Source organism: Mesorhizobium sp. B3-1-8 (assembly GCF_006439495.1).
Classification (GTDB): Bacteria; Pseudomonadota; Alphaproteobacteria; order Rhizobiales; family Rhizobiaceae; genus Mesorhizobium.
The window spans coordinates 1-55692 of sequence record NZ_VFTK01000008.1; the positions used below are offsets into that span (position 1 = coordinate 1).

Sequence of the window (55692 nt, forward strand, 5' to 3'; positions counted from 1 at the left end):
GCCGGTCCTCCGGCGGACAAGAAAACTGTCACCCATGCAATCGGTCCATTCTGTTACCTATCTATCCGGTTCGGACACCGGGCATTTCTCCCCGTATAATGACGGGGAAAAAGACGCTGTCGCCGACGCCCGCTCACGCCTTCCCAGGCACGGCCCTGATCACCGTGCCCCACGGGTCTTCTCGGCTCGTCTCTTCCTTCACATTGTCCGAACGCATCTCGACCCAGGCGAGGCCCGAGCGGGAGGGGTCGCGGCGGCCGGCGCCGGCGCTCTGCCAGGCATTGGCGCCGATATGATGGTGGTAATGGCCGGACGACAGGAACACCGCCTGGCCGCCATATTTGGCGACGGTGTCGAAGCCGAACTGGTCATGCCACCAGGCCTCCGCATCTTCCGGCCGGCCGACGCGCAGATGCACATGGCCGACAATGGTGTTTTCGGGCGCGCCTTGCCAGCCCGCATCGCCCGCCGGCACGCTGCCCACCACCGCCGGCAGGTTCAGCCGCTCGGTCGCCATGGCGATCTTGTCGCCATTCCACTTCCAGTCTTGCGGGCGGCGGTCCGCATAGATCTCGATGCCGTTGCCCTCCGGGTCGGTCAGGTAAAGCGCCTCGCTGACCAGATGGTCGGACGCGCCCTCGATACCGATGCGGTTGGCGGCGGCGTGGCTGATCCAGCGGCCAAGATCGGCGCGCGATGGCAAAAGGAAAGCAGTGTGGAAGAGCCCGGCGCTGCGCGGATCGTCGGGCTTGGCCGAAGAATCCCGCTCCAGCACCAGCAATGGCCGGTTGGCCGCGCCGAGCGTGATCGCGCCGTCGGCGCGGCTCAGTTCCTGCAGGCCGACGACCGCGCGATAATAGGCAGCAAGGCTCTCGGCGTCCCGCGCCTTCAGCCCGACACGCGAAACGCTGACCGGGGTGGTCGCGGCAAAAGGCAGTTCGCTCATCAAACTCTCCGTTCGGGCGTCGCCTCTTCCCGAAATGGGATTTGCAGGCCGCCACCTCTTCTTCCCCTCCAAATCGTCGATTGCGGTCGTTCACACAAGAGAGCAAGAGTCGAACAAGTTGTTCATAATTGTGATCACGCCGATATCGGCGACAGGGTTGCAGCCGAGAAGACCGCTCGCTACATCGGCGCCATGAAAGTCAAAGACGCAGATATTCTGATCGTGCCGGGCTACACCAATTCCGGTCCCGAGCATTGGCAGACCCGCTGGCAGTCGAAACTGTCGACGGCGCGCCGTGTCGAGCAGGCGGAATGGACCAAGCCCGTGCGCGAGGACTGGACGGCGAGCGTAGCGAACGCCGTCAACGAGGCCGAGCGGCCGGTGGTACTCGTTGCGCACTCGCTTGGCGTCGCGGCCGCGGTGCAGGCCATCCCGCAATTCAAGAAGCCGGTCGCGGGCGCCTTCTTCGTCGCGCCGCCGGATGTCTCCAATCCGGAAATCAGGCCGAAACATCTGATGACCTTTGGCCCTTATTCGCGCGATCCGCTGCCCTTTCCGTCCATCGTGATCGCCAGCCGCAACGATCCGTTCTGCGCTTTCGAGGTCGCCGAGGACATTGCCGACGCCTGGGGATCGCTCTTCATCGACGCCGGTGAGGCCGGCCATCTCAACCACGACGCGGGCTTCGGCCCCTGGCCCGAGGGTTCGATGACATTCGCCAAGTTTCTGACGGAACTGAAAGAACCCTGATCGGCGTCTAGGAGCCGATCGAATCCCGCATGCTCTTCAGCAGCGTCTTCGCGCCGAGTGAAATCAGCGTGTGGTCCGAGCCCATGGCGAGCAGCCGGAAGCCCATCGAAACGACGCGCCCGGCGATCGCCGGTTCGATGACATAGATCGCGGCATGCTTGCCGGCCTTGCGTGTCCGCTCGGCGATCGACGCGACCGTCTCCATCATGCTTTCCAGCGTCGAACTGACGGTGGCGCCGTTCGACCAGGCGATCGAGAAATCCGACGGGCCGACGAAGATGCCGTCGATGCCGGGCGTATCCAGAATACCGTCCAGCGCCTCGAGTGCCGCCCGCGTTTCGACCATCGCGAAAGCCATGGTGCGCTGGTTCGTATCGCGCAGCCATTCGGCATGGTCGCCCTTGCCGTGGCGCGGGAAGGCATAGGTCGGCCCCCAGGAACGCTCGCCCAGCGGCGGGTATTTCATCGCGGCGGCGAACTGCCTTGCATCGGCCACGGAGTTCACCATCGGCGCGATCACCGCCTCGGCCCCGAAATCGAGCGCGCGGCTCGCCATGTCGAAGCGCCCGACCGGAATGCGCACCAGCGCCGGCTTGTTGGCGGCCAGCACCGGCACCAGGCCGCGCAGCACGCTGTCCTCATGATGGCCGCCATGCTGCATGTCGAGGGTGACCGCATCGAAACCCTGCTTGGCGATGATCTCGACCGTCAGCGCATCCGGCACGCCCGACCATGCGGTGAAGAGCGTTTCGTCGGCGGCCAGGCGGGACTTGAGCGACATCGGAACTTTCCTTGTTAACAATCCGCAGTTTCGGCTGGAAACGACGCTAAGGCAAAGAAAAACCGCCCGGTTTGGCCGGGCGGTCGATTGGTCCAGTCAGAGCAAATTCCAGGAAAAGTGTGTAACGGTTTTCCGTCCGGAATTGCGTAAAAACAAAGAGATAGGGCATGATGGCGAAAGGCGTGAAGCGGTTTTCCGGCGACATCATGCCCACATAGCCTCAGCTGTTCTTGATCTGCTCGATCGCCTGCGCCATCAGCTCGTCCATGGTGCGGCGGATCTGGTGGTCGGACTGAGCGACGCCGGCGGCATCGAAATCCTTGCGGATCTTGCGGAAGACATCATGGTCGCCCGCTTCCTCGATATCGGAGACCACCACTTCCTTGGCATAGGCTTCGGCATCGGCGCCGGATTTGCCGAGTTTCTCGGCGGCCCACAGCCCAAGCGCCTTGTTGCGGCGCGCCGCTGCCTTGAAGCGAAGCTCCTCGTCGAAGGCGAATTTGCGCTCAAAACCCTCTTCGCGGTCTTTCATGCTGCTCATAACGTCCCTCCGATCAATCCGATTCGCTTGGCGGTGAATATGTGTGGTGGGCAAGCACAAACCAAAAGGCCGCGGGCCGGTCAATACGCTTCGTCGCATGCTGCGCTGCGGCATTTCGGTTCCGAAAGCGGTTGATTCGCGGGATTTGCCGATTGAGCAAACAAGACGATTGCGATAACACCGGCATTGAACGCCGCCTTCGCCATACTAACTTAGGCAAACGGACAGGAACTGGTCACTTGCCGCCTGCCCGCAGATCCAGAGAAAAAATCAGATGAAAAATCGCCGCCGCATCTACGAAGGCAAGGCCAAGATCCTCTATGAGGGACCTGAGCCGGGGACGCTGATCCAGTTTTTCAAGGACGATGCCACCGCCTTCAACAAGAAGAAGCATGAGGTGGTCGATGGCAAGGGCGTGCTCAACAACCGCATTTCCGAGCACATCTTCAACCACTTGAACCGGATGGGCATCCCGACCCATTTCATCCGCCGGCTCAACATGCGCGAGCAGCTGATCAAGGAAGTCGAGATCATTCCGCTCGAGGTCGTGGTGCGCAATGTCGCCGCCGGCTCGCTGTCCAAGCGCCTCGGCATCGAGGAAGGCACGGTGCTGCCGCGCTCGATCATCGAATTCTACTACAAGGCCGACGCGCTCGACGACCCGATGGTGTCGGAAGAGCACATCACCGCCTTCGGCTGGGCAAGCCCGCAGGAAATCGACGACATCATGGCCTTGGCCATCCGCGTCAACGACTTTCTCTCCGGCCTGTTCCTCGGCGTCGGCATCCAGCTCGTCGACTTCAAGATCGAATGCGGCCGCCTATTCGAGGGCGACATGATGCGCATCGTCGTCGCCGACGAGATCTCGCCGGATTCCTGCCGGCTGTGGGACGTCGCCACACAGGACAAGCTCGACAAGGACCGTTTCCGCCGCGACATGGGCGGCCTGGTCGAAGCCTATCAGGAAGTTGCCCGCCGTCTCGGCATCATCAACGAGAACGAGCCGCCGCGCCCGACGGGTCCCGTGCTCGTTGCTTCCTCCGAGGCGCCCAAGGGCCTGAAGCACTAAGTACTGACGGGCCTGCCAGACAATGGCAGGCCTTTTTTTGCCAAACGACGATCTGCCCAGGAGCATTGATGAAAGCCCGTATCACCGTGACCCTCAAGAACGGCGTCCTCGACCCGCAGGGCAAGGCGATCGAGCACGCGCTCTCCGGGCTGGGCTTCGACGGCGTCGGCCAGGTGCGCCAGGGCAAGGTGTTCGACATCGAGCTGACCGGAGCCGACAAAGCCAAGGCCGAAGCCGACCTCAAGGCCATGTGCGACAAGCTTCTGGCGAACACGGTGATCGAGAACTACGCGGTGGAGATTGCCTGACAATGAAATCAGCCGTCGTCCTCCTGCCTGGCCTCAACCGCGACCGCGACATGATCGCGGCGCTGACCAAGATTTCCGGCCAGGCGCCGGCGACCGTCTGGCAGACCGACACGGAAATCCCCGATGTCGATCTGATCGCCATCCCCGGCGGCTTCTCCTTCGGTGACTATCTGCGCTGCGGCGCGATCGCGGCGCGCATGCCGGTGATGCGTGCGGTCGCCGAAAAGGCCGCCAAGGGCGTGACCGTCGTCGGTGTCTGCAACGGCTTCCAGATCCTGGTCGAGGCGGGATTGCTGCCCGGAGCGCTGATGCGCAATGCGTCGCTGAAATTCGTCTGCCGGCAGGTGAAGCTCCAGATTGCCAACGCCAACACGATGTTCACGCGCGGCTACCGGCCCGGACAGGTGATCCGCTCGCCGGTCGCGCACCATGACGGCAACTACTTCGCCGATCCCGAGACGCTGGCCCGTCTCGAAGGCGAAGGCCAGGTGGTGTTCCGCTATACGGACGGCACCAATCCCAATGGCTCGATCAACGACATCGCCGGCATCGTCAACGACAACGGCAACGTGCTGGGGCTGATGCCGCATCCGGAGAACCTGATCGAGGCGGCGCACGGCGGCAATGACGGACGGGCGCTGTTCGAGAGCGCGCTCGGCATCGCGGCTTGATCCTTTAACATCCTATCGGAACGCGGGGGGGCGGACTGACCATGAGACTGACGATTGCTCGCCTTGCTCTCCTGGCCACCGCCGGGCTCGCCTTGGCTTCCTGCCAATCCAGCCCCAAGACAACGCCGGTTCCCTCAGGCAAGAGCGCCTCTCTGCTTGCCATGGAGCAGGTCGCGATCGCCGCGCACAAATGCTGGATCGCCAGCAAGGATCCGGCCTTCAAGGCCTACCAGATGGCCAACGAGCTCAATTCCTACAGCGGCACGCCGCGCTTCCTGCTGGTGCCCGCCAAGCACTATGGCGGCAAGCCGCTGCTGGTCGTGCAGGCGCAGGGCAATTCCAGCCGCGTCGACGCCTTTGGCCCGCTGATGAATGAGCCGCTCGGCGCGCGCATCGGTGCCGACATCGCCCGCTGGCAGGCGGGCAATCCGTCCTGCGCGGCTGCCGCCTGAGCTTGCCATGGGCCGGTTCCTGCAGATCGCGGGGCTGGTTGTCGGGCTGATTGCGCTTGTCCTGCAATTCGCCATCACCATGCCGGCATCCGTGACCGCAGGCCGTGGCTTGCTCGGCTCGATCGTCTTCTATTTCAGCTTCTTCACCATCCTGACCAACATCGCGGCGGTGATGGTGCACGCTTCGCTGCTGTCACCCGCCGGCTATGCCTGGTTCCCGGCCTTTGCCGGGCAGCGGATGCGGGCCGGCGTGGCGGTGGCCATAACTCTGGTTTTCATCGTCTACGCCACGGTTCTGGCGAGGCTCTGGCAGCCGCAGGGTTTGTTCCTGCTCTGCGACGTCCTTTTGCACTATGTGACGCCGGTGATGTTCGTGCTGTGGTGGCTGGTGGCGGGCGCCGATGGCAGGCGGCAGTGGAGCGACATCGCCTGGTGGATGATCTACCCGGTCGCCTATCTCGCCTACGCGCTGATACGCGCGCCCTTCGCCGGCGAAATACCTTACCCGTTCCTCGACGTCGCCAAGAACGGCGCGGCCAGCGTCGCGGTTTCAGCGCTGGCCGTCACCGCCCTTTTCGTCGGGCTGAGCGTGCTTGCCGTGCTTGTCGATCACGGCATCGGCCGGTTGCGGGGAAAGCCCGCAGCCCGGGTTCAATCGAGCCGCCGCTAGATCGCTACTCCCAGAACGCCCGGATGCCTTCGCGATGGGCGTCGCAGCGCGAGACGCCGATATCCTTGAGCTGCTCGTCCGTCATCTCCATGAGCGCGAGGCGGCCGCGCCTGCGCTCCAGCATGCGGTCGATCTGCCTTACGATGGAACGGAGCACAACCGCCATTCGGCCGACGAAGCCACGATGGGCCAAGGGATCGACCTGCGCGCCAGAAGCCGGGCGAGCATAGCGAATTGTCTCGATTGTATCCATTGTCATTCTGCCTTGTTCCGATTGTACCTTCCCAATCGCGAGATCGATATGAATTGACTCATCGCGCGGTGCAATATAGAAAATTGTCACCATGACAAATTGGCTCCCTGACCTCTCCTCTGGCTCCGGTCCGCTGTATCAGCGTCTTGCTGACAGCATTGAGTCAGATATCGACAAGGGCGTTATCGACGCCGGTGCAAAACTGCCGCCGCAACGCGACCTCGCCTATGACATCGGCACGACCGTCGGCACCATCGGCAGAGCCTATCAGTTGCTGCGCGAGCGGGGCCTTGTGAGCGGCGAGGTCGGCCGCGGCACCTATGTGCTAGGCCAGCGCGCCGCAGACCCGAAGCCGGATTTGGAACCTGCCATCCAGGGCACGCGCCCCATCGATGCGCCAAGCGGCAAGCTGCGCTTCGACAGCACCGCCGCGCCCGATGTCGGCCAGGGTGCGGTGATTGCCGACATGCTGGCGCGCACGGCGCAGGAACACCCGCACGATATTTCGAGCTATACGCGGGATTTTCCCGAACGCTGGTATGAGGCGGGCAGCCGCTGGCTGGCGCGCAATGCCTTCCGCCCCTCGCCCGATTCGATCGTGCCGACGCTGGGCACCCACGCCGCGGTCATGGCGGCGATCGCGGCGCTGACCATGCCCGGCGACTATGTCGTCTTCGAGCACCTCACCTATTCGCAGATCGCGCGCAGCGCGGGGCTGATCGGGCGCCGCATCGCGCTGGTTCTGACCGACGACAACGGTATCGACCCGGATGATTTCGAGCGCGTTTGCGCGCAGAAACATCCAAAGCTGATGTTCCTGATGCCGACCGCGAAGAACCCGACGCTGGTGACCCTGTCGGCGGAGCGGCGGCAGGCGATCGCGAAGATTGCGCGCGAGTACAATGTCGCGCTGATCGAGGACGATCTTTACGGCGAGATCACCGACGACCCGACGCCGCTGCTGGCCGAATACGCGCCGGAGCGCACCATCGTCGCCGGCGGCTTGTCCAAATCCGTCGCCGCAGGCGTGCGCGGCGGCTGGCTTTCCTGCCCGCCGGCCTATCGCCACCGCATCCGCGTCGCCCACAAGATGATGACCGGCGGCCTGCCTTTCCTGCTGGCCGAGGTCGGCGCAAGGCTGGTGACGTCGGGCCAGGCGGGCGAGATCCGCAAGCGCGGCATCGCCGAAATCCAGGCGCGCCTCGCCATCGTGCGCGACGTGCTGGCGGGGTTCGACATTAAGGCAATGGACAACGTGCCCTTCGTCTGGCTGACCTTACCGGACCCGTGGCTGTCCGGCACCTTCAAGAACGCCTGCCTGGCGCAAGGCGTGCTCATCGACGACGAGGACGAGTTCAAGGCCGGCCGCTCCGAGCAGGTCTTTCACGGCGTGCGCTTCGGCGTGTCGCAGCCCCGGCAAGGCAAGGATGTCGCCGGCGGCGTCGCCGTCATCCGCCGCCTGCTCGACGAAGGCCGCGCCGGCTACGACAGTTTTTCCTGATCAAGCTGGCGAGCTCTAGGCCCTGACCTCCGCCGGCAGGGGCAGTTTTCCGGCTTTTTTCGTCATCCGATGGGGTGTATCGCGCGAAAGCTTGCGATAAGAGGAGACTCAAGGAAACTCCCCTCTTCCACGGACAAAAATCGCCGCTCATGACCATTTCCAATTCCGTGCCGATCACTCCCGAGCTCGTCGCCGCGCATGGGCTGAAGCCGGACGAATACCAGCGCATTCTCGATCTGGTCGGCCGCGAGCCAAGCTTCACCGAGCTCGGCATCTTCTCGGCGATGTGGAACGAGCACTGCTCCTACAAGTCCTCCAAGAAATGGCTGCGCACGCTGCCGACCAGCGGCCCGCGGGTCATCCAGGGTCCGGGCGAGAATGCCGGCGTGGTCGACATCGGCGACGGCGACTGCGTGGTCTTCAAGATGGAGAGCCACAACCACCCGTCCTACATCGAGCCCTATCAGGGCGCCGCGACCGGAGTCGGCGGCATATTGCGCGACGTCTTCACCATGGGCGCCAGGCCGGTGGCGGCCATGAACGCGCTGCGCTTCGGCGCGCCGGATCACCCCAAGACCCGGCATCTCGTTGCCGGCGTGGTTTCGGGCGTCGGCGGCTACGGCAATTCCTTCGGCGTGCCGACCGTCGGCGGCGAGGTCAATTTCGATGCCCGCTACAACGGCAACATCCTGGTCAACGCCTTCGCGGCGGGCCTCGCCAAGACCAACGCCATCTTCCTGTCGCAGGCCAAGGGCGTCGGCCTCCCGGTCGTCTATCTCGGCGCCAAGACCGGGCGCGATGGCGTCGGCGGCGCCACCATGGCCTCGGCCGAATTCGACGACAAGATCGAGGAGAAGCGTCCGACCGTGCAGGTCGGCGATCCCTTCACCGAAAAATGCCTGCTGGAAGCCTGCCTCGAGCTGATGGCGTCGGGCGCCGTCATCGCCATTCAGGACATGGGCGCGGCCGGCCTCACCTGCTCGGCCGTCGAGATGGGCGCCAAGGGCGACCTCGGCATCGAGCTCGACCTCGACAAGGTGCCGGTGCGCGAGGAGCGCATGAGCGCCTATGAGATGATGCTGTCGGAAAGCCAGGAGCGCATGCTGATGGTGCTGCGCCCGGAAAAGGAAGAAGAAGCCGAGGCCATCTTCCGCAAATGGGGCCTCGACTTCGCCATTGTCGGCAAGACCACCGACGATTTGCGTTTCCGCGTCATCCATCAGGGCGACGAGGTCGCCAACCTGCCGATCAAGGAGTTGGGCGACCAGGCGCCGGAATATGACCGCCCCTGGGTCGAGCCGAAGAAGCCGGCGCCGCTCGCCGCGAACGATGCGCCGAAGGCCGATGTCGCCGACGCGCTGCTGAAAATGCTGGGCGGGCCGGATCTCTCTTCGCGCCGCTGGGTGTGGGAGCAGTACGACACGCTGATCCAGGGCAATTCGCTGCAGCTTCCGGGCGGCGATGCCGGCGTCGTGCGCGTCGAGGGTCATCCGACCAAGGCGCTGGCCTTCTCCTCAGACGTCACGCCGCGCTACTGCGAGGCCGACCCGTACGAAGGCGGCAAGCAGGCCGTGGCCGAATGCTGGCGCAATCTGACCGCCACCGGCGCCCTGCCGCTTGCGGCCACCGACAACCTCAATTTCGGCAATCCGGAGCGGCCCGAGATCATGGGCCAGTTCGTCGGCGCGGTTAAGGGCATCGGCGACGCCTGCCGCGCTCTCGGCTTCCCGATCGTCTCCGGCAATGTCTCGCTCTACAACGAAACCAATGGCCGCGGCATCCTGCCGACACCGACCATCGGCGGCGTCGGGCTGATTGCCGACTGGTCGAAGATGGCGCGTATGGGTTTTGCCGCCGAAGGCCAGATGATCGTGCTGGTCGGCGCGCCCGCCACCTGGGGCAGCCATCTCGGCCAGTCCGTCTATATGCGTGACATCCACGGTCGAGGCGACGGCCCGCCGCCGCCGGTCGACCTCGATCATGAGAAGCGGGTTGGCGACCATGTGCGCGCGCTGATCGCGTCCGGCATCGTGACCTCGGCGCACGACGTCTCCGACGGCGGCCTGGCGATAGCGCTCGCCGAAATGGCGATGGCCTCCGGCATCGGCGCCACCATTCCGGGGCTTACCGGCACCGATCCCATCCCGGTCTGGTTCGGCGAGGACCAGGGGCGCTACCTGCTGACGTTGTCGATCGACCCGCAAAGCGGCGAATGGGACAGGATCCGCGAGGAGCAGGGCATGCTCGGCATCTTCGCGCCCTGGATCGGCACCACCGGCGGACGTGAATTGAAGCTCGGCGAGGCTCGGCCGATCCCCATCAGCGAGCTGACCGCCGCCCATGAGGGCTGGTTCCCGCGCTTCATGGATCAGGCCAGTTGACCGGGCTAGAAGCAATCCTTTTTTATGCGACATGATTTAACCGCCAGGGCGCTGATTGCAGTCGTCTTCTGGCCGTCCCTGTTCTTCTTCTGGTTTCTCGGGCCGTTCGTCCTCTTCCTGTTGTCGACGACCTCGAGCGAGGTCTGCCCGCGGCTGGAAACCCGCGCCGAGTTCCTTGCCGCGGCCAACGGCACGCTGCCGATGCTGGTATTGCAGACCCTGATCTACGCCGTTCCAGTCGTCTGCCTGGTGCTCTGGAACAGGCTTTCTCCGGAGCCGGCGCGGGCAAGGCACGTCGCGACCTGCATCAAGCTCTTCGCCGTCGCCGCGTTGATCGGGGCCATTTGGGACTATGGCTCGTCCTTGACCTGCGACGGCTATGGTCAGCCCTTCTTTTCAACCGCATGGCGGATTACGAGCTATCTTCCGATCGTCAGCCTGTTGATCAACCTCCCGCTCTACGTGCTGGTCTTCAGCCTCGGCCGCGCCTATTCGACGCGCGATGACATCACCGAAGACGGCGTGGTTCATTCGAGCCAGGATAACCCATAGGGCCTCATCACCCGACGGAACGGCTTCAATCCGGGCTGGAAAGGCTTTAGGCTCACCCCGAGTCACATACACAGCCTGCCCGCTTGAAACAGGATTTTGCCATGGCAATGGATGCTCACGACATCGAAAAATTGATCAAGGAAGGCATTCCGGACGCCAAGGTGACGATCCGCGACCTGGCCGGCGACGGCGATCATTACGCGGCCGAGGTCGTGGCCGAGAGCTTCCGGGGCAAAAGCCGTGTGCAGCAGCATCAGATGGTCTACAACGCGCTGAAGGGCAATATGGGCGGCCTGCTGCACGCGCTGGCTCTGCAGACCAGCATTCCCGACTGAGCGCCGGCGCCGCTCAGGCTTAGCCCAAAATCGCGTTATCCCTTGCGCCATTGGGCCGGCGTCGCGGCTAACGTCTTGTTTCAGCCAACCTATGGGTTTATTTGAAGGACATGTTTCGAGCCTGACTCCCACAGGCGTGAAAGGACCGTCCATGACCGGCATCAACGACTACATCGACAATGAAGTGAAGAGCAACGACGTCGTGCTCTTCATGAAGGGCACGCCCGGCTTCCCGCAATGCGGCTTCTCCGGCCAGGTGGTGCAGATCCTCGATTACATCGGGGCCGACTACAAAGGCGTCAACGTGCTCGACTCGGCCGAATTGCGCCAGGGCATCAAGGATTATTCCAACTGGCCGACCATCCCGCAGCTCTATGTGAAGGGCGAATTCGTCGGCGGTTGCGACATCGTGCGCGAAATGTTCCAGGCCGGCGAGTTGCAGGACTTCCTGGTCGAAAAGGGCGTCAGCGTCAAAGGCGCCGCCTGATTCAATTTTGCTCGCCGGCGCGGAGGCTAACCCTCCGGCCGGCAAGCATCGCTCGGGGCCGCCCCCACCTCGGCAACATAACCCCCGGGTCTCGGGGATGAGACGAACCAGCGCGCCGGCCAGCCGGCGCCTGTTCGTTTGAAAGATCGGAATTTGCCGTGGACAAGCAGGTAGAAGCGTCGCAACGGGCAAGCAGCTTGCCCATTCCGCGCTGGGAATTCATCGCGCTCTGCGCCGCGCTCATGGCGCTCAACTCCTTGGCCATCGACATCATGTTGCCGGCGCTGCAGCAGATCGGCGCCTCGCTCGGCGTCGAGAGCGAGAACCACCGCCAATATGTCATCACCGCCTATATGCTCGGCTTCGGCGGCGGGCAGCTTTTGTTCGGGCCTATTTCGGATCGCTTCGGGCGCCGGGCGCCACTGGTCCTTGGCCTGGTCGTCTATGTCGTGGCTGCGGCCGCCGCCGCCATAGCTCCCAGTTTCACCCTGTTGCTGACCTGGCGTCTCATACAGGGCATCGGCGCGGCCGCGACCCGCGTCATCGCCGTCTCGATCGTGCGCGACACGTTCGAAGGCCGGCGCATGGCCGAGGTGATGTCGCTGATCTTCATGGTGTTCATGGCCATCCCGGTCATCGCGCCCGGCATCGGCCAGTTCGTCATGCTGTTCGCCAGTTGGCACTGGATTTTCGTGACCATGGCAATCGGCGCGTTGATCGTTTCGACCTGGGCTCTGCTGCGCCTGCCGGAGACCCTGCATCCGGAATATCGCCGGCCGCTGACGGTAAGCTCCGTCGTCAGCGGCTTCCGCATCGTGCTCACCAACCGGCTCACGCTTTGCTACGCTTTCGCCAGCACGTTCATTTTCGCCGCCATGTTCGGCTTCATCAGTTCGGCGCAGCAGATCTACATCGACATCTTTCATGTCGGCGAATTGTTCCCGCTGATCTTTGCCGGCGTCGCCGGCGTGCTTGCCTTCTCCAACTATCTCAATTCGCGGTTGGTCGGACAGATTGGCATGCGCCGCCTGTCGCAAGGCGCGCTGCTCATCTTCCTGTGCATCAGCCTTGCCTGGCTGGTGGTCTCGCTGGAGATACAGATGCCGCTCTGGCTCTTCGTCACCTTTTTTGCCGGGGCGATGCTGCCATTCGGCGGACTGGGCGCGAATTTCAACGCTTTGGCCATGGAGCCGCTCGGCGAGCTCGCCGGCACGGCGGCATCCATCCTGGGCTTCATGCAGACCTTCCTCGGTGCCCTCATCGGCGCGGCGATCGGCCAGGCCTATAACGGCACGGTCACGCCTCTGGCCGCCGGCTTCTGCAGCGTCTCGGTCGCGGCTTTGCTGATGATCCTGATCGCCGAGCGAGGCAGGATGTTTCAGCCCCACAATCCCCCTGTTTCGGGGCACGTCACCGATCTGCACTAATGCATGTCGCGCAAAAGTTTCAGCGGTTTTGCGATAACGACATGCATGAAAACAAAGGTTTTAAAGCGCGTCGCCTGAATCCGCTTCAGCGCGACGCGCTTTAATTGCTATCCGGCCGGCAGATTGCCGGCCGAGCGCAGGATTACCCCTACTCGGCCCAGAGTTCGCGGCGCAACTCGTCCCAGCTTTGCTTGTCCGGCGCCACCAGCAGGCCGCCGTCGACATGCGACGGCAGATAGGCGCTGCCGTCGACGCGCGCGACATGGCCGCCGGCTTCCTGATGGATCAGCGCGCCGGCGAGATGATCCCAGGGCATCAGCTTGTTGTAGAGCACGAAATGGGCGTGACCGCTGGCAAGCAGCCGATATTCATGCGCCGCGCAGCGATAGGCGAATTGCGACAGCGTCTTGGTCTGGTTGCGGGCAAGCCGCGAGCGTTCAGGCTCTTCGAGAAACTGCCAGGAAACGGCGCCCGTCATCTGCGACATGGGCACCGGTGCCGCGACGCGGACCTTCTCCAGCGCGCCATGCGCGTGGCGGATATGGCTGCCCGCGCCCTTGGCGCCGATCAGCCAGTCCTTGCCGACCGGATCGTGGATGATGCCGGCGACAGTCTCGCCGTTGACGACGACGCCGGCCATGACGCCGAACAGCGGCACGCCGGAAGCGAAGTTGAAGGTGCCGTCGACCGGATCGATGACGAAGGCCAGCGCGGCATCGCCAAGGCCAGACAGCAGCGCCGGGTTGTCGGAGCAGGCCTCTTCACCGACCACCATGGCCTGGGGATAGCGTTCGAGCAGCCGGGCGGTGATCAGCCTCTCGGCGTTGACGTCCGCCTCGGTCACGAGGTCGGCGGCGGACGTCTTCTGGCGCACGTCGCCCTCGCCCAGCCGACGGAAGCGCGGCATGATTTCAGTCCTGGCGGCGTCGGCAAGAAGCTCGGCCAGCCAGTCGATCGAACGGTCGTCAAATTTCATCGGAAATGTCTCGTCCTGGATTCGCATCGAGCCCCGCGAAGTCGAATAGCTTCCTGTCCAGGAGATGCGAGAGCCTTACATTGGTCATGGCGCGGATCATCGTGTCCTTGCGGCCCGGCATGCGCTTCTCGATGTCGTCGAGCATCGCCTTCATGGCGTTGCGCTGCAGCCCTTCCTGGCTGCCGCAGAGGTCGCACGGAATGATCGGGAATTTCATCGCGTTGGCGAATTTCTCGAGGTCGGCCTCAGCACTATAGGCGAGCGGCCGCAGCACCAAGACGTCACCTTCGTCATTGAGGAGCTTGGGCGGCATGGCGGCGAGACGCCCGCCATGGAACAGGTTCATGAAGAAGGTCTCGAGAATGTCCTCGCGGTGGTGGCCAAGCACCAGCGCCGAGCATCCCTCCTCGCGCGCGATGCGGTAGAGATGGCCGCGCCGCAGCCGCGAGCAGAGCGAGCAATAGGTGCTGCCTTCCGGCAGCTTGTCGGTCACCACCGAATAGGTGTCCTGGTATTCGATGCGGTGCGCGATGCCGTTGGCGTTGAGATAATCGGGCAGGATGTGCTTCGGGAAATTCGGCTGGCCCTGGTCGAGATTGCAGGCGAGCAGTTCGACCGGCAGCAGGCCGCGCCATTTGAGATCGAGCAGCAGCGCGAGCAGGCCATAGGAATCCTTGCCGCCGGAGAGCGCCACCAACCAGCGCTCGCCGGGTTTCACCATGGCGAAATCCTCGATCGCCTGGCGCGTCAGCCTCAACAGCCGCTTGCGCAGCTTGTTGAATTCCACCGAGGACGGCACGTCGGCAAACAGCGGATGGAAGCCGCCGTCGGTCTCGTCGCCGATCGGCTCGAGCGTTTTGACATCTGGCAGCATATTCATGGCGCCGGCCCTGCGTTCTGTTGGCGCCCGGCTTAGCGGACATAGCGGACAAAGAAAAGGCCGCCTCGAGAGGCGGCCTTGGATGCTGCGGCTGATTGATGTCGATCAGCGCGAGTAGAATTCGACGACCAGGTTCGGTTCCATCTGCACGGCGAACGGAACGTCCGACAGGCCGGGAACGCGAGCAAAGGTCGCGGTCATCTTGTTGTGGTCGGCTTCGATGTAGTCCGGCACGTCGCGCTCGGCGAGACCAACCGATTCCAGCACGATCACGAGCTGCTTCGACTTCTCGCGCACCTCGATGACGTCGCCCGGCTTGCAGCGATACGAACCGATGTTGGTGCGCTTGCCGTTGACGTTGACATGGCCGTGGTTGACGAACTGACGGGCGGCGAAAATGGTCGGCACGAACTTGGCGCGGTAGACGACCGCGTCGAGACGCGACTCGAGCAGGCCGATCAGGTTCTCGGAGGTGTCGCCCTTGCGGCGGTTGGCCTCTTCATAGACCTTGCGGAACTGCTTTTCCGAAACGTCGCCATAGTGACCCTTCAGCTTCTGCTTGGCGCGCAGCTGCAGTCCGAAGTCGGAAAGCTTGCCCTTGCGGCGCTGGCCGTGCTGGCCGGGGCCGTATTCACGCTTGTTGACCGGGGACTTCGGGCGGCCCCAGATGTTTTCGCCGAGACGGCGGTCGATCTTGTATTTCGCGGATTCGCGCTTGCTCATCGCATTCCCTTTCAAAACAATATACCCGGAACCCCATGGCTCCGGGCGAAGGAAACGCGCCCTCCTCTGGCCTCCGTTTTCGAGACCTGACAGGGTTTTCCACGCAAAGCGACGGAAAACCCACGGGACACGTCAAAAGAAACCACCGGGCGTCGCCACCCGGTGTTGGTGGGGCTGTTAAACACAGATTTAACCGCTGTCAAGCTTACGGCTGGCCGCGTGGGTCGCAACCCGATAACATTTCCCGCGTTGCGTGCGGTGCCGGTTGTGGCGAAGGCCACCGGCAGCAGAGCGGCGTAGCTTTCAAGGAGCCGCGCTGCTCTGCCATCTTAATGAAGGGACTGGAGCAGAGGAGCCCGAATTCCCATGAAAAAGTTCTTCCTTACCCTGACCGGGGCCGCTGTGCTGGCGGGATCCATGGCTGTCATGACGCCGGAACCCGCCATGGCCAGGCATTGGAGTGGCCACAGGCAGGTATGCCGCGTCGTGGTGACGAAAAGAGTGGTCTGGCGCCACGGCCATCGCCACGTGGTCCGTTACAAGACGAAGCGCTGCTGGTGGCGATAGCGGGCAGCTGAGTCAACCTGAACAAGCCCGCGAGCGATACCGCGGGCTTCTTCATGTGATGCTGCGATCTATGACTTTTTGCCGGGCAGATCCTTGCGTTTGGTCTCGGCGAACTCTTCGAGTTGCTTCTCGCTCATCGATTCATACATTTCGCGCGAAGCGCCCCTGAGCTCGCTTTTCTTGATCTCGCCGCGCTTGGCGGAAAGTGCTGCCCCGGCGGCCTTTTGCTGTGCTTGTGATGTGGCGGGCATGGCGATTTCTCCGGTTTCTCCTTTGCTGTGAGAAGAAACGCCGCGCTGAAGCGGCAGTTCCAGCGGCAGTGGCTCGGCCGTCGGTCTGCTTGGGGCCGGCCGTCGGGCGGGCGGCCTTGGCGGTCTCGCTGGCAAGCCTTCCCGTGTCGGGAACGCCAGTGTAGGACGGTTGCATGAAATCGCTGACCGATCCCTCACAAGCGCTCTCCACCGGCCTCGCCAAAATCCGCACCGAGTTCCATGTGCCGGATGGATTTCCGCCTGCTGTGGTTGCCGCGGCAGAGGCGGCGGCAGAGCGTGTGCCCGGGCAGCATGCCGACCGGACGGCAATGCCCTTCGTAACACTCGATCCAGCAAGTTCCACCGATCTCGACCAGGCGTTCTCGATCGAGGCCAGCGGTGGCGATCTTCTCTTGCATTATGCCATTGCCGACGTCGCCTGGTTCGTCGAGGACGGCGACGCGATTGATATCGAAGCCTGGAACCGGGGCGAAACGCTCTATTTGCCGGACGGCAAGGCCGGGCTCTACCCGCCGGTGCTTGCCGAGGCTGCGGCCAGCCTGTTGCCCGATGGACCGCGCCCTTCGGTCATCTTCACGGTTCGGGTCGCCGGCGACGGCGCGGTGAAATTGGACGGCGCGGAACGGGCCATTATCCAAAGCCGCGCGAAGCTCGCCTATGACAGCGTGCAGCCCTCGGACGTTCCAGCCGGCTTCGCGGAACTGGCGCGGCGCATGGCGGCAAACGAAGAGCGGCGCGGCGCCTCGCGCGTCGATCCGCCCGAGCAAGAGGTGGAGAAGGTCGCCGACGGCACGTTCCGGCTTTCGTTCAGGCCGCTGCTGCAATCCGAGCAGGACAATGCAGCACTTTCGCTGGCCGCCAATATGGCGATTGCCGACGCCATGCTGGCGCACAAGACCGGGTTGTTCCGGGTGATGTCGGGGCCAGACGCCTCCAAGGTGCAAAGACTGCGCAACGTGGCACAGGCGCTTGGGCTTTCCTGGCCCGCCTCCACCAGCCTGCGCGACTATCAGCGCACGCTCGATCCGGCCGATCCGAAACAAGCCGCGCTGATGCTGGAAATCCGCCGCGCAGGCAACGGTGCGTCCTACCAACCCTATCACGAGGGTGTCGTCCCCTGGCATGAGGCGATGGCCGCGACCTATGCGCATGCCACCGCGCCGCTCAGGCGGCTGGCCGACCGCTATGTCGTGCGCTGCACGCTGGCGATCGCCAACAGCCAGCCCGTGCCGCAGGCCGTCACCGACGCGTTCGCCAGATTGCCGAAGGTGATGGGGCGTGCGGATGCCCGCGCTTCGCAGATCAACCATGCCGCCATCGACCTCGCCGAGGCGGTCATGCTCAAGGGACGCGAGGGCGAGACGTTCAAGGCCGTCGTCACCGACTTCGTCGATCATGGCGTGCGCGCGCAGCTTGCCGACATGCCCGTCGTCGCCAACGTGAAGGCTTCCGGGCTCAGGCAGGGCGACGATCTCAACCTGAAGCTGGTCTCGGCCGATCCGGATCAGCGCAGCATCGTCTTCGAGCCTGTTTAGCGGCTGGGTGAAGGCGCGTTGAGATTCAGGTCAGGCCGAGTCGAAAATGGCGGGTTCCGAGAACCGGAGCGGAGCGTACTCAAGGTACGTGAGCACCGGAAGCGCAGGAACCTGGCATTTGCGGGCCGGCCTCACCTGAATATCGACACGCCTTAGCGCGCGGTCAGTCCAAAGCCCTGGATGAGTCGCCTGGTGGCAAAATCCACCTTGCCGGAAGTGAAGACGGCGAGATCGGGCTCGCTCTCGCCCGATGTCTCTCCGACCGGTTCGATGAGCGACATGGCGCGCCGCGCGATCGCCTCGGCCGGATCGATCCAGTCGACCGGCCAGGGCGCGGTCTTGCGCATGCGGTTGGCGAGAAACGGATAATGCGTGCAGGCGAGCACGACGATGTCGGTGCGGTTGCCGTCGCGCTCGATGAAGCAGGGCGCGATTTCGGCGCGCACGGCCTCCTCGTCGACGAAACCTTGGCGCATGTAAATCTCGGCGAGCCCGGCCAGCCGGTCGCTGCCGACCAGGCGCACATGGCATTTCTGCGCCCATTTGCTGATCAGATCGCGCGTGTATTGGCGCTTCACCGTGCCCGGCGTCGCCAGCACCGATACCAGGCCGGAGCGGGTGCGTTCGGCGGCCGGCTTGATTGCCGGAACGGTGCCCACGAAAGGATGGCCGGGGAATTTGTCGCGCAGCGCATCGATCACCAGTGTCGAGGCGGTGTTGCAGGCAATGACCGAAATCGCCGGCTGAAGCCGATCGAGCAACTTGCCGAACAGCGTAAGTATGTGATCCTTGAGCGCCGGTTCCTCCCAGGCGCCGTAGGGAAAAGCCGCGTCGTCGGCGACATAGACGAATCGGCGATCGGGCATCAGCACGCGCGCCTCGCGCAGCACGGTCAGCCCGCCAACGCCGGAATCGAACATCAGGATCGGGCGTTGGCTTGATCGATCGCTCATTGTCATCCGGCCATGAGAAGCGTCAGGCCCGTGATTGGACCGACGGCGCTTCTATCGCGAATGATCGTGGTCTTGAAGAGGCGAATGCGAGCAGCTTTTGCGCAGGCGCCAGGGCATGGTGCCGAAAAGTGTGAAGCGGTTTTCGGACGACGTCATGCTCTATCTCTAAGACTTACTCAAATCCCGCGCTTGCCGAAGCCGGCGGGGCGCGGCCTGCCGAAAGGCTGCGGTGCCGGCGGGACGCGCGCGGCGGAGGCGGCGGCACGTGGGGCGGCCGGCACGCTGGCTGTTACGGTGCGTCCGGCACGCGCCGGTGCCGGCAGCGGACCGTCGAAATCGAAAACATCGGTCAATTCATCGATATTGCTGCCCGCGACCGGCTTCGCCCACAGGATCGTGCACCAGAGGCCGAACACCGAAAGTCCAAGCAGGTTCAGCCCGCCTGGAATGCTCTCGGGATCGCCGAATTTGACGACCAGCAGCACGCCTGCCTGCAAAAGCGCGTAGACGGCGGAAAGGGCGATGTAGGCCCACAGGATCCATCGGCGCCCGTTGGCATCGCGGGTGCGGCGCGAGGCGATGTTGCCGCGCAGCGCGACAAAGACGAGGGAGGCGATGAGGACGGCGCCCGCCATGCCCTGCCGCGCCGGACCAGGCCCCGAATTGATCAGCCCTTCGAAGCCGATCGTACTGACAATGCAAATAAGGATCACCACGGTCTCGGCCACGGCGAGGCCGAGAGAGTAAAGGAAAAAGCGCAGTCGACCAATATTGGACGTAAACATGTGCCACCCCCACTATTGTGGCCAGGATGGCGTATAACCGAATAAAATTCGGTTACTTCAAATGCTCACAGCTTACCGATTTTAACTTTCTTCGTCTTTGGCGCGACTGCGTGCACCGGCCGGCAATCGTCTCGGATCGTCCCCGGGCGAGCCGTCGCCGCGCGGCATGGCCGGCGAAAACCGGTCGAGCGACGAGATGATGCCGCGCAGCACCTTCAGTTCCGGCTCGGCAAAGCCCGCGCGAGTCAACACAGCGCGCAGATTGTCGACCATCTTCGGCTTCTTTTCTTCCGGGCGGAAGTAGCCTCGCGCTTCCAGCGCGTTTTCCAGATAGGCGAACAGGCTGTGCAACTGCTCCTTGGTCGCCGGCATAAGCTCCGGTCCGGAGAAGTTGGTCTGGGTCTCGTCGGCGAGGCCGGACTTCATCCATTCATAGGACATCAGCAGCACCGCCTGGGCGATGTTGAGCGAGGAAAAGCCGGGATCGACCGGGAAGGTGACGATCTCGTCGGCGAGCCCGACCTCGTCATTATAGAGGCCGAAGCGCTCGCGGCCGAACAAGATGCCGGTACGCTCGCCCACCTCGACACGCGCTCTCAGCGCCCTGCCCGCTTCCACGGGACCGCGCACCGGCTTGAAGCCGTCGCGCTCGCGTGCCGTCGTGGCGAAGACGAAGTTCAGGTCGGCGACCGCCGAGGCCAGATCGTCGAAAACCCTGGTGGCGTCGATGACGTGGTCGGCCCGGCTGGCGGCCGCGCGCGCCTTTTCGCTCGGCCAGCCGTCACGCGGGTTGACCAGCCTGAGCTCGGATAGGCCGAAATTCGCCATTGCGCGGGCGACCATGCCGATATTCTCGCCGAGCTGCGGCTCGACCAGGATGATGGCCGGTCCGGCGGAAGCGGTCTTGGCTGTATTTTCGATGGCTGGCATAGCTGTGGGTAACCGGGGTTTGCGGCGTTTCGGCGTCCCCTGCCACATCCGGACCGGAAAATGAAGCATTCACAACAGCGGCACCCGTCCGCTCCGGCACGGATCGCGGTTTGCGCGCTGAAAAAGCCTTTGATATACGCTCCGCATCCCCGGCCGAAACCATGCGGGCAAGGCCGTTCAGATCCCCCAGCAACGAGGCATTCTTTCCATGGCGAAGATCAAGGTGGCGAACCCGGTCGTCGAACTCGACGGCGACGAGATGACCCGCATCATCTGGCAGTTCATCAAGGACAAGCTGATCCACCCCTATCTCGACCTGAAGCTTGAATATTACGACCTCGGCATCGAGAACCGCGACGCCACCAACGACCAGGTGACGATCGACTCGGCCAACGCCATCAAGAAATACGGCGTCGGCGTGAAATGCGCGACGATCACTCCCGACGAGGCGCGCGTCGAGGAATTCAAGCTGAAGAAGATGTGGAAGTCGCCCAACGGCACCATCCGCAACATCCTCGGCGGCACCATCTTCCGCGAGCCGATCATCATGAAGAACGTGCCGCGCCTGGTGCCGGGCTGGACCAAGCCGATCGTCGTCGGCCGTCATGCTTTCGGCGACCAGTACCGCGCCACCGACTTCCGCTTCCCCGGCAAGGGCAAGCTGACGATCAAGTTCGTCGGCGAGGACGGCCAGGTGATCGAGCATGACGTCTATGACGCGCCGGGCGCCGGCGTGGCCATGGCCATGTACAATCTCGACGAGTCGATCCGCGAGTTCGCCCGCGCCTCGCTGAACTATGGCCTGCTGCGCAACTTCCCGGTGTATCTGTCGACCAAGAACACCATCCTCAAGGCTTATGACGGCCGCTTCAAGGACATCTTCCAGGAGGTCTACGAGAAGGAGTTCGAGGCCGAATTCAAGGCGCGGAAACTCTGGTACGAGCACCGCCTGATCGACGACATGGTCGCCTCAAGCCTGAAATGGTCGGGCGGCTATGTCTGGGCCTGCAAGAACTATGACGGCGACGTGCAATCCGACACCGTGGCGCAAGGCTTCGGCTCGCTCGGCCTGATGACCTCCGTGCTGATGACGCCGGACGGCAAGACGGTGGAAGCGGAAGCCGCGCACGGCACCGTGACGCGCCACTACCGCCAGCACCAGAAGGGCGAGGAAACCTCGACCAATTCGATCGCCTCGATCTTCGCCTGGACGCGCGGCCTGGCGCACCGCGCCAAGCTCGACGACAACACCGCGCTGAAGCGCTTCGCCGAGACGCTGGAAAAGGTCTGCATCCAGACCGTCGAGTCTGGCTTCATGACCAAGGACCTGTCGCTGCTGATCGGCCCCGACCAGCCCTGGCTCTCGACCACCGGCTTCCTCGACAAGATCGACGAGAATTTGCAGAAGGCCATGGGGTAGCCCAACCTTACGGCACACAGAAGGCTCCGCGAGGAGCCTTCGCTTTTTTGGACACTGCGACGGGCAAAATTGAGAGCTGATCGATGGCCAAGCCAACTCTCTACGGCGCCGACTACAGCGTCTATGTGCGCATCGCGCGAATGGCGCTGGAGGAGAAAGGCATCGGCTACGAGTTGGTGCCGCTCGACATCTTCGCCGCCGAGGGCATTCCGGCCTGGTATCTGGAGCATCATCCCTTCGGCCGCATTCCGGCCTTCGAGCATGACGATTTTCACCTGTTCGAGACCGGCGCAATCGCGCGCTATGTCGATGAAGCCTTCGATGGTCCCGCGCTGCAGCCGGCCGACGTGCGCGGCCGCGCCAGGATGGGCCAGATCATCGGCATGCTCGACGCCTATGGTTATCGCGCGATGGTCTGGGACGTTGCCGTCGAGCGGCTGGAGAAGGCAGCGCCGGAGGAGGCGCTGATTGCCGGCGCGCTGAGCCAGGCTGAGACAGTGTTAAAGGTTTTGACATCGCTGAAAACAAAAGGGCCTTGGCTGCTTGGGGACCAGCTGACGCTGGCCGACCTGCACGCGGCGCCGATCATCGCTTATTTCGTCAAGGTCGCGGAAGGGCGCGAGCTGCTGGCGCGGTTTGCGGATATGCGCGATTGGTATGCCCGAATAGCCGGACGGTCGAGCTTTACGCGGACGGAAAAGGTCGCGTAACTCGCTCAGCCTCGGCGCCGCCCCTCATTGCCCTGCCGGGCATTTCTCCCCGTAAAACGGTGAGAAAGAAGCGATTGCAACGCCGGCGCCTTTTCTGCAACGCAGACTATTGGCGAAAGCCGCGATAACAGCGCCCTTCTCCCCGTTCAACGGGGAGAAGATGGCGGCAGCCAGATGAGGGCAGCGCAGCCCTCGGAGAGTTGGGAGCCGGCCTGAGCTACAGCCGATCGCTCCGACCGTCACGCCGCTTCCAGCGCCGCCTTCACAGCCGCGATCGCGTCATTGGCCTTCGACGCATCGGGGCCGCCGGCCTGCGCCATGTCGGGACGGCCGCCGCCGCCTTGACCGCCAAGCGCGGCGGACGCGACGCGCACGAGATCGACGGCGCTGAAACGTCCGGTCAGATCGTCGGTGACGCCGACGACCACGCTTGCCTTGTTGTCCTCGCCCGCGCCGACAAAGACGACTATGCCGGAGCCGAGCGTCTTCTTGCCGGCATCCGCCAGCGGCTTCAGGTCCTTCGGCGCCACGCCGGTGACCGCCTTGCCGAGGAAGCCGACACCTGCGACGGTCTCGTTCGCGGCCGGAGCATCGGCAACGGCCGAGCCGCCGCCCAGCGCCAGTTTCTTGCGCGCCTCGGTAAGCTCCTTTTCGAGCTTTTTGCGTTCTTCGAGCAGCGCCTCGACGCGCAACGGCACGTCGGCCGGCGAGATCTTCAAGGTCGCCGCCGCGGCTTTCAGCCGCCTGTCCTGTTCGTCCAGATGCCTGCGCGCCGCCTCGCCGGTCAGCGCCTCGATGCGGCGCACGCCGGCCGCCACCGCGCTGTCTGACAGGATGCGCACCAGGCCGATATCGCCTGTCGACCTCACATGTGTGCCGCCGCAAAGCTCGACGGAATAGGGCCGATTGGCCTTGGCGCCATGCAGGCCGGTGCCCATCGACACGACGCGCACCTCATCGCCGTATTTCTCGCCGAACAGCGCCATGGCGCCCTCGGCGATCGCGTCGTCGACCGACATCAGACGCGTCGTCACCGGGCTGTTCTGCACGACGATCTCGTTGGCCATGCGCTCGACCTCCTCGAGTTCATCGGCCGAGATCGGCTTGTTGTGCGAGATGTCGAAGCGCAGCCGGTCGGGCGCCACCAGCGAGCCCTTCTGCGCGACATGGGTGCCCAGCACCTCGCGCAGCGCCTCGTGGATGAGATGCGTCGCGGAATGGTTGGCGCGCAGCCTTGAGCGGCGGGCATGATCGACCTTCAGCTCGACGGCATCACCCGTCTTGACCGTACCTTTGGCCACCTTGCCGAGATGCACGAACAAGCCATCGGCCTTCTTCTGCGTGTCCGAGACCTCGATTGAAAAACCCTCGCCGGAAATCACGCCGGTGTCGCCCATCTGGCCGCCGGATTCGCCGTAGAACGGCGTCTGGTTGACGACCAAGGCGACCGCATCGCCCTGGCTCGCGCTGTCGATGGTCTTGCCGTCCTTGACCAGGGCCTGGACGATGCCTTCCGCCTGCTCGGTCTCATAGCCGAGGAATTCGGTCGCGCCGGTCTTTTCGCGCACCGAGAACCATACCGTCTCGGTCGCGGCCTCGCCCGAGCCCGTCCAATGCGCGCGCGCCTCGGCCTTCTGCCGCTCCATAGCGTCGGTGAAGCCGGCGATGTCGACCGAGATGCTGCGCTGGCGCAGCGCATCCTGCGTCAGATCGAGCGGGAAGCCATAGGTGTCGTAGAGCTTGAAGGCCGTCTCGCCATCCAGCATGTCGCCGGCATGCAGCGTCTCCGTAGCGTCCGAAAGCAGACCGAGGCCGCGCACCAGCGTCTTGCGGAAGCGTGTTTCCTCGAGCTTCAGCGTTTCGGTGATCAGCGCCTCGCCGCGCACGAGCTCGGGATAGGCCTGGCCCATCTCGCGCACCAGCGCCGGCACCAGTTGCCACATCAGCGGCTCCTTCGCGCCAAGCAGCTGCGCATGGCGCATGGCACGGCGCATGATGCGGCGCAGCACATAGCCGCGCCCCTCATTCGACGGCAGCACGCCATCTGCCACCAGGAACGAGGACGAACGCAGATGATCCGCGATGACGCGGTACGACCCGACGTTCTCCTGGTTCGGCCCCTGGCCTAGCGCCGAGGACGCCGCGTCGATCAAATGCCTGAACAGGTCGGTCTCGAAGACGCTTTCGACGCCCTGCAGGATGGAGGCCATGCGCTCCAGGCCCATGCCGGTGTCGATCGAGGGACGCGGCAGGTCGATGCGCTCTTCCTTCGTCACCTGCTCATACTGCATGAACACCAGGTTCCAGAATTCCAGGAACCGGTCGCCGTCCTCTTCCGGGCTGCCGGGCGGGCCGCCCCAGATATGCTCGCCGCGATCGATGAAGATTTCCGAGCACGGACCGCACGGGCCGGTGTCGCCCATCGCCCAGAAATTGTCCGAGGTCGGGATGCGGATTATGCGGTCGTCGGAGAAGCCGGCGATCTTCTTCCAGTAACCAGCCGCCTCGTCGTCGGTGTGATAGACCGTGACGAGCAGCTTGTCCTTCTTCAGGCCGAAACCCTTGGTGATCAGGTTCCAGGCAAGCTCGATCGCGCGCTCCTTGAAATAGTCGCCGAACGAGAAATTGCCGAGCATCTCGAAGAAGGTGAGATGGCGCGCGGTATAGCCGACATTGTCGAGGTCGTTGTGCTTGCCGCCTGCACGCACGCTCTTCTGCGCGGTGGACGCTCGCGAATAGGGACGTTTCTCCAGGCCGGTGAAGACGTTCTTGAACTGCACCATGCCTGCGTTTGTGAACATCAGCGTCGGATCGTTGCGCGGCACCAACGGGCTGGAGGCGACGATCTCGTGGCCCTCCTTGCGGAAGTAGTCGAGAAATGTCGACCGGATATCGTTCACGCCACTCATTGCGTACTGCCTTTTCGCGAGAACCGCCGGCGTCGCCGGCGGCTGATGGGCTTTGGTGTTTCCAGAAGATAGATGGGCCTTTTAGCCGTAGCTCTTGAGCCTGTCCAGAAACACGGAGTTAGGTCAATCCGCCGGCGAGCGACGGCCCGGCGCCGCCCGCAAAATGCAAAACCGCCGGCGCGAAGGCCGGCGGTTCGGGTACGCAATACTCAAGAACTCGATTACATAAGCATAAGACGATAAACAAGGATTGTGGCCGAACTCCGGCTAAGCCGACGAATAGCTTCCGCCCAATCCCGAACAGGAAACTGCTGCGCGATCTTCCTGGAACGAACCGGCCCTACAAGGCGCCGGCTTCGTCCTCGAAACCGTCGTCGCCGCCTTCGGAGCCGCCATTCTCGAGAAATTTCTCGGCGATCAGCCCGGCATTCTGGCGCAATGCAAGTTCGACCTCACGCGCCGTATCGGGATTGTCGCGCAGGAACAGTTTTGCGTTCTCGCGACCTTGGCCGAGGCGCTGCGAATTGTAGGAGAACCAGGCGCCTGACTTCTCGATGACGCCAGCCTTGACGCCGAGATCGATCAGCTCGCCGGTCTTCGACACGCCCTCGCCATACATGATGTCGAACTCGACCACCTTGAAGGGCGGGGCCAGCTTGTTCTTCACCACCTTGACGCGGGTCTGGTTGCCGACGACCTCGTCGCGGTCCTTGACCGAGCCGATGCGGCGGATGTCGAGGCGCACCGAGGCGTAGAATTTCAGCGCGTTGCCGCCGGTGGTCGTCTCGGGCGAGCCGAACATGACGCCGATCTTCATGCGGATCTGGTTGATGAAGATGACCATTGTGTTGGAGCGCGAGATCGAGGCGGTCAGCTTGCGCAGCGCCTGGCTCATCAGGCGAGCCTGAAGACCGGGCAGCGAATCGCCCATCTCGCCTTCGATTTCAGCGCGCGGCGTCAGCGCCGCCACCGAGTCGACGACCAGCACGTCGATGGCGCCCGAACGCACCAGCGTGTCGCAGATTTCCAGCGCCTGCTCACCGGTGTCGGGCTGCGAGATCAAAAGGTTCTCGAGGTCGACGCCAAGCTTGCGAGCATAAACCGGATCGAGCGCGTGCTCAGCATCGACGAAGGCGCAGATACCGCCCTTCTTCTGGGCTTCCGCCACCGTGTGCAGCGCCAGCGTCGTCTTGCCCGAGCTTTCCGGCCCGTAAATCTCGATGATGCGGCCGCGCGGCAGGCCGCCGACGCCGAGCGCGATATCGAGACCGAGCGAGCCGGTCGGCACGGTTTCGATCTCGACCACCTGCTCGTTGGCGCCGAGCCGCATGATCGAGCCCTTGCCGAAAGCGCGCTCGATTTGCGACAGCGCCGCGTCCAGAGCCTTTGATTTGTCCACTGCCTTATCCTCTACAAGCCGCAAAGAATTCTGAGCCATGATACATCACCCCTTGGTCGTCAATGAAGGCCGGACAATCCGTGATCCCTGCTTGTTTTGTACCTTTTTTGTTCTCATTTGGCAAGGGGCGGCAAGCAGCTGAAAAACAATCAATATCTGGATATGTTCTTTCTTTGTCCCACCAGGGCTGGAGCGAAACAGAACCACTGGTCCAGAAGAGATTTGATATCCGCATGTCCCGAATCGCGGCGCCGATTGCGGTGTGACGCGCAGAAACTTAGTGTGCGCAGCCAACTATCAACCAAGGTTACCATATCCGCATGCCGACATCCCCAACAATCCTGGCGCTGGGCGGAGCCCATATCGACCGGCGCGGCCAGGTCTCGGGCGCCTATGTGCCCGCCGCTTCGAATCCCGGCATCATGCGCGAGGACGTCGGCGGCGTGGTTTTCAACGCGCTGCGCAGCGTGGTGAAGCGCGGCGTGTCGGCCTCGCTGATATCGGTGCGCGGCGGCGACGCTGCGGCCGACACCGTCGCCTTGGCGATCGACAACGCCGGAATAGCGGACCTCTCGGTGGTGTTCCTCGACCGCACGACGCCGAGCTACACGGCGTTGATCGACGCCGAAGGTGAGCTGATCGTCGGGCTGGCCGACATGACGCTCTACGATCTTGCCTTCCCCAAGCAGATGAGGCGTTCCAAGGTGCGCGAGGCGATCGCCGCGGCCGACGCCATCCTGTGCGACGCCAACCTGCCGACGGCGGCGCTGGAGCGCTTGGTAGCGCTTGCCGGTGGCCGGCCGGTCTTCGCCATCGCCGTCTCGCCGGCCAAGGTCGTCCGCCTGGCGCCGCTGCTCGACGACCTGTCGCTGCTTTTCATGAACCGCCGCGAAGCCGCCGCGCTGGCCGACGCCGAGCTATCCGGCGAAACCCTTGTCGACGCGCTCAGGCGGGCCGGCCTGAATGCCGGCGTGGTCACGTCCGGCAGCGCCCCGGTTCTGGGCTTCGACGACACCGGCATCTTCGAGATCGATCCACCCGCGCCGCGCAAGGTTGCCGACGTGACCGGAGCCGGCGACGCCTTGACCGGCGCAACGGTCGCCGCCTTGCTGCGCGGCCTGCCGCTGCGTGCCGCGCTGCGCGAAGGCCTTGCCGCGGCGATGCTTGCCATCGAGAGCCCGGAGGCCGTGCCGTCCTTCACGGCGGGCAACTTCACGCAGGTGCTTGGCCTTGTGCCGGAGGCGCGGGAGGTGGCATAGGGCCACCAGACATCCACTTCCTCCTGATCGGAGACAGCCGTGACGCCCGACACCGCCCGCCCCTTCGTCGACATCCACCCGCCCGTGGCGGAGGCGCTTGCCGCCGGCCGGCCGGTGGTGGCGCTGGAAAGCACCATCATCACCCACGGCATGCCCTACCCCGACAATGGCGCGATGGCCGCCAAGGTCGAACAGATCATCATCGATGGCGGCGCGGTGCCGGCGACGATCGCCGTGGTCGACGGCCGCATCAAGATCGGCCTGTCCGACGGCGAGCGCGAATCGCTTGCCATGACCGGTGACGCCATGAAGCTGTCGCGCGCCGATATCGGCTTCGCCGTCGCTCAAAAGCGTACCGGCGGCACCACCGTTGCGGCCACCATGATCGCCGCGCATATGGCCGGCATAAAGGTCTTCGCCACCGGCGGCATTGGCGGCGTCCACAAGGGCGCGGAAAAGAGCTTCGACATCTCGGCCGATCTCGACGAGCTGGCGCGCACGCCGGTCATCGTTGTCTCTGCCGGCGCCAAGGCGATCCTCGACATCGAAAAGACACTGGAAGTGCTGGAGACGCGCGGCGTGCCGGTGATCGGCCATGACTGCGAGACGATGCCCGCCTTCTGGTCGAGGCAGTCGCCCTTCCGCGCGCCGCTGACGCTCAATGCGCCGCAGGACATTGCGCATTTCTATCGCACGCGGCAGGCGCTGGGCCTCGGCGGCGGCATCCTCATCGCCAATCCGGTGCCGCGGAACGACGAGATCCCGGCCGACGAAATGGCCGGCTATATCGAAGCCGCGCAGAAGGCCGCCGAAGCCCAGAACGTCACCGGCAAGGCGGTGACGCCGTTCCTGCTGTCGAAAATCCTGGAACTCACCGGCGGCCGCAGCCTGAAGACCAACATCGCGCTGGTAGAGAACAATGCTCGGCTGGCTGCGGAGATTGCCAAGGCGTTGTAGGCGCGGAACGCTCAGCTACCGGCAGCGATAGCCAAAAGCGAACGCCGCGTTCCGTCACACCCCCTCTGGCCTGCCATCTCCCCCGCAAGGGGCGAGATTAGCAGCTTGGCCGCCGGCATTGGGGGTGCTGTCTCTCGGCATCTCCAAAAGGCCGCCACGACGCCCTCGAAAATTATCTCCCCGCCCTTCGTCCCGCCTCGTAAGCGCGCCGCGCCCATACCGCCATTTCGTCGGGGTCGTCGAAAGCCTCGTCGGGAATGCTCCAGTATGGCATCGCCACCTCCTTGCCGTGCCGCGAGCCTGTATAGGTCCATTGCTTGCAGCCGGCGGCTTCGAAGTCGGGGATGCTCTCTTCGTCGGCCTTGAGCAGCAATTCGCCGCGCACGACGACCGCGACGATGACGCCGTCGCGATAGATGCCCTTGCCCCCGAACAGTTTTCTGATGCCGATCGGTCCCAGGCTTTCGAACAATTCTTCAAGGCGCGCGTTGTCCATGCCGCGATCATCTCATCCGGCATGGGCCTTGTCATCGCCGCAACCAAAAGCATGCTGACAGGTTGAGATCGGAAAACGGAGATCCCGCCATGCCCGTCCTGCTCAAAGGCTCCTGCCGTTGCGGCGCCGTCCGCTTCGAGGTGGAAAGCCACACGCCGGTGCCGTTCATGCTCTGCTACTGCTCGATCTGCCGCAAGCAGCAGGGCGGCGGCGGTTTCGCCATCAATCTCGGCGCCGACTACGAGACACTTGATATCAGGGGCAAACGCAGCCTCGGCGTCTACCGCGCCGAGATCGAGGATGACGAGCATCCGCATTGCGAGGTCTCAACCGGCGAACGCAATTTCTGCAGGAAATGCGGCGCAGCGCTGTGGCTTTACGACCCGACCTGGCCGGACCTCGTGCATCCTTTCGCCTCGGCGATCGACAGCGACCTGCCGACGCCGCCGGAAAAGGTGCATCTGATGCTGAAATACAAGGCGAACTGGGTCGAGCCGGTGGTCGGGAAAAAGGACAAGGTGTTCGACGTCTATCCCGAGGAATCGATCGCCGACTGGCACAAACGGACGGGGATGTGGGTGGATTAGCGACAGGAGGCCGAAATGAACCTCACGACGCACAAGAAATTCAAAGGTGGTCGTTTGATGCCTTGGGGCAAGGGCACGGCCGTCTCGGACGCGAAGGGATATGTTTTTCTGTCCGGCAACACCGCCACCATCGACGATCACGATCCGTCGAAACACCAGGGGGGCGCCGTTGGCGACGCGGCAACGCAATGGCGCGAGATCCTCGCGAACATCAAGTCGGATCTGGAGGAGCTTGGCAGCTCGCTCGACCATCTGGTCAAGGTGACGTTCTACGTCAAAGGACCTTTCCCGTCCGGCGGCGTTCTCAGCTCACCCAACTTTCGTCTGGACGTGCTGGACGAATTCTTCGCCGAACATTGCCCGAAGCACTGCAGCTACAACAACCCGCCGCCATCGGAAGTGATCGGCGTCGCCGCCCTGGCGCAGCCGGATCTTGTTGTCGAGCTCGTCGTCATTGCGGCGCTGCCGGACTGAGCGGGAGCGCCGGCGGGCTTGGTCAGGCCGAGGTGCGCGCCTCGGCAAGCGCCTTGAGGTCGGCCGGCTTCAGCTCGACGGATTCGCCGCAGCCACAGGCCGAGCTCTGGTTCGGATTCCTGAAGGTGAAGCCGGTGCGCAGCGTCGTCTGCTCGAAATCCATCTCGGTGCCAAACAGGAACAACGCCGCTTCCGGCGCGACATAGACATGCGCGCCGTCGCGTTCGATATGGTCGTCCTTGGGGTTCGGCTCGGTGACCAGGTCGACCGTGTATTCCATGCCGGCGCAGCCGCCCTTCTTGATGCCGAGCCGGATGCCATGCGCACCTTCGCGCGTGGCGACGATCTCGCGCACCCGGTCGGCGGCCTTTTCGGTCATCGTGATGACGGCGAAGCGTCCCATATCGTTCTCCACGTTCGCGCGAGTTCAAGGCCCGCGGAATGAGTCTGCCCTTAAGATGGTGAAGTTTCACCTAGCGTGCAAGTCAAGCTCAATACCAACCGACCGCGACCTGCGCCTCTTCCGACATGCGGTCGGGCGTCCATGGCGGGTCGAAGGTCATGTTGACCTCGACGCCGGATACGCCTTCGACGGCACCGACGGCGTTCTCGACCCATCCAGGCATTTCGCCTGCCACCGGGCAGCCCGGCGCGGTCAACGTCATGTCGATCTTGACCGAGCGGTCGTCCTCGATGTCGATCTTGTAGACCAGGCCGAGCTCATAGATGTCGGCCGGGATTTCTGGGTCGTAGACCGTCTTCAGCGCCGAGACGATGTCGTCGGTCAGCCGCGCCAGCTCGTCGGCGGGGATCGCCGAGGCCGAAACGATGCCGTTCGCGGCCGTTTCCGGCGCTTTTTCTGCGGTGGTGCTCACGTCGTCCATCATCGTCACCCGAAGAACTTTCGCGCCTTTTCAAGCGCCTCGGCCAAGGCGTCCACTTCGGCCCTGGTATTATACATGCCGAACGATGCCCTGCATGTGGAGGTTACGCCGAAGCGTTTCAACAGAGGCTGGGCGCAATGCGTGCCGGCACGGACCGCGACGCCTTGCCGGTCGATCACCATCGACACGTCATGCGCATGGATGCCCTGCAATTCGAACGAGATGATGGCGCCTTTGCCGGGCGCGTCGCCGAAGATGCGCAGCGAGTTGATCGCGCGCAGCCGCTCATGCGCGTAAGTCTTGAGGTCCGCCTCATGCGCGGCGATGCGCTCGCGGCCAACCTTCTCCATGTAATCGAGCGCCGCGCCCAGACCGATCGCCTGCACGATCGGTGGGGTGCCGGCCTCGAAGCGGTGCGGCGGCTCGTTATAGGTGACGATGTTCTCCGTCACTTCCTCGATCATCTCGCCGCCGCCCATGAAGGGACGCATCTCTTCCAGCCTGTCCTTCTTGCCGTAGAGCACGCCGATTCCGGAAGGGCCATAGACCTTGTGTCCGGTGAAGACGAAGAAATCGCAGTCGAGATCCTGCACGTCGATCGGCATGTGGACGGCGCTCTGGCTGCCATCGACGAGGACCGGAATGCCGCGCGAATGCGCGATGCGGACGATCTCCTTGATCGGCGTCACAGTGCCCAGCGCATTCGACATCTGGGTGATGGCGACGAGCTTGGTACGGCCGGTCAGCCGCTTCTCGAATTCCTCGATGTGGAAGGCGCCGAGATCGTCGACCGGTACCCAGACCAGCTTGGCGCCCTGCCGCTCGCGGATGAAATGCCACGGCACGATGTTGGAGTGGTGCTCCATGATCGAAAGCACGATCTCGTCGCCCTCGCCGATCCTCGGCATGCCCCAGCCATAGGCGACCGTGTTGATCGCCGAGGTGGTGTTGGAGGTGAAGACGATGTTGTCCGTGCTCGGCGCATTGAGAAAACGCTGCACCGACTTGCGCGCATTCTCATAGGCATCGGTCGCGGCATTGGAGAGGAAATGCAGACCGCGATGGACGTTGGCGTATTCCTGGGAATAGGCGTGCTGGATGGTGTCGAGCACCACCTGCGGCTTCTGCGCCGAGGCGCCATTGTCGAGATAGACCAGCGGCTTGCCGTAGACCTGGCGCGACAGGATCGGGAAATCGCGGCGGATCGCCTCGACGTCATATGGGGTGGTTTCGATCTTCTGGTCCATTTCGAAGTCCTTGTCGGCCGAAGCCGCGATCCTTCCGACCGAGCTTCGCTCGGCCACCTTCTCCCACAAGGGGAGAAGGTAGGCGCTACCCGTGCGTCAAAAACCAGCCGTCGAGCCGCGCTTCCAACGCTTCGACCAGTGCCTCGTCGTCCAGTTCCTCGATCACTTCGGCCACGAATGCCTTCACCAGAAGGCCCCGCGCCGACTTCTCGTCGATGCCGCGAGCCATCAGGTAGAACAGGTGGTTGTGGTCGATCTCGGTGACCGTCGCGCCATGGCCGCAGACGACGTCGTCGGCGAAGATCTCCAGCTCCGGCTTGGTCGAGAACTCGCCGTCGTCCGACAGAAGCAGCGTGTTGCAGGCCATCTTGGCGTTGGTCTTCTGCGCGTATTGATGCACATTGATGCGGCCCTGGAAGACGCCGCGCGCCTTGCCGGTCACCACATTGCGGATCACTTCCGTCGAGGTCGTGTGCGGCACGGCGTGGTCGAGCACCATGGTGGTGTCGGTATGGGTGTCGCCGGCGAGAAGGTTGATGCCGCGCAATTTGAAGTCGGCGCCCTCGCCCGTCGTCCTGACGACGACCTCCTGGCGAACGAGCTTGCCGCCGGCGTTCATCACGAACAGCGTCAGCTTGGCATCGTTGCCGATATGCGCCTTGAACTGCGCGAGATGCGTGGCCGTGTCGGGCTGCTCCTGCACGATCAGCCAGGTCACTTCCGCGCCGTCGCCAACCACGAGCTGGCTGACCGAAGAGACGAGCGCCTCGTCGCCCTCGCCTGCCTGGCGCTCGACGACAATCGCCTTGGCGCCGGCGCCGACACGCGCCAAGAGCCGCACATGCGACTGGCCGCCGGCCTGCAGGTTTTGCAATTCGACCGGCTTTTCCAGTTCCACACCGTCGGCGATATCGACGAATAAGCCGTCGGCGACGAAGGCGGTGTTGAGCGCGCCGATGGCGTCGTCGCTGCCGTAGGGGTCCAGTCCCGGAGCCACGCTGCCGTCGGTCAGCTTCTCCGACAGACGCTGCACCGCGACGCCTTCGATATCCGGCAGCTTCGTCTGCGAGACGCCATTCAGAACCGGCAGAACCGCGGACCCTTCGAGAATTGGAGCGAGCGCCTTGACGACGGCGGCGGATTCGAATGCCGGCACCGAAGTGAGCAGCCGGCGCAGGTCCGTATAGTGCCAGGATTCGACGCGGCGCGTCGGCAGACCGTGCTTGATCGCCTCGATCGCGTCGTCGCGCTTGACCATCACCGCGCCGTCGCCGGGCAGCAGCGACAGCCGCTCGCCGAAGGCATCGATCAGCGCCGTCTCGGCCAATGTCCTTTGGGGCTGTGCATGCATGTTCATGGCTCTTGCCTCGACTGCCATCTCACGCCGCTTCGCCGATCACGCCGGCATAGCCGTTGGCCTCGAGATCGAGCGCCAGCGACTTGTCGCCCGACTTGATGACCTGGCCCTTGTAGAGCACGTGCACCGAGCCCGGCACGATGTGCTCGAGCAGGCGCTGGTAGTGGGTGATGACGACGATGGCGCGCTCCGGCGAACGCAGCGCGTTGACGCCGTCCGAGACGATCTTCAGCGCGTCGATGTCGAGACCGGAATCGGTCTCGTCGAGCACGCAGAGCTTCGGTTCCAGCAGCTTCATCTGCAGGATCTCGGCGCGCTTCTTCTCGCCGCCCGAGAAGCCGACATTGAGCGGCCGCTTCAGCATGTTCATATCCATGCTGAGCGAGGCCGCCGCCTCCTTCACGCGCTTCAGGAATTCCGGCACCTTCAGCGGCTCCTCGCCGCGCGCCTTGCGCTGCTCGTTCATCGCGACCTTCAGGAATTCCATGGTGGCGACGCCCGGTATCTCCATCGGATACTGGAAGGCGAGGAAGATGCCGGCGGTGGCGCGCTCGGCCGGATCCATTTCGAGGATCGACTGGCCGTTATAGAGGATGTCGCCTTCGGTGACCTCGTAGTCCTCGCGGCCGGCGAGGATGTAGGACAGCGTCGACTTGCCCGAGCCGTTCGGGCCCATGATCGCGGCGACCTCGCCGGCTTTCACCGAGAGATTAAGACCGCGGATGATCTCGGTGCCATCGTCGACGATGCGGGCGTGAAGGTTCTTGATCTCAAGCATTTTCGTTCCGTTCCAAAATTTGTCCGTTCAAATTCAATGCCAACGCCAGCGCCAGTCGCCGTCCGTCTTGGCCTTGATGAGCGGGATTGTCGCGCCCGTCAGGGCAACGACAATGAGAATGATCAGCCAAGCCGGGACTCCGAGATCGATCAGACCTATCGATAGCGCGACAGCGATCAGGATCCAGGCGACCACGAAAGCCCAGCCCTTCCAGTTGTCGGGCGTCGCGCCATAGCCGAGGCGCTTCGGCCTGAACCATTTCTCTGCGCTCATCCGACACTGCCTTCGAGGCTGATGCCGATCAGCTTCTGCGCCTCGACGGCAAACTCCATCGGCAGCTGCTGGATGACGTCCTTGACGAAGCCGTTGACGATCAGCGCGATCGCCTCTTCCTCGGGGATACCGCGCTGCATGACGTAGAACTTCTGGTCCTCGGAGATTTTCGACGTCGTCGCCTCATGCTCGAACTGCGCCGTCGAATTCTTGGCTTCCATGTAAGGCACGGTGTGCGCGCCGCACTGGTCGCCGATCAGGAGCGAATCGCAATTGGTGAAATTGCGCGCATTGGCCGCCTTGCGATGCGCCGAGACCTGGCCGCGATAGGTGTTTTGCGAGAAGCCGGCGGCGATGCCCTTGGAGATGATGCGGCTCGACGTGTTCTTGCCGAGATGGATCATCTTGGTGCCGCTATCGACCTGCTGATAACCGTTCGACACCGCGATCGAATAGAACTCGCCAGAGGAATCGTCGCCGCGCAGGATGCAGCTCGGATATTTCCAGGTGATCGCCGAACCCGTCTCGACCTGCGTCCACGAGATCTTCGAGCGATCGCCGCGGCAGTCGCCGCGCTTGGTGACGAAATTGTAGATGCCGCCCTTGCCCTCGGCGTCGCCGGGGTACCAGTTCTGCACAGTCGAATATTTGATCTCGGCATCGTCGAGCGCGATCAGCTCGACCACCGCCGCGTGCAGCTGGTTCTCGTCGCGCTGCGGCGCCGTGCAGCCTTCGAGATAGGAGACGTAAGCCCCCTCCTCGGCGATGATCAGCGTGCGCTCGAACTGGCCTGTGTTCTTCTCGTTGATGCGGAAATAGGTCGACAGCTCCATCGGGCAGCGAACGCCCTTGGGCACGAAGACGAACGAGCCGTCGGTGAACACGGCCGAATTCAGCGTCGCGTAGAAATTGTCCGTGGTCGGCACGACCGAACCCAGATACTTCTTGACCAGTTCCGGATGCTCGCGGATCGCTTCCGAGATCGAGCAGAAGATGACGCCGGCCTGCGCCAGCTCCTTCTTGAAGGTGGTGACAACGGAAACGGAATCGAACACGGCGTCGACCGCGACGCGGCCGGACTTGTAGACGTTGTCGCCAACCTCGTCTTCTTCCCCGTCGACAGCTGCGGTCTTCTGCACGCCGGCCAGGATCTCCTGCTCCTTGAGCGGGATGCCGAGCTTCTCGTAGACCTTGAGCAGTTCAGGGTCGACTTCGCTCAGCGACTTCGGTCCCGGCGTGCTCTTCGGCGCGGCGTAGTAGTGGATGTCCTGGAAATCGATCTTCGGATAGTGGACGCGCGCCCAGGTCGGCTCTTCCAGCGTCAGCCAGCGACGATAGGCCCCCAGACGCCATTCGAGCATCCAGTCCGGCTCGTCCTTCTTGGCCGAGATGAAGCGAATGATGTCTTCGCTCAGGCCCTTGGGGGCCTTGTCCATCTCGATCTCTGTCTGGAATCCGTATTTATACTGGTCGACGTCGATCTTTCGAACCCGATCGATCGTCTCCTGCACAGCAGGCATAAGCGTTCTCCATCCACGCCGGGGTCAAGGCCCGGCAGTTTTCAAACTATGGCACCGCCGAAATCGCGTCCCACGGAGGGACTCGCGGCGGAGTAAGTTCCATATAGTGCGTATCGGCCGGAAATTCACCCGGCCAGAACAAAACGCACGGCTCTACCAGGCCCTAAAGCCTGAATTCTTGTTCGAGCAGCGGAAATCCGAGGGGCCGCAAGGCGTTTCTCGTTCCGATGCTCCGCCGTCCTCAGGCGGCTTCTTCCTTGCCCGCGCGGCGGGCGACGATGCCGGCCAGTGCTGTCCGGAAGGCCTCGATATCCTCGGCGCCGGTCGCCCGACCGATCGAGACCCGCAATGCGCCCAGGCTGTCGCCATGGCCCATCGCCTTCAGCACATGGCTTGGCCCGACTTTTCCCGACGAGCAGGCCGAGCCCGCCGACAACGCGACGCCGGCAAGATCGAAAGCGATCTGCGCCGTCTCGGCCTTGATGCCGGGAATAGCGAAGAATGTCGTGTTGGCAAGCCTGGGAGCGCCATTTCCGAAGATTTCCGCGTCCGGCGCCAGTTCGGTCACGATGGCTTCAATCTCATCGCGGCGCCGCGAAACGGCATCGACATCGTCCAGGCCTGCAAGGGCAACCCGCGCGGCTGCGCCGAAACCAGCGATCCCGGCGACGTTTTCCGTGCCGGCGCGATGGCCCTTCTCCTGGCCGCCGCCATTGACCAGCGGCCGCGGCATCATCAAATCGGACGCGGCAACGATCGCGCCGACGCCCTTGGGCCCACCGATCTTGTGCGAGGACAGGATCAGATAATCGGCATAAGGAATTGACATGTCGAGCGAAATCCGCCCGCCCGCCTGCACGGCGTCGATAACCAGCACGCCGCCGGCGGCCTTGACGATTTCGGCGATGCGACCGACCGGCTGGACGACGCCGGTCTCGTTGTTGGCGGCGTGGATCGCCACCAGCGGCAGGCCGGCGGCCTTGTCATGCGCGACAAGCGCGGCAGAAAGCGCCTCGAGATCGGCAATGCCGTTCCGGTCGACGCGGATCTTCGTCACTTGCGCAGGCGAAAACCGCCCGCCATTCAGGATGCAGGGATGGTCGGCCGCAGAGACATAGAGGTGGCTCATGCGCACCGAGCCGCGCCCCATCTGCCAGTCGGGCCCAAGCAGCGTCGAGGCGGCCTCGGTGGCACCGGAGGTGAAGACGACATGCTCTGGCCTGGCGCCGACCAGCCGCGCCACGTCGCGGCGCGCATGCTCGACCAGCCGCCGCGCCGCGCGGCCTTCGGTGTGGACGGATGACGGGTTGGCGGCATCGAGCGCGGCGACCATCGCCGCCCGCGCTTCCGCAATGAGCGGCGCGCTGGCGTTGTAGTCGAGATAGGCGCGGGTTGCGGCCATTTTCGCTCAGTTCGTCCTTTCGCCAACTATCCCACGAGGATAGCGCGTTATTTCCTTGAAATTGCAAGGCAAGCCGTCCTATTTACCCGGCTTGCAGCGCGGGCGGCCGAACCATCGGGTTTCGGCCTCCCAGTTTTGAACAATTCTAAACTAGCTTCTAGGAAGACGCTTGCCCGGCGTCAAGGCCACAGAAGGTGTGGGGCCTGGTTGGGCCAGAAGAGTTCCGGGCTAGCGCATTCATATGCCACGTGGAGTATTTTATGCCTGAGGTCATTTTCGCCGGTCCGGCCGGTCGCCTGGAGGGACGCTATCAGCCCTCGAAGGAAAAGAGTGCCCCGATCGCCATCGTGCTTCACCCCCACCCGCAATTCGGCGGCACGATGAACAACAAGATCGTCTACGACCTCTTCTACATGTTCCAGAAGCGGGATTTCACCACGCTGCGCTTCAATTTCCGCGGCATCGGCCGCAGCCAGGGCGAGTTCGACCATGGCACCGGCGAATTGTCGGACGCGGCCGCAGCCCTCGACTGGGTGCAGTCGCTGCATCCGGATTCCAAGAGCTGCTGGGTCGCTGGCTATTCGTTCGGCTCGTGGATCGGCATGCAGCTTTTGATGCGCCGGCCGGAGATCGAAGGTTTCATCTCGGTCGCGCCGCAGCCCAACACTTATGATTTCTCGTTCCTGGCGCCCTGCCCGTCGTCCGGCCTCATCATCCATGGCGATGCCGACAAGGTGGCGCCGCCGAAGGACGTGCAGGGGCTGGTCGACAAGTTGCACACCCAGAAGGGCATCACCATCACGCAGAAGACGATACCCGGCGCCAACCACTTCTTCGCCAACGATTCCGAACTGCTCATCCACGAATGTGCCGACTATCTCGACCGACGACTGGCGGGCGAGCTGGCCGATCCGAGGCCGAAGCGCCTGCGCTAGGCAGGCTGGCTGCCCAATCCGGGCGCCTAATGGGTCTGCGTTTGGTCGACGCTTATCTGGCCGTCCTCAGCCGGGCCGGCCATCGAAACCCTGCCTCTTGGCGCGTTGGACGGCTTCAGCCGAAATGTGCGCTTGCGCACGGGCAGCTTCGAGCTCGTCTGGCCGAAGATGAAGCCGAGCCGGGCGAACACCAGGCCCGAGACCACCGCAAACGCCAGCCCGAGGCCGAAACCCGCAACCGTGTCGCTTGGATAGTGCGCGCCGACGAAGACGCGTGTCGAGGCGATGCAGGCCGTGACCGCCAGCGCGATAGTCCAGCGCCGCGGGAACAGCAGCAACAGGATACCGAACACCGCGCCCATCGTCGTGGCATGGCCGGACGGAAAGCCGGCAAAGCGCGCGTCCATGGCGAAGGGATGCAGCGACAGCACGCCGAAACTGTCGAAGTATAGCGGCCGGGCCCGGCCGATTCCGTATTTCAGCACGTTGACGGCAAGGCCGGACAGGCCGACCGCGCAAAGCACCAGGAAGGCGAAACAGGTCCAGTTATAGACAAGCATCCGCCCGTCCCTGGACAGGCGACGCCAGTCCGTCAGGTTGGCGGCGACGAGGCAGAGCGCTGCCGGAATGAGATACCAGCCGCCCAGGCCGAATTGCGTGAAGAAATCGGTGAAGCGCGCGAAGCCGGGCGACCATTCGCCGCGCATCTCGCCGGCGTTGGCGTCAAGGCGCAGGAAAGCCGCCACGATGAGCAGCAGCCAGGCCAGCAGCCAGACACCCCACAAAATTCGCGGATAACGCGCCGGGCGCACGGCAAAGCGCCGCCTCACGATCGACATCGTGTCGCGGAAATTGCCGAGCGAGCGGCGGTAAAGGGCAAGGGGCGCGGCGGACATGGCTTTAGCGCGTGCTCATAGGGACATTCGATATCCGACGCTATTGTTCACGGCGCCACCCGATAAAGCCCGAGCGACAGTCTGTCTCCTGACGAATAGTTGATGCCGACGATCTCGGTCAGCCGCTTCGCCGACTTGCCCTGGGCGGTCAGCACATCGGCAAGCTTCTGCTCGTCCTTGATCGGCGCCAGCCCAAGCGCGCAGGACGGATCGGCCAGCAGATGCCGCGCCACCCCCTCGACGTCGGTCAGCACCGTCTTGGTGCCGACCAGGAAGACCAGGCTCGGCTCCTGGAACTTCGCCGAGGCAAGCACGGTGGTGTCGCAAAGGCGGTTGGCGTCGACGGCGGCCTTGACGGCGGGGCTGAGCCAGATGGGCTTCAGCGACGGCGCGATGACGCCGAACAGTAGGCTGAAGGTGATGCCGGCGCCGACCGCGATCGCGGCGATGCGGCCAAGTGGCACCTGCAATTGCCGCGGGAAGGCAAGATAGCCGGTGACCAGAGCGGCGATCGCCGCCGGAATGCTCCACCAGGAAAAGGTCTTGGCCAGATAGAGCGGCGCGCCGACGCAGACTACGGCCAAGCCGATCGCGACAACGGCAAGGCCGAAGGCGGTCGCCCACCAAAGCCATGTCTGCCAGCGCTTGAGCGGCGCGTTGGCCTGGTCCGCCGGCAAGGTGAGCAGCCAGCCGATCAAAAGCGCCATGCCTGGATAGGCCGGCATCACATAATGCGGCAGCTTGGTCGGGATCGCCTCGAACACCAGCCAGAACGGAATGTACCAGGCGAGGCAGAAGCGCAGGCGCGGATCGTCCCAAAAACGGTTGATGGCCTGCAGCCCGGCGCCGACCGCGATCAGCCCGAAGGGCCACATGAACAGCGAATAGGTCAGCATGTAGAAGCCGGGCGGTAGGCCGTGCGATTCCTCGCCCTGCGCCACCTTGTTCAACATGTCCTTGCCGACCGCTTCCTGGAAGAAGGCACCGCCGCTCTTCCAGCTGATGAGGACGATCCATGGCAGCACGATCACGAGCACGATCAGGACGCCGCGCACCAGCTTCATCTTGAGCAGCCAGCGCCAGTCGCGGTCGAAGGCAATAAGCGCCGCGGCCGTGAGCAGGGACAAGAGCGGCGAGACAGGTCCCTTGATGAGGATGCCCAACCCCTGCGCAATCCAGAAGATCCAGGGCAGATGCCCGGGTACCGGCTCGTTGCGCTTTGCCGCCCAATAGACCTGTGCCAGCGCGCCTTGCGCCGCCACGCAACAGGCGAGCAGCATCGCGTCGGTCTTGGCGTCGCGCCCTTCGAAGGCGGTGGCGAAGATCGCCGCCATCATCAGGCCGGCGGCCAGCCCGGCATTGGCGCCGAAGAGTTTTGTCCCGGTCCAACCGACGCCGACGACGGCCAGCGCGATGCCCAGCATCGAGACCAGGCGATAGACCCAGATCGGCGCCGCGGCCCCCTCGCCGCTCAACGCGACCGCCGCCGACTGCAGCCAGTAGATGCCGATCGGTTTCTTGTAGCGCGTGACATCCTGCAGGCGGATGTCGACATAGTCGCCCGTCTCGACCATCTGCTTGGTCGCCTGGACGAAGCGGGATTCGTCGCGGTCGACCGGCGGCAGGCTGGCCAGCCCGCTGACGGTCATGACGATGCTGAACAGAAAGAGGAAAAGGTAGTTCCTGTTCATCGCGGGAGCTCGTCCGATCTGAAACTGCGGGATGGCCCCGTCGCGGCGCATTGCGCCTGTCTTTGCGCGGCGCCTCATTACGCCAGCAAAAAGGGCGAAGCAAGGACGCGCCGCGCCCTACGCGATCGGACGCAAAGCAGGAAACCACTTTTGCTGATCGCGCTTGGATGCTAAACGCGCGCCTTCATATCAAGCATGGCCAAGTGCCCGGCGACCTCCAGGAAGAACAAATGTCCGCCTTCAAATCCGGTTTCCTGCGCATCATGAGCGAGCGCGGCTTCATCCACCAGATTTCGGATGAATCCGCCCTCGACCAGCTTTTCGCCAAGGAAACGGTGAGCGCCTATATCGGCTTCGACGCCACCGCCAAAAGCCTGCATGCCGGGTCGCTGATCCAGATCATGATGCTGCACTGGCTGCAGCAGACTGGCCACCGGCCGATCGCGCTGATGGGCGGCGGCACCTCGATGATCGGCGACCCGTCCTTCAAGGACGAGGCGCGCAAGCTTTTGACCCCGCAGGACATCGATGACAACCTCGTCGGCATCCGCCGCAACTTCGCGCCTTACTTGAAGTTCGGCAGCGGCCCGGGCGACGCGGTCATGGTCAACAATGCCGACTGGCTGATGCAGATCAACTACGTCAACTTCCTGCGCGATGTCGGCCGACATTTTTCCGTCAACCGCATGCTCGCCTTCGATAGCGTAAAACTCAGGCTCGACCGCGAGCAGTCGCTGTCCTTCCTCGAATTCAACTACATGATCCTACAGGCCTACGACTTCGTCGAACTCTACAAGCGCGTCGGCTGCCGGCTGCAGATGGGCGGCTCGGACCAGTGGGGCAACATCGTCAACGGCATCGATCTCGGCCACCGGATGGAGGGTGTGCAGCTCTTCGCCATGACCACCCCGCTGCTCACCACCTCGTCCGGCGCCAAGATGGGCAAGTCGGCTTCCGGCGCGATCTGGCTCGATGGCGACATGCTGAGCCCCTACGAGTTCTGGCAGTACTGGCGCAACACCGAGGACGCCGATGTCGGGCGCTTCCTGAAGCTCTACACCACGCTGTCCCTGGACGAGGTGGCGCGGCTGGCGAAGCTCGGCGGCTCGGAGATCAACGAAGCGAAGAAAATCCTCGCCACCGAGATCACCGCCATGCTGCACGGCCGCGAAGCCGCCGAGACCGCGAGCGAGACCGCGCGCAAGACCTTCGAGGAAGGCGCGCTCGCCGACACGCTGCCCAGCGTCGAGGTAGCCAAATCGGACCTCGAAGCCGGGATTGGCATCCTGGCGCTGTTCGTGAGCGCCGGGCTGGCCGGCTCGAACGGCGAAGCGCGCCGGCATATCCAGGGCGGCGCCGTGCGCGTCAACGACCAGCCGCTGACCGACGACCGGCACGTCGTCACGCTTCAGGATCTCGGTCCGGAAGGTGTCGTGAAGCTTTCGCTCGGCAAGAAGAAGCACGTGCTGGTGCGGCCGGTCTGACCAGGGCCCATCATCGGGGAAAGCCATTATGCGGTGCGCATCCTGTTACGGACCAGCTCCGTGAACGGCCTTGCCCCAAGGGCTTCGAAGATCGTCAGCGCCTCACGTTGTGCCGATCCGTCGCCCCCAAGCAGCGCGAGAGCACGCTCGAATGGGAGGCCTATGTCACTCCACATGTCTGCCGCGCGACGCCAATTGCCAGCAAAGTACGCGCAATAAGCAGGAGCCATGTCTGAAGCGTCGGCTATTTTCTTGCCGAAAATCATTTGTTGCCAGAAGAACAACTCGCCATGGATGGCACGGCTCGGCATCATTGCCTCCGCACGCTCAAGGAAATACAGAGCCTCTCCGGCGTCTACTTGTCCTAGCCAGGCACGCTCCGCCTGCAAGATGGCGTAGGGCGCGAAACGTTGCAGTTCCAGCCCCTTGTCCAGGTGTTGGCGAAGCCGCGCTATCAACGGAACGCTCGAGGAGTCACCACGCCGCGTCCATACCCGAGCCAATGCTACCATTGCGGGGTGGCGGACGAAGGGGGTGGCATTTTCGCTGTTAACCACCGGCAACGCCAATTCTGCTGCCTCGTCCCATTGCCCCTGGCGCACAAGCAACTCAGCCAACCAGCCCCGCATGTAGTTGACCCAGGTGTCTAGTTCGCGTTCGAGGCAATATTCGATACCTCTATCCAAAAACGTCCTTGCTTCAGGAAGGCGAAGCAAGTCGATATCGACGCAAGCGCGATTTATAAATGCCCGTGCCGCTTCTTCCGGCAAGTCTTGGTCGAGTGCAATTTCAAGGCTGTGATCGAGTTCCTGCCGAGCTCCGTCGGCATTTACCCATCTTTCAACCGTTCCAATGTTGTTGAGCGCGTGGCACGCGATATCAGGGCGGCCTAATCTTTCCGCAAGCGAGATCGCCTCCTCGCCGTGCCGTAGCGTATCGTCAACCCGATCAGCCAACATCGAAAGTTGCGAAAGATTGGACTGAGCCATGGCCAATTCAGGCCCTGGGGGCCGGGTGCTGAGCAGAGCAATGGCTTTCGCGCCGTGTTCCTCAGCTGCTTCGCGCTCGCCAAGAAGATAACTGTATCTTGAAAGCCAACGAAGACTGTCCCCCTCTTTCAACACGTCCATTTTTGCCTGATGAAGGCTGCGGGCCTTCTGGCATGCTCCGATAGCATCGTTAATCCGACCAACCAGATGGCACTCGAAGGCATATTTGTCATAAATTTCAGCGCGCTGCTCTGGGTTGAATGCATCAGCTTGTTGCAACGCTGTTTGGTAATGTCCCACCGCCTCGTGATGCGCGCCCAGCCGAGCGGCCTGCTCGGCGGCCCGTGGCGCAAACTCGCGCGTTGCTTTGAGGTCATGCGCCTCGACAGCATGGTGCACCAGGCGCGCCATCGAAGCGTTCCCTATCGCTTTTAAAGCTGTAAGCACTCTGAAATTGAGGCCACGCTTAACTGGCGGTGGCAAGGCAAGTTCAATCGCTCGACGCGCAATGTCATGTCTGAATGGATAGTCTTCGCCGATCTGCAACAGAATCCCGGCAGCAACACATTCAACAAGCAAACCGAGAGTGCCAGGTCCGCAGATTTCCTCCATGATCTCAACATCGGCACTGCGTGGAAAAACCGAGATCACGTCAAGCAGGGTCCGTGCTTTGGGCGACAGATGCTCGGCTCGTGCTAAGACGGCATCCGAAACGCTCGGCGGAAGAGTTTGACTGGGCCCGGCGCGAAGCAATTCCGTCACGAAAAAGGCGTTGCCACCGGTAGCGAGGTAGATGGACTGCCCGTCCTGTCCCAGTTTGTTGGCAAGCGCAGCTACTCCCGCTTCGGTCAGCAGCGGCACGTCAATGCGTACGACATTGTTCACCGGGATGTCGCTCAAGGCGCGACGAAGACGTCTCTGTCCTTCACTATCATCATTGCGAATCGTCAGCAGCAGCAGAGCTCCGGTACTACGAATTCGGCGTCCGAAAAATCGTATGAAGTCGAGCGTCGCATCATCTGCCCAATGAACATCTTCAACGACCAGCAAAGTTGGTTGCGGACCAGTGTCGAAGACCTCCAACGCTCTTGAAAAGATGACCAATCGTTGGCCCGTGCCAGAAGGGATCGTCCAACCGGCCTCGCGTGCAAGATCATGCAGCGGACCAAGAGGATCGGGAACGGACAGATTTTCGCAAGAACTACGCAGGATCCGGGTATGGCTTGCAACGCTGGCCGCAAATGCCTCCACAAGGGAGGTCTTTCCCGCTCCGGACTCGCCCAGCAACGCAATCACGCGTCCACGCTTCTGTGCTGCGTCTGATAGTAGTCGGTGGAGTTGATCCAATTGTGTTTGGCGTTCCGCCAGCGGCAGCTCACTTTCTGTGAGTTCCCGTCTGCGACCGATCTCGACGTGCAGCACTTCCTCCGTGAACAGATAGCCCCGGCGCGGCACCGTTCTGACCAGCTTTTGCTCCTTGTCGCCAAGGCTGCGCCTTATGTCGGAAATGCATTGGGTCAGCGAGTCTTCTGTGACAGTGACGTCGGGCCAGGCAGAATTCATCAACTCATTCTTGGGCACGACGCGCCCGGCGTTGCGGATCAGATAGCCTAGCAGCTCCATTGATTTCGGCCGCAACGCGACCTCGCCCTCCTCTCCGCGCAAGAGCCCGTTACCGAGATCTAGTGCAAACCCGGCGAAGCGGTAAATCGGCGAGTGCAAGACGTTCACCTAGATGCTCATTATTCTCAGAACTGTTTCAGCGTTTTTTCAGGCTGCTTTCGGGACATGTCATTCGAACCGTCGCAATCTCGCACTCATTCGTTTGTCGAAGCAATCGGGATCGATGAAAGTAATCCGTGAGGGTCAAACCTCCGTTTGGCTTTCCGTCTTGTCGAAAGGGCCCAGGTCATGAGTGCCGCGCTAGAATTTGCCTGCCAGGCGGCAGGTGAATGGATCAGGCAATTGGATATCCGGCCGGTTGGGGCGACTGCGACCTTGCCGGAGCTCCGGCGGTCTTTTGGCGGTCCCTTGCCGGCGCATGGCCTAAGCGCGGAGGAAGTCGTGCGGACACTGGCAAGGGACGCCGCCGTCGGCATGCACGGCAATGCGGGCGGACGTTTTTTTGCCTGGGTTTTTGGCGGTGGACTGGAATCCGCGCTGGCGGCAGACTGGCTCGTCGCCACATGGGACCAGAACGCCGCGCTTTATTCCGCCAGTCCTGCCTCAGCAGTGATCGAAGAGATCGCCGGAGAATGGATCAAGGAGTTGCTCGACCTACCACGTGACGCTTCTTTCGCGTTCACCAGCGGTTGCCAGATGGCGCATGTCACGGGCCTTGCCGCGGCGCGGTTCGGGCTGCTTGAGCGCGCCGGCTGGAACGTCGAGGACGACGGACTGTTTGGTGCGCCCGCGATACGCGTGCTGACCAGCGACCAACGGCACGTCACCATAGACCGTGCGGTGCGCTTCCTGGGCATCGGCCGCAACGCCCTTGAAATGTTGCAAACCGATGAGGATGGGCGCGTCCCTGCTGCCGCGCTCGACAGAGCGCTTTCGAGTGGCTCCGGGCCGACCGTCCTCGTACTCAACGCCGCCGACCTGAACATCGGCGCGTGCGATCCGTTCAAGGAGTTGATCCCGCTGGCACACTCGGTCGGCGCCTGGGTTCATATCGACGGGGCCTTCGGCCTGTTCGCACGTGCAAGCGGGACATACCGCGATCGGCTCGACGGTGTGGAATTGGCGGACAGTTGGGCGACCGATGCTCACAAATGGCTGAACGTTCCCTTCGATTGCGGCATTGCCATAATCCGGGATCGCACGGCGCATCGCGCGGCGATGACATCGAGCGCGTCATACGTCGCGCCGACATCCACAGCGCGCGACCAGTCGGACTGGAACCCGGAATACTCCCGCCGCGCGCGCGGGATTCCCGTTTACGCCGCGCTGAGGGAACTCGGCCGCAGCGGCGTAGAGGCTCTGGTCGACCGCTGTTGCATGCATTGCGCCGACATCATCGACGGGATTGGCGAACTGCCGGGTGCGCAGATACTTGCACGGCCCACACTTAATCAGGGCCTGGTCCGGTTCGGCCGACCGGGAGCGTCACCCGAGGAAAACGACGCTTTCACGGACGAGACAATTCGAAGGATCAACGAGACCGGCGAAGCCTTCTTCTCGAGTACAACCTGGCGCAACCGTCGCGCCATGCGGGTCAGCGTGGTTAACGCGCGCACCACCGAGTCGGACGTCAGGCGTGCGATTGCGGCCGCGACAAGCGTATTGCTGCGGAATTTTGACGAGAGCGTCGCGAATCGACCGAGCAATCGCGACAGCAATGGCTAGCAAGGTTCATGGTCGTGATTCGGCCCAGGCGAACGAGCCTCCGATCGATCTCGATGGCTGAGCCGGTTGATGTTTGGTCTCAACGATACTCGAAGATCGAGCGGAATATGCCTGGCGCCACAACCGATAGCGGATTGATGTTGAGCGTCGGCTTGTTTGCGTTGCCGCGCAGCCGATAGGTGACGCCGATCAGTCCGCGGTCGCGTCCGTTGCCGAGCAGCGGCCCGAACAGTGGCAGCTCGCCGAAGATGCGATTGAGACCATAGACCGGCATGAAGGTCCCGGTCATGTCCATGTTGTTATTCGGGTCGTAGAGCGTGCCCTGGAAGGTCGTGCCGATGCGCGGGCCGCGCAGCAGGCCGTTCGCCAGTTTCAGATAGCCGGAACCCTTGTCGATCTCGGCAAAGCCGCGCTCGAACTGCACCCTCGATGTATCGATGTTGCCTTTGACGGCTTCGTTCAGGCTGCGTGTATCGCCGGCCGGCGTTGTCGACACGATCGAAGCCAGCTTGGGCTCGTTGACCACATAGAAATTGCTGGCATCCACCTGCCCCTTCATCGGCCCGTCGCCGGCGCCCGAGAGCGACAGCGTGATCGCGCCGCCTTCCATATGCTCGTAAACGTTGAGGAAACGCAGGATCGCGCCGGCATCGGCCGACTTGACCCTAAGCGAGCGGCCGCCCTCGCTGGTGGTGTTGTTGATCGCGATCGCGGCGCCAGAGCTTGCCGCGGCCGTGACGTTGAGCCCGTTCACGCGCGATCCGGCGGCGCTGTATTCGAGCTTGAGGTTGGAGAGCACTTCGTCATGGAAACCGGTCAGCGATGCCACATCGGCGCTCACCAAGATCGCACCGTTGCCGGCGCCCTTCGTGGCGGTATCGACATCCGAGGTGAACTGCTTGATCAGCGAGCGGGCGTCGAGCGACGCGCCGCTGACATCGACAGCGTAGCTCTTGCCGGAACGCTTGACCGAAACGGCAACGTCGTCGCCTCTGTTCAACGCGACTTTGCTGAAGCGGGCCGCGGACAGCGAGCCGTTGACCAGCGTCACATTGCCATCGATCGAGAAGCTTTTTCCGCCGAGATCGAAATCCGTCAATGTGGTGGTGCTGCCGGACTTCGCCATGTCGAAAGCGACCTTGGCGGGAATGCCGGCGCCCTTGCTCCAGCCTGCCCAAGGAATGTCGAGCCTGGCGTTGGTCAGGTCCGCCGAAACCTGCTGGGCGCCCTCGCCGCTCTTGTCGATCGCCACCTTGATGGTTCCCGAAAGCAGGTCCGACAGGCCGGGCATGCTGGCATTGCGCGTCTTGTCGTCGAGGACCAGTGTAACCTTGCGTCTTCGCGCCGGCCCGTCGTCGGCAAGCGGCTCGATCAGATCGAGTTCGGCTGGAATGCCGTTGAGCTTGGCCTCCGCGGAAATCACCGCCTGCTTTGGGCCGACGGTGATTGAGCCATCGGCCTCGGTCACCGTCTGGTCCTCGAACGGCTTGGCCAGCGACAGGTTTTGATAGTCGAGCGAAACCAGCCAATCGAGCGTCGAGGTGTCCATGCCCCTTGTCAAGGGAATGTCCGCCCTGACGTGGCCGGTGAGAGTGCCGGACAGGTCTTCCGGCGCCAGTCCGACGTGGCGCATGGCATTGATCGGCTCGTACGAGGCGAGCTCGGCGATCGCCGGCGCCTCACCCGCGACGTCGATGTCGAGCTTGCCGACCACAATCGGCAGGTTCGCGTTCTTGATCGTCAACGTGCCGCCGCTTGCCGCCACGTTGCGGCCGCTCGGCATATAGACGCTGCCCGAGGAGAGCGTGATGTCGACATCGTTGCCGTGGAACGCGACGACGCCGGCGGCGTCGCGGACCGGCGGAATGCGCCCGGCGGTATCGAAGCGCGATCCCTCGATCTGGAAACGGCCGAACACTTCGTCGCCGGTAAGCGGCACGCCGTTGCCCAGGCGCCCCGGCACGACCTGGAACTGCAGATTGGCGTCGGTCACCGTGCCGCCGAACAGATTCCCCAACACCCAAAGCCGCGCATTGCGGGCCGAGAACCACGGCCATAATTGCTTGACATGCGAGACCGGCATGTCGTGCACGTTGAGCGACAGCGATACGCCTGGCGGGCCGTTGTCGATGAAGGCGACAGTGGCCGCGCCCAGCACCTCGCCCGATCCGCCGGAGCGCACGCCGATCTGCTCGGCGACGAGCTTGCGGCTCTTTGGTTGGTAGACTCCGGCGACGCGGGCCAGGAACCGAAGCGCCGGTTCCGGCGATTCCGAAGGCGCCAGCGTCGAACCGTCGCTGGTGAGGTCATAGCGGTAGGCGGGCTCCTCCCCCGCCACTGCCGGCTTCGGCCCGATCGATCCGGCGAGGTCGAAGCTGGAGCGGCCGCTCCTGATCCGCAGCCGGTCGACCGAGATCTTGTTCGAACCGGCCACCAGGGTGGCATCGGCATCGACATCGGTCGGCAGCAGCCCGCGTTCGTCCAGGTCGAGCACCGAACCGTTGAGCGAGAGCGAAGCCGCCAGGCGCGATGGGCTGTCGCCCGACGCTTCCGAGCCGGAAAGCTTCAATGCGATCGAACCCAGTCTGGCGCCATCGGCCGCCGGGGCGACCTCGGTCGAACTGCCCTCGCCGGGGGCGCCTTCTATCTCTAGGTTGGCGTCCAGCGACGAAATGCGCCTGGCCGTCGCATCACGCGTCGCCGAGGCGGTCAAGGTCGCGTGCCGGCCATCGACAACGGCATCGTAGGAGGCGTGCATGCTTCCCGTACCGGTCTGTGCGACGGTCGCCGAGGCGACGGTCACGCGCTTGACCGGCCCGGTGTCCGGCAGTTCGAACTCGACATTGCGCAGATCGATCTGGCGCATCGAGTCCTCACGCACCGCATCCAGCGCGTCATTGACGCCTGAAAACACCGCCGCCGACACTTTCTCCGGGTCGACAAGGCCGTCCTCGTTGCGCAGCGCCGCCGTCGGGTCGCCGCCGACGGAGGGCATGGCGGCCACCACGATGCGGGCGTCGGAAAATCTGGCGCTGGTCAGCCTGACATCGCCGGAAAGCAGCGGCAGCAGGCGCATGCCGAAACGCACGCGCCCGATATCGGCCATCGGCTTGCCGTCGGCCGTCTTCAGGCTGACATCGTTCACCTGCAGGGCGACGAAGCTCGACCCATCGAGCGTCAGTCGCGCCGCGCCGACAGTGACTTGGACATCGACGCCGGCCAGCTTCTCGATGGCGGTCTCCGCCTCGGTCCGGAGGCGCTCCGTGCCGATACCGGAGGCGCCGAGGACATAGACGCCCGCCGCCGTCAGAAGCACGAGCGCGCAAAGTCCGGCGAACATCCAGCCGAGGGTGCGGAAACGCCGCCGCACCGCTGCCCGGCCGAGCGGCGGCACACTGCACGCGGACGGAAGCCTCGCCAGGTCGGTGATCTCGTCACGCCTGAACCTGATCTTCTCGTGCTGCGGTTCTTCCTGATCCAAGCAATATTCCGTTGTGACGAACTCGTCGTGGACGAATCCCCGCTTCACGTTATATCGATGATTTCCCGCGCGTAACCGCAAACAAGGGCATCGATATGGCTGATCTCGACGTGGGCGACGCAGCACCCCAATTCGATCTTCCGCGTGACGGCGGCGGCTCTTTCAGCCTCGCCGCGCTCCGGGGTAAGCCGGTTGTACTCTATTTCTACCCGCAGGACGACACCACAGGTTGCACCGCCGAGGCCATCAGCTTCTCGCAGTTGAAGCCGGAGTTCGAGAAGGCTGGTGCCGTGGTGATCGGGCTATCGCCCGATAGCGTGAAGAAACACGACAAATTCAAGGCGAAGTACGATCTCACGGTCGATCTCATCGCCGACGAGGAGCGCAAAGTGATCGAGGCCTATCAGTTGTGGGTCGAGAAGACGATGTACGGGCGCAAATATATGGGTGTCGAGCGCGCCACCTTCCTGATCGGCAAGGATGGGCGGATCGCCCGCGTCTGGCGCAAGGTTCGCGTCAAGGGCCACGCCGAAGAGGTGCTTGAGGCCGCGCGCGCGCTCTAAAAGCAGGCTCGCACGGCTTTCGCATCGTCGCCGGGTGCCCGCCGCCCATTGCAACCTCTCACCCGCGATGCGGGCAAAGATTGCGCCGAGATCCCGGCCGGCAAAACTTTGTTAACCCTAATAATGTGTAATCAGGCTTGTCGTTGGTCCCGTAACGAAAGCTTGGTCCCCGTGAAACCAACCGGTCAGTCAGCTGTCTTCGGCAGGCGTAAGGAACCGCACACGGTCATCATCGCCCGGGGCAACGAGATAAGGCATTTCACCATCCGCCCTTGGCTCGCCGCCTTCATCGGCTCGGCCCTGGCGGCGATCGCCATCGGCTATTTGCTCGCGACTTCCTATCTGGTGCTGCGCGACGACCTGATCGGCGCCACGACGGCAAGACAGGCGCGCATGCAGCAGGCCTATGAGGACCGCATCTCGGCCCTTCGCGCCCAGGTCGATCGCATCACCAGCCGCCAGCTTCTCGATCAGCAGCTGATGGAGACCAAGGTCAGCGAGCTGCTGGCCAGGCAGACCCAGCTCAGCGAGCGGCATGGACGGCTTGGGCCGATCCTCGAGCGCGCCGAGAACGAGGTCGGCGACGTTCCCGCGACGAGCGCAGCGGCGCCTAAGCCAGACGCAAATCCAGAGGTCACCGGCAGCCTTTCGCAGGCGCCGACCTATTCCGTCGCATCCTTGAGCGCCGGCGACACCAGGCCCTTCTCGCTCTGGTCGACAAGGTCCGACCCGCTTGACGGCGAAACGGCCGCCGACCGCGCCGACAAGCTGTTCGTCTCGATCAATACGTCGCTGAAGGCCATCGAGAACCAGCAGCTTTCGCGCATCACCACGCTTGCCGACAACGCCTACAAGAATGCCGACGCCATCGCCCAGGCGCTGGAAGCGGCGGGCCTGCCGGTCGACAGCGAGTTCGGCAAGAGCGACGTCGGCGGCCCATTGGTTCCGATTGATCCCTCGATGGTTTTCGACAGCAAGGTCAAGGAACTGGACGAGGCACTCGATGCGCTCGACGGAGTCAAGAAGGAGGCGCGCAAGCTGCCGCTCGCCAACCCCGCTCCTGGCCATACGGTGACCAGCCCGTTCGGTGTGCGCACCGACCCGATCCTCGGCACCGCCGCCCTGCATACGGGAATGGATTTCAGGGCGCCGATCGGCATGCCGGCCAAGGTCACAGCCGCCGGCACCGTCACCAGGGCCGGCTGGGCCGGCGGCTACGGCCGCATGGTCGAGGTCGACCACGGCAACGGCTTTGCCACACGTTACGGGCATTTGAGCGAGATCGATGTGAGTGTCGGCCAGAAACTCGCCGCCGGCGAGGTCATCGGCAAGACCGGCAGCAGCGGCCGTTCGACCGGGCCGCACCTCCACTACGAAGTGCGTCACGACGGCGAGGCGGTCGACCCGCTGCGCTTCCTGACTGTCGGCAAGAAGGTCGCGCAGTACCTCTAACAGATTGGCGGTCCTCGCTAGACGCCAGGATTCTCCTGCCCGGCCAGGTACATCGTTGCCGCGGAAACCAACGTAAGGACGCCGTTCTTCAACGCGGCCTCGTCGACGCGAAACCTGGAATGGTGAAGCGGATAGACCGATCCGACCTCCTCGTTGCGGATACCGAGCCGGAAATAGACCGACGGACGCTTCTCGCTGTAGTAGCCGAAGTCATCGGCGATGCTCCAGCCGGGGATGGTGAGGACATTGTCCGCGCCGATGCTGGCCTTGGCGCTGGCAAGGATCAGTTCGGCCATTTCGGCATTGTTGACGACGCCGGGTTCGCCGCGATGGATGTCTACTTGCACGCCCGCTCCGTGGCTGACCGCTACGCCCTCCAGCACCTCGCGAAGCCGGCGCCAGGCGCGCTCGCGGGTGGCATCATTGCCGCTGCGTATTGTGCCTTTCAACGCGACCTTGCCGGCGGTGACATTGTAGGCATTGCCGCCATTGATGGCGGTCACCGAAATGACCAGCGGATCATAGGGATCGGTCTCGCGCGAAACGATCTTCTGCAATTCGCTCACCATGGAGCAGGCGACAGTCAGCGCATCGACACCTTCATAGGGCTTTGCCGCATGCGCCGCCGAGCCGGTGACCAGCACGTCGAACGTGTCGCATGCCAGAGTGTACGGCCCGGAGCCGACGGCGACCTTGCCGGAAAGCGTGTACGGATCGACGTGGACGCAGATCGCCGCGTCGACGTCGTCGAGAAGTCCCTCCTCCACCACCCGCTTGCCTCCTGACGGCTCGTCTTCCTCGGCCGGCTGGAAGATGAGCCGAATGGTCCCGCCGAAACTTTCGCGTGAGCGATGCAGATGCGCTGCCACCGCAAAGCCCATCGCGGCATGGGCGTCGTGGCCGCAGGCATGCATCACGCCTGGATTTTCCGACGCATAATCGACGCCGGATTCCTCTTCGATCGGCAAGGCGTCTATGTCGGCGCGAATGGCGAGCTTGCGGTTGGACGGCCTGCCGGTGCCGACGATATCGACTGCAAGCCCATAGCCGGCGACGTCGCGGATGTCGGCGATACCTTCGCTTGCCAGCATCTCCCGCAAATAGCGTTGCGTGCCCGCCTCGCGATTTGAAAGCTCCGGGTGACGATGCAAGTGACGGCGAATCTCGATCATCCGATCGAGAATTCCGGCATCGATGTCGGCCGCGGTATCGCTTGCTGAAGACGGCCGGTCAGGCTTTGACATGGATATCCCGCGGGAACTTCGTCAGCGTCTCGTTGCCGGTATCGGTCACCAGAATGGTCTCGCTGATCTCGATGCCCCAGCCGTCCATCCACATGCCCAGGATGGAGTGTACGACATTGCCGGGTTGGAGCACCGTCTTGTCGCCGGGTCTCAGGCTGATCGTATGCTCGCCCCAATCCGGCGGATAGGCAACGCCGATGGAGTAGCCGATGCGCGACTCCTTCTTCAGCCCGTGGCGCTGGATGACCTTGCGCCACGCAGCTTCGACCGCTTCGGCGGCCGTGCCCGGCCGGACCGTATCGAGCACCGCATCCATGCCCTCGATCACAGCCTTCGCCGTGTCCGCGACGCGGGTCGGCGTCTTGCCGAGCTGCATCGTCCTGGCGAGCCCGGCGGCATAGCGGCGGCAGACGCCGGCTAGCTCAAGCGCGATCGTTTCGTCCTTTCCGAACCGCCGGTCGCTCCACATGATGTGCGGCGCGGAAGCGTTTTCGCCGCCGAGGATCGTCGGCGGCAGCGCCGTGATGTCGCCGGCGAAATCGGGACTTCCGGCAATCTGCGCCGCCTGGATGGAAGCAATCGCATCGCATTCGCGCACACCCGGCGCAATGACTTCGTAGGCCCGCGCGACCGCCGCCTCAGCCAGCCTCGATGCCTTGCGCAGATAAGCGATTTCCGGCGCCGATTTCACCGCGCGGATCCAGTTCACGAGCAGGTCGGCGTCGTGCCATTTCGCATTGGGCAATCCGGCGACGAGCCGCGCATGCGCCTTCGGTGAAAAATAATAGGCTTCGAGCTCGATGCCGATGTCGCGGCTGCCCCAGCCCTTGGCGACGATCCACGCCGCGATCCAGTCCATGGGATGCCGATCGGCGCGCTGGACATGGTCCTCCGGAAATCCGACCACGTTTTCCGGCTTCATCCAGGCCGTCAGCAAGCCGCCGGCCGCATCCATGGCGCGGCCGATCCAGACAGGCTCGGCATCCTCGATCGGAACAAGCACCACCTGCGGCGTGTAGAACGACCAGCCGTCATAGCCGGTGATGTAATGCTGGTTGGCGACGTCGTTGACGATCAGGAGTTCGATGCCGCGCTTTGCCATCTCGGCGCGGATTTTTGCGAGCCGCTGCTGGTACTCTTCGCGGGCAAAAGGCAGTTCAATCATCTTTTCTCCTCACCGGATCGATCTGGT

At 63.5% G+C, this 55692-nt stretch carries 54 protein-coding genes (1 of these 54 only partly in view); 24 read left to right on the forward strand and 30 right to left on the reverse strand.

The window, feature by feature from the left end; translation table 11 throughout:
• Positions 1–133: 133 nt before the first annotated feature.
• Positions 134–946: a VOC family protein gene (locus FJ424_RS09305; protein ID WP_140650814.1), complete on the reverse strand. Its 813-nt coding sequence runs from the start codon at positions 944–946 to the stop codon at positions 134–136.
• Positions 947–1138: 192 nt separating this feature from the next.
• Between FJ424_RS09305 and FJ424_RS09310 the strand changes: the two genes are divergently transcribed.
• Positions 1139–1696 (forward strand): alpha/beta hydrolase, encoded by a 558-nt coding sequence (locus FJ424_RS09310; RefSeq protein WP_140650816.1) that lies wholly within the window; start codon positions 1139–1141, stop codon positions 1694–1696.
• Between the two features lie 7 nt (positions 1697–1703).
• Here the strand turns inward: FJ424_RS09310 and FJ424_RS09315 are convergent, their stop codons facing one another.
• The 3 genes from FJ424_RS09315 to FJ424_RS09320 are packed head-to-tail and all read right to left on the reverse strand — an operon-like array spanning position 1704 to position 3018.
• Entirely contained in the window at positions 1704–2477 is a 774-nt protein-coding gene (locus FJ424_RS09315) for an HpcH/HpaI aldolase/citrate lyase family protein (protein ID WP_040981238.1), read from the reverse strand.
• 46 nt (positions 2478–2523) lie between these two features.
• On the reverse strand, positions 2524–2685 hold the full coding sequence (locus FJ424_RS33530; protein WP_181181950.1) for a hypothetical protein: 162 nt from the start codon (positions 2683–2685) through the stop codon (positions 2524–2526).
• A 12-nt stretch (positions 2686–2697) separates the two neighbouring features.
• Entirely contained in the window at positions 2698–3018 is a 321-nt protein-coding gene (locus FJ424_RS09320; protein WP_140647499.1) for a DUF1476 domain-containing protein, read from the reverse strand.
• A 274-nt stretch (positions 3019–3292) separates the two neighbouring features.
• Between FJ424_RS09320 and purC the strand changes: the two genes are divergently transcribed.
• The 5 genes from purC (at position 3293) to FJ424_RS09345 (ending at position 6188) form a co-directional block, all read left to right on the forward strand.
• Entirely contained in the window at positions 3293–4087 is a 795-nt protein-coding gene (gene purC, locus FJ424_RS09325; protein ID WP_040995384.1) for a phosphoribosylaminoimidazolesuccinocarboxamide synthase, read from the forward strand.
• A gap of 65 nt (positions 4088–4152) precedes the next feature.
• Entirely contained in the window at positions 4153–4395 is a 243-nt protein-coding gene (gene purS, locus FJ424_RS09330; protein WP_140650819.1) for a phosphoribosylformylglycinamidine synthase subunit PurS, read from the forward strand.
• Between the two features lie 2 nt (positions 4396–4397).
• On the forward strand, positions 4398–5066 hold the full coding sequence (gene purQ, locus FJ424_RS09335; RefSeq protein WP_140650821.1) for a phosphoribosylformylglycinamidine synthase subunit PurQ: 669 nt from the start codon (positions 4398–4400) through the stop codon (positions 5064–5066).
• A gap of 41 nt (positions 5067–5107) precedes the next feature.
• Positions 5108–5518, forward strand: a complete 411-nt coding sequence (locus FJ424_RS09340) for a hypothetical protein (RefSeq protein ID WP_140650824.1) — start codon at positions 5108–5110, stop codon at positions 5516–5518.
• 7 nt (positions 5519–5525) lie between these two features.
• Positions 5526–6188: a Pr6Pr family membrane protein gene (locus FJ424_RS09345; RefSeq protein WP_140650827.1), complete on the forward strand. Its 663-nt coding sequence runs from the start codon at positions 5526–5528 to the stop codon at positions 6186–6188.
• A 4-nt stretch (positions 6189–6192) separates the two neighbouring features.
• On the opposite strand, the gene FJ424_RS09350 is transcribed toward FJ424_RS09345, so the two are convergent.
• Positions 6193–6534, reverse strand: a complete 342-nt coding sequence (locus FJ424_RS09350) for a DUF1127 domain-containing protein (protein WP_348639926.1) — start codon at positions 6532–6534, stop codon at positions 6193–6195.
• On the opposite strand from FJ424_RS09350, the gene FJ424_RS09355 reads away from it, so the two are divergent.
• From FJ424_RS09355 to FJ424_RS09380, 6 genes are all read left to right on the forward strand, one after another.
• Complete coding sequence (locus tag FJ424_RS09355) at positions 6533–7942, forward strand: PLP-dependent aminotransferase family protein (protein ID WP_140650830.1); 1410 nt, start codon at positions 6533–6535, stop codon at positions 7940–7942. The genes FJ424_RS09350 and FJ424_RS09355 overlap by 2 nt on opposite strands.
• A 149-nt stretch (positions 7943–8091) precedes the next feature.
• Positions 8092–10323: a phosphoribosylformylglycinamidine synthase subunit PurL gene (gene purL / locus FJ424_RS09360; RefSeq protein ID WP_140650832.1), complete on the forward strand. Its 2232-nt coding sequence runs from the start codon at positions 8092–8094 to the stop codon at positions 10321–10323.
• Between the two features lie 24 nt (positions 10324–10347).
• A complete protein-coding gene (locus FJ424_RS09365) occupies positions 10348–10875 on the forward strand; it encodes a hypothetical protein (protein ID WP_140650835.1) in 528 nt (175 codons plus the stop codon).
• A 101-nt stretch (positions 10876–10976) separates the two neighbouring features.
• Positions 10977–11210, forward strand: a complete 234-nt coding sequence (locus FJ424_RS09370) for a BolA family transcriptional regulator (RefSeq protein ID WP_140647507.1) — start codon at positions 10977–10979, stop codon at positions 11208–11210.
• A gap of 151 nt (positions 11211–11361) precedes the next feature.
• Positions 11362–11697, forward strand: coding sequence for a Grx4 family monothiol glutaredoxin (grxD, locus tag FJ424_RS09375; protein WP_059185116.1), 336 nt, complete (start codon positions 11362–11364; stop codon positions 11695–11697).
• A gap of 158 nt (positions 11698–11855) precedes the next feature.
• The gene (locus FJ424_RS09380) at positions 11856–13124 is read left to right on the forward strand and encodes a multidrug effflux MFS transporter (protein ID WP_140650837.1); all 1269 of its coding nucleotides are present in this window, start codon (positions 11856–11858) and stop codon (positions 13122–13124) included.
• Between the two features lie 148 nt (positions 13125–13272).
• Here the strand turns inward: FJ424_RS09380 and FJ424_RS09385 are convergent, their stop codons facing one another.
• From FJ424_RS09385 to FJ424_RS09405, 4 genes are all read right to left on the reverse strand, one after another.
• Entirely contained in the window at positions 13273–14100 is an 828-nt protein-coding gene (locus tag FJ424_RS09385) for an inositol monophosphatase family protein (protein WP_140650840.1), read from the reverse strand.
• The gene (ttcA, locus tag FJ424_RS09390; protein ID WP_181181733.1) at positions 14090–14974 is read right to left on the reverse strand and encodes a tRNA 2-thiocytidine(32) synthetase TtcA; all 885 of its coding nucleotides are present in this window, start codon (positions 14972–14974) and stop codon (positions 14090–14092) included. The genes FJ424_RS09385 and ttcA overlap by 11 nt, the downstream gene beginning before the upstream one ends.
• 111 nt (positions 14975–15085) lie before the next feature.
• A complete protein-coding gene (rpsD, locus tag FJ424_RS09395) occupies positions 15086–15703 on the reverse strand; it encodes a 30S ribosomal protein S4 (RefSeq protein ID WP_140627561.1) in 618 nt (205 codons plus the stop codon).
• Positions 15704–16338: 635 nt separating this feature from the next.
• Positions 16339–16521, reverse strand: a complete 183-nt coding sequence (locus FJ424_RS09405; protein ID WP_140647513.1) for a DUF3008 family protein — start codon at positions 16519–16521, stop codon at positions 16339–16341.
• Between the two features lie 173 nt (positions 16522–16694).
• Between FJ424_RS09405 and FJ424_RS09410 the strand changes: the two genes are divergently transcribed.
• Entirely contained in the window at positions 16695–18077 is a 1383-nt protein-coding gene (locus tag FJ424_RS09410) for an RNB domain-containing ribonuclease (RefSeq protein WP_140650843.1), read from the forward strand.
• Positions 18078–18229: 152 nt separating this feature from the next.
• Here the strand turns inward: FJ424_RS09410 and murI are convergent, their stop codons facing one another.
• From murI to FJ424_RS09425, 3 genes are all read right to left on the reverse strand, one after another.
• On the reverse strand, positions 18230–19030 hold the full coding sequence (gene murI / locus FJ424_RS09415) for a glutamate racemase (RefSeq protein WP_140650845.1): 801 nt from the start codon (positions 19028–19030) through the stop codon (positions 18230–18232).
• A 176-nt stretch (positions 19031–19206) separates the two neighbouring features.
• Positions 19207–19815, reverse strand: a complete 609-nt coding sequence (locus FJ424_RS09420) for a hypothetical protein (protein ID WP_140650848.1) — start codon at positions 19813–19815, stop codon at positions 19207–19209.
• An 81-nt stretch (positions 19816–19896) separates the two neighbouring features.
• On the reverse strand, positions 19897–20745 hold the full coding sequence (locus FJ424_RS09425; RefSeq protein WP_140650851.1) for an RNA methyltransferase: 849 nt from the start codon (positions 20743–20745) through the stop codon (positions 19897–19899).
• A gap of 208 nt (positions 20746–20953) precedes the next feature.
• On the opposite strand from FJ424_RS09425, the gene FJ424_RS09430 reads away from it, so the two are divergent.
• A complete protein-coding gene (locus FJ424_RS09430; RefSeq protein ID WP_140650853.1) occupies positions 20954–22165 on the forward strand; it encodes an NADP-dependent isocitrate dehydrogenase in 1212 nt (403 codons plus the stop codon).
• Between the two features lie 83 nt (positions 22166–22248).
• Positions 22249–22875 carry a glutathione S-transferase family protein gene (locus FJ424_RS09435; RefSeq protein ID WP_140650856.1) on the forward strand — a complete coding sequence of 209 codons (627 nt, stop codon included), beginning with the start codon at positions 22249–22251 and terminating at the stop codon, positions 22873–22875.
• A gap of 239 nt (positions 22876–23114) precedes the next feature.
• Here the strand turns inward: FJ424_RS09435 and alaS are convergent, their stop codons facing one another.
• The gene (gene alaS, locus FJ424_RS09445) at positions 23115–25784 is read right to left on the reverse strand and encodes an alanine--tRNA ligase (RefSeq protein ID WP_140650859.1); all 2670 of its coding nucleotides are present in this window, start codon (positions 25782–25784) and stop codon (positions 23115–23117) included.
• A gap of 340 nt (positions 25785–26124) precedes the next feature.
• Positions 26125–27222 (reverse strand): recombinase RecA, encoded by a 1098-nt coding sequence (recA, locus tag FJ424_RS09450; protein WP_095765184.1) that lies wholly within the window; start codon positions 27220–27222, stop codon positions 26125–26127.
• A 281-nt stretch (positions 27223–27503) separates the two neighbouring features.
• Between recA and FJ424_RS09455 the strand changes: the two genes are divergently transcribed.
• Positions 27504–28442 carry a carbohydrate kinase family protein gene (locus tag FJ424_RS09455; protein WP_140650862.1) on the forward strand — a complete coding sequence of 313 codons (939 nt, stop codon included), beginning with the start codon at positions 27504–27506 and terminating at the stop codon, positions 28440–28442.
• Between the two features lie 39 nt (positions 28443–28481).
• Positions 28482–29399 (forward strand): pseudouridine-5'-phosphate glycosidase, encoded by a 918-nt coding sequence (locus tag FJ424_RS09460; protein WP_140650864.1) that lies wholly within the window; start codon positions 28482–28484, stop codon positions 29397–29399.
• 172 nt (positions 29400–29571) lie between these two features.
• Here the strand turns inward: FJ424_RS09460 and FJ424_RS09465 are convergent, their stop codons facing one another.
• Complete coding sequence (locus tag FJ424_RS09465) at positions 29572–29895, reverse strand: TfoX/Sxy family protein (protein WP_140650867.1); 324 nt, start codon at positions 29893–29895, stop codon at positions 29572–29574.
• An 89-nt stretch (positions 29896–29984) separates the two neighbouring features.
• On the opposite strand from FJ424_RS09465, the gene FJ424_RS09470 reads away from it, so the two are divergent.
• Positions 29985–30482 (forward strand): GFA family protein, encoded by a 498-nt coding sequence (locus tag FJ424_RS09470; RefSeq protein WP_140650870.1) that lies wholly within the window; start codon positions 29985–29987, stop codon positions 30480–30482.
• Positions 30483–30497: 15 nt separating this feature from the next.
• Entirely contained in the window at positions 30498–30956 is a 459-nt protein-coding gene (locus FJ424_RS09475) for a RidA family protein (RefSeq protein WP_140650872.1), read from the forward strand.
• A 22-nt stretch (positions 30957–30978) separates the two neighbouring features.
• Here the strand turns inward: FJ424_RS09475 and sufA are convergent, their stop codons facing one another.
• From sufA to FJ424_RS09515, 8 genes are all read right to left on the reverse strand, one after another.
• Positions 30979–31359, reverse strand: coding sequence for a Fe-S cluster assembly scaffold SufA (gene sufA, locus FJ424_RS09480; RefSeq protein ID WP_140650875.1), 381 nt, complete (start codon positions 31357–31359; stop codon positions 30979–30981).
• 88 nt (positions 31360–31447) lie between these two features.
• A complete protein-coding gene (locus FJ424_RS09485) occupies positions 31448–31840 on the reverse strand; it encodes an SUF system Fe-S cluster assembly protein (protein WP_140647788.1) in 393 nt (130 codons plus the stop codon).
• Positions 31841–31845: 5 nt separating this feature from the next.
• Positions 31846–33087: a cysteine desulfurase gene (locus FJ424_RS09490; protein ID WP_140650878.1), complete on the reverse strand. Its 1242-nt coding sequence runs from the start codon at positions 33085–33087 to the stop codon at positions 31846–31848.
• Positions 33088–33172: 85 nt separating this feature from the next.
• Positions 33173–34444: a Fe-S cluster assembly protein SufD gene (gene sufD / locus FJ424_RS09495; RefSeq protein WP_140650881.1), complete on the reverse strand. Its 1272-nt coding sequence runs from the start codon at positions 34442–34444 to the stop codon at positions 33173–33175.
• 22 nt (positions 34445–34466) lie between these two features.
• Complete coding sequence (gene sufC, locus FJ424_RS09500; RefSeq protein WP_140650884.1) at positions 34467–35222, reverse strand: Fe-S cluster assembly ATPase SufC; 756 nt, start codon at positions 35220–35222, stop codon at positions 34467–34469.
• 33 nt (positions 35223–35255) lie between these two features.
• Positions 35256–35495 (reverse strand): hypothetical protein, encoded by a 240-nt coding sequence (locus tag FJ424_RS09505; RefSeq protein WP_140647792.1) that lies wholly within the window; start codon positions 35493–35495, stop codon positions 35256–35258.
• Positions 35492–37015: a Fe-S cluster assembly protein SufB gene (sufB, locus tag FJ424_RS09510; protein ID WP_140650887.1), complete on the reverse strand. Its 1524-nt coding sequence runs from the start codon at positions 37013–37015 to the stop codon at positions 35492–35494. The genes FJ424_RS09505 and sufB overlap by 4 nt, the downstream gene beginning before the upstream one ends.
• A 241-nt stretch (positions 37016–37256) precedes the next feature.
• Complete coding sequence (locus FJ424_RS09515) at positions 37257–38417, reverse strand: cysteine desulfurase family protein (RefSeq protein WP_140650889.1); 1161 nt, start codon at positions 38415–38417, stop codon at positions 37257–37259.
• A 260-nt stretch (positions 38418–38677) separates the two neighbouring features.
• Between FJ424_RS09515 and FJ424_RS09520 the strand changes: the two genes are divergently transcribed.
• The gene (locus FJ424_RS09520) at positions 38678–39352 is read left to right on the forward strand and encodes an alpha/beta hydrolase (protein ID WP_140647795.1); all 675 of its coding nucleotides are present in this window, start codon (positions 38678–38680) and stop codon (positions 39350–39352) included.
• 26 nt (positions 39353–39378) lie between these two features.
• Here FJ424_RS09520 and FJ424_RS09525 read toward each other — a convergent pair whose 3' ends face one another.
• The gene (locus FJ424_RS09525; RefSeq protein ID WP_140650891.1) at positions 39379–40248 is read right to left on the reverse strand and encodes a phosphatase PAP2 family protein; all 870 of its coding nucleotides are present in this window, start codon (positions 40246–40248) and stop codon (positions 39379–39381) included.
• Between the two features lie 47 nt (positions 40249–40295).
• Positions 40296–41939 carry a glycosyltransferase family 39 protein gene (locus FJ424_RS09530; RefSeq protein WP_140650894.1) on the reverse strand — a complete coding sequence of 548 codons (1644 nt, stop codon included), beginning with the start codon at positions 41937–41939 and terminating at the stop codon, positions 40296–40298.
• A 230-nt stretch (positions 41940–42169) separates the two neighbouring features.
• Here FJ424_RS09530 and tyrS point away from each other — a divergent pair, with 230 nt between their 5' ends.
• Positions 42170–43423: a tyrosine--tRNA ligase gene (tyrS, locus tag FJ424_RS09535; protein ID WP_140650896.1), complete on the forward strand. Its 1254-nt coding sequence runs from the start codon at positions 42170–42172 to the stop codon at positions 43421–43423.
• Positions 43424–43449: 26 nt separating this feature from the next.
• Here tyrS and FJ424_RS09540 read toward each other — a convergent pair whose 3' ends face one another.
• Positions 43450–46143 (reverse strand): AAA family ATPase, encoded by a 2694-nt coding sequence (locus tag FJ424_RS09540; RefSeq protein WP_140650899.1) that lies wholly within the window; start codon positions 46141–46143, stop codon positions 43450–43452.
• Positions 46144–46476: 333 nt separating this feature from the next.
• Here FJ424_RS09540 and FJ424_RS09545 point away from each other — a divergent pair, with 333 nt between their 5' ends.
• The gene (locus tag FJ424_RS09545; RefSeq protein WP_246677192.1) at positions 46477–47760 is read left to right on the forward strand and encodes a pyridoxal-dependent decarboxylase; all 1284 of its coding nucleotides are present in this window, start codon (positions 46477–46479) and stop codon (positions 47758–47760) included.
• Between the two features lie 79 nt (positions 47761–47839).
• Here FJ424_RS09545 and FJ424_RS09550 read toward each other — a convergent pair whose 3' ends face one another.
• Positions 47840–51241 (reverse strand): DUF3971 domain-containing protein, encoded by a 3402-nt coding sequence (locus FJ424_RS09550; RefSeq protein ID WP_140650904.1) that lies wholly within the window; start codon positions 51239–51241, stop codon positions 47840–47842.
• A gap of 95 nt (positions 51242–51336) precedes the next feature.
• On the opposite strand from FJ424_RS09550, the gene FJ424_RS09555 reads away from it, so the two are divergent.
• Together FJ424_RS09555 and FJ424_RS09560 are read left to right on the forward strand one after the other, a co-directional pair.
• Complete coding sequence (locus FJ424_RS09555) at positions 51337–51804, forward strand: peroxiredoxin (protein WP_140647802.1); 468 nt, start codon at positions 51337–51339, stop codon at positions 51802–51804.
• Between the two features lie 171 nt (positions 51805–51975).
• Entirely contained in the window at positions 51976–53256 is a 1281-nt protein-coding gene (locus tag FJ424_RS09560) for a M23 family metallopeptidase (RefSeq protein ID WP_140647803.1), read from the forward strand.
• 17 nt (positions 53257–53273) lie between these two features.
• On the opposite strand, the gene FJ424_RS09565 is transcribed toward FJ424_RS09560, so the two are convergent.
• The 3 genes in view from FJ424_RS09565 to FJ424_RS33535 are tightly spaced (each overlapping or abutting the next) and all read right to left on the reverse strand, a layout consistent with a single transcriptional unit that may run on beyond the window.
• Positions 53274–54500 (reverse strand): amidohydrolase, encoded by a 1227-nt coding sequence (locus tag FJ424_RS09565; protein ID WP_140650907.1) that lies wholly within the window; start codon positions 54498–54500, stop codon positions 53274–53276.
• On the reverse strand, positions 54487–55665 hold the full coding sequence (locus FJ424_RS09570; RefSeq protein WP_140650910.1) for a M24 family metallopeptidase: 1179 nt from the start codon (positions 55663–55665) through the stop codon (positions 54487–54489). The genes FJ424_RS09565 and FJ424_RS09570 overlap by 14 nt, the downstream gene beginning before the upstream one ends.
• Positions 55658–55692 carry the end of a hypothetical protein gene (locus FJ424_RS33535; RefSeq protein ID WP_181167127.1) on the reverse strand. Its footprint extends 121 nt past the window's final position, so 35 of the gene's 156 nt are visible here — the last part of the coding sequence; the start codon falls outside the window, past its right edge; the stop codon is at positions 55658–55660. The genes FJ424_RS09570 and FJ424_RS33535 overlap by 8 nt, the downstream gene beginning before the upstream one ends.

Excerpts from the sequence above, each read along its gene's own strand:
- FJ424_RS09355 (WP_140650830.1), top strand. The coding sequence starts at position 6,533 with ATGACAAATTGGCTCCCTGACCTCTCCTCTGGCTCCGGTCCGCTGTAT.
- FJ424_RS09315 (WP_040981238.1), bottom strand. The coding sequence starts at position 2,477 with ATGTCGCTCAAGTCCCGCCTGGCCGCCGACGAAACGCTCTTCACCGCA.
- FJ424_RS09570 (WP_140650910.1), bottom strand. The coding sequence starts at position 55,665 with ATGATTGAACTGCCTTTTGCCCGCGAAGAGTACCAGCAGCGGCTCGCA.
- FJ424_RS09405 (WP_140647513.1), bottom strand. The coding sequence starts at position 16,521 with ATGCCCGCCACATCACAAGCACAGCAAAAGGCCGCCGGGGCAGCACTT.
- FJ424_RS09310 (WP_140650816.1), top strand. The coding sequence starts at position 1,139 with ATGAAAGTCAAAGACGCAGATATTCTGATCGTGCCGGGCTACACCAAT.
- FJ424_RS09565 (WP_140650907.1), bottom strand. The coding sequence starts at position 54,500 with ATGTCAAAGCCTGACCGGCCGTCTTCAGCAAGCGATACCGCGGCCGAC.
- ttcA (WP_181181733.1), bottom strand. The coding sequence starts at position 14,974 with ATGCTGCCAGATGTCAAAACGCTCGAGCCGATCGGCGACGAGACCGAC.
- FJ424_RS09465 (WP_140650867.1), bottom strand. The coding sequence starts at position 29,895 with ATGGACAACGCGCGCCTTGAAGAATTGTTCGAAAGCCTGGGACCGATC.
- FJ424_RS09485 (WP_140647788.1), bottom strand. The coding sequence starts at position 31,840 with ATGGACGACGTGAGCACCACCGCAGAAAAAGCGCCGGAAACGGCCGCG.
- FJ424_RS09305 (WP_140650814.1), bottom strand. The coding sequence starts at position 946 with ATGAGCGAACTGCCTTTTGCCGCGACCACCCCGGTCAGCGTTTCGCGT.
- FJ424_RS09410 (WP_140650843.1), top strand. The coding sequence starts at position 16,695 with ATGAAATCGCTGACCGATCCCTCACAAGCGCTCTCCACCGGCCTCGCC.
- tyrS (WP_140650896.1), top strand. The coding sequence starts at position 42,170 with ATGTCCGCCTTCAAATCCGGTTTCCTGCGCATCATGAGCGAGCGCGGC.
- FJ424_RS09475 (WP_140650872.1), top strand. The coding sequence starts at position 30,498 with ATGAACCTCACGACGCACAAGAAATTCAAAGGTGGTCGTTTGATGCCT.
- FJ424_RS09530 (WP_140650894.1), bottom strand. The coding sequence starts at position 41,939 with ATGAACAGGAACTACCTTTTCCTCTTTCTGTTCAGCATCGTCATGACC.
- purL (WP_140650832.1), top strand. The coding sequence starts at position 8,092 with ATGACCATTTCCAATTCCGTGCCGATCACTCCCGAGCTCGTCGCCGCG.
- sufA (WP_140650875.1), bottom strand. The coding sequence starts at position 31,359 with ATGGGACGCTTCGCCGTCATCACGATGACCGAAAAGGCCGCCGACCGG.
- FJ424_RS09430 (WP_140650853.1), top strand. The coding sequence starts at position 20,954 with ATGGCGAAGATCAAGGTGGCGAACCCGGTCGTCGAACTCGACGGCGAC.
- FJ424_RS09340 (WP_140650824.1), top strand. The coding sequence starts at position 5,108 with ATGAGACTGACGATTGCTCGCCTTGCTCTCCTGGCCACCGCCGGGCTC.
- FJ424_RS09320 (WP_140647499.1), bottom strand. The coding sequence starts at position 3,018 with ATGAGCAGCATGAAAGACCGCGAAGAGGGTTTTGAGCGCAAATTCGCC.
- FJ424_RS09470 (WP_140650870.1), top strand. The coding sequence starts at position 29,985 with ATGCCCGTCCTGCTCAAAGGCTCCTGCCGTTGCGGCGCCGTCCGCTTC.
- FJ424_RS33530 (WP_181181950.1), bottom strand. The coding sequence starts at position 2,685 with ATGATGTCGCCGGAAAACCGCTTCACGCCTTTCGCCATCATGCCCTAT.
- FJ424_RS09525 (WP_140650891.1), bottom strand. The coding sequence starts at position 40,248 with ATGTCCGCCGCGCCCCTTGCCCTTTACCGCCGCTCGCTCGGCAATTTC.
- FJ424_RS09420 (WP_140650848.1), bottom strand. The coding sequence starts at position 19,815 with ATGTTTACGTCCAATATTGGTCGACTGCGCTTTTTCCTTTACTCTCTC.
- FJ424_RS09365 (WP_140650835.1), top strand. The coding sequence starts at position 10,348 with ATGCGACATGATTTAACCGCCAGGGCGCTGATTGCAGTCGTCTTCTGG.
- sufB (WP_140650887.1), bottom strand. The coding sequence starts at position 37,015 with ATGCCTGCTGTGCAGGAGACGATCGATCGGGTTCGAAAGATCGACGTC.
- recA (WP_095765184.1), bottom strand. The coding sequence starts at position 27,222 with ATGGCTCAGAATTCTTTGCGGCTTGTAGAGGATAAGGCAGTGGACAAA.
- rpsD (WP_140627561.1), bottom strand. The coding sequence starts at position 15,703 with ATGAGCAAGCGCGAATCCGCGAAATACAAGATCGACCGCCGTCTCGGC.
- murI (WP_140650845.1), bottom strand. The coding sequence starts at position 19,030 with ATGAGCGATCGATCAAGCCAACGCCCGATCCTGATGTTCGATTCCGGC.
- FJ424_RS09490 (WP_140650878.1), bottom strand. The coding sequence starts at position 33,087 with ATGGACCAGAAGATCGAAACCACCCCATATGACGTCGAGGCGATCCGC.
- sufD (WP_140650881.1), bottom strand. The coding sequence starts at position 34,444 with ATGAACATGCATGCACAGCCCCAAAGGACATTGGCCGAGACGGCGCTG.
- FJ424_RS09555 (WP_140647802.1), top strand. The coding sequence starts at position 51,337 with ATGGCTGATCTCGACGTGGGCGACGCAGCACCCCAATTCGATCTTCCG.
- purQ (WP_140650821.1), top strand. The coding sequence starts at position 4,398 with ATGAAATCAGCCGTCGTCCTCCTGCCTGGCCTCAACCGCGACCGCGAC.
- purC (WP_040995384.1), top strand. The coding sequence starts at position 3,293 with ATGAAAAATCGCCGCCGCATCTACGAAGGCAAGGCCAAGATCCTCTAT.
- FJ424_RS09370 (WP_140647507.1), top strand. The coding sequence starts at position 10,977 with ATGGCAATGGATGCTCACGACATCGAAAAATTGATCAAGGAAGGCATT.
- alaS (WP_140650859.1), bottom strand. The coding sequence starts at position 25,784 with ATGAGTGGCGTGAACGATATCCGGTCGACATTTCTCGACTACTTCCGC.
- FJ424_RS09505 (WP_140647792.1), bottom strand. The coding sequence starts at position 35,495 with ATGAGCGCAGAGAAATGGTTCAGGCCGAAGCGCCTCGGCTATGGCGCG.
- FJ424_RS09385 (WP_140650840.1), bottom strand. The coding sequence starts at position 14,100 with ATGAAATTTGACGACCGTTCGATCGACTGGCTGGCCGAGCTTCTTGCC.
- sufC (WP_140650884.1), bottom strand. The coding sequence starts at position 35,222 with ATGCTTGAGATCAAGAACCTTCACGCCCGCATCGTCGACGATGGCACC.
- FJ424_RS09350 (WP_348639926.1), bottom strand. The coding sequence starts at position 6,534 with ATGGTGACAATTTTCTATATTGCACCGCGCGATGAGTCAATTCATATC.
- FJ424_RS09520 (WP_140647795.1), top strand. The coding sequence starts at position 38,678 with ATGCCTGAGGTCATTTTCGCCGGTCCGGCCGGTCGCCTGGAGGGACGC.
- FJ424_RS09425 (WP_140650851.1), bottom strand. The coding sequence starts at position 20,745 with ATGCCAGCCATCGAAAATACAGCCAAGACCGCTTCCGCCGGACCGGCC.
- FJ424_RS09455 (WP_140650862.1), top strand. The coding sequence starts at position 27,504 with ATGCCGACATCCCCAACAATCCTGGCGCTGGGCGGAGCCCATATCGAC.
- FJ424_RS09345 (WP_140650827.1), top strand. The coding sequence starts at position 5,526 with ATGGGCCGGTTCCTGCAGATCGCGGGGCTGGTTGTCGGGCTGATTGCG.
- FJ424_RS09435 (WP_140650856.1), top strand. The coding sequence starts at position 22,249 with ATGGCCAAGCCAACTCTCTACGGCGCCGACTACAGCGTCTATGTGCGC.
- grxD (WP_059185116.1), top strand. The coding sequence starts at position 11,362 with ATGACCGGCATCAACGACTACATCGACAATGAAGTGAAGAGCAACGAC.
- FJ424_RS09515 (WP_140650889.1), bottom strand. The coding sequence starts at position 38,417 with ATGGCCGCAACCCGCGCCTATCTCGACTACAACGCCAGCGCGCCGCTC.